The organism is Delftia deserti, assembly GCF_042653485.1.
GTDB classification, from domain to species: domain Bacteria; phylum Pseudomonadota; class Gammaproteobacteria; order Burkholderiales; family Burkholderiaceae_C; genus Comamonas; species Comamonas acidovorans.
Genome location: NZ_JBHSIH010000001.1, coordinates 4,661,976 through 4,717,974, shown reverse-complemented (window position 1 = coordinate 4,717,974; position 55,999 = coordinate 4,661,976). Strand labels below are relative to the sequence as shown.

The following is a 55,999-nucleotide window of genomic DNA, read 5'->3' as shown; positions in this document are numbered from 1 at the left end:
AAGTTCTGGGAGGCCGCGCGTCCCTGGGTGGACGCAGGCAAGGTGCAGCTGCGCCACATCCTGGTGGGCGTCATCCGCGACGACAGCCCCGCCAAGGCCGCCGCCATCCTGCAGGCCCCGGACCGCGCGGCCGCACTGATGGAGCACGAGAAGAAGGCCGCCCAGGGCGGCATCGCGCCCGCCTTCAGCGTCAGCCCCGATGTGCGCAAGGCATTGGATGCCCACCACAAGCTGATGCTGTCGCTGGGCTTTCGCGGAACGCCGGGCATCGTGGTGATCGACGGCCAGGGCGGCACCAAGAGCTACGGCGGCATGCCGCGTGAGGCCGCCTTGCCCGAGGTGTTCGGCCCGCTGTGAGGCGGCGGCGCCGTCCAGCTGCCGCCCAGCACGCGGAACAGCTGGGCCAGCGCCAGCTGCCGCTGGGTCACGGTATCGACGTAGGCGCTTTCATTGGCGAAGGCGCTGCGCTGGGCATCGAGGTAGCGCAGGGAATCATCCACGCCCGCCTGGTAGCGGGCCTGCGCCAGCCGCAGGCTTTCGCGGCTGCTGTCGCGCAGCGCCAGGCGCGCGGCTTCCTCGCGGCGCAGCGTGTCGGTGGCGGCCAGGGCGTCGGCCACTTCGCGGAAGGCGGTCTGGATGGCCAGCTCGTAGGCGGCCACGGCCCTGTCCTTGCGCAGCACGGCCAGGTCGAGGTGGGCGCGGTTGCGCCCCCCGTCGAAGAGTGGCAGCGTGACCTGGGGAGTGAACGACCAGGCGCGCTGGCCCGGGCGGAACAGGTCGGACAGATCGGCGCTGGACGATCCCAGGAAGCCGGTGAGCGAGATGCGCGGGAAGAAGGCCGCGCGCGCCGCGCCAATGTCTGCGCTGCGCGCGCGCAGCCGGTGCTCGGCCGCCTGGATGTCCGGGCGGTGGACGAGCAGTTCGGACGGCGTTCCGGCCGACAGCTCCTGCAGCAGCACGGGTGCCTGGGCGGGTTGTTCCGAAAGCTGTGCGGACAGGTCGTCCACGCCCGTCAGCAGCAGCAGGGCGTTGCCGGTCTGGAGCAGCTCGCGTTCGCTGCGTTCCACATCGGCACGTGCCTGGGCGGCCAGGCCCAGGGCATCCTGGTGGTCAAGCGCCGTGGCCGTGCCCGCCTGGCGCCGCTGCGCGGTCAGGCGCAGCGAGGCTTCACGGCTTTGCAGCGTGCGCTGCGCCAGTTGCAGGCGGCGCAGGGCCCCGTCGCGGGACAGGTAGGCCTGCACCACTTCGGCACCCAGGCTGATGCGGGCCGCGCGCGCGGCCTCTTCGGTGGCCAGGTACTCGCCCAGGGCGGCTTCGGACAGGTTGCGCACGCGGCCGAACAGGTCCAGCTCGAAGGCGGCCAGCCCCAGGCCGGCCTGCCAGTTGCCCTGCACCTGCGGCTGGCCCGTGGCATTCATGTCGCCCGGCAGGCGCTGGCGCGTGCCGCCGCCCTGCAGGCCCACGCCCGGCAGCCGGTCGGCGCGCTGCACCTGGTACAGGGCGCGTGCCGCCTCCACGTCGAGCAGGGTCTGGCGCAGGTCGCGGTTGTGGGCCTGGGCCAGGTCCACCAGCTGGCGCAGCTGGCGGTCGGCGATGAAGCTGTTCCAGTCCAGCGTGGCCGCCGACGAGGACAGCACGGGCGCGGCATCCTGTTGCGGCCACTGCGTGGGAATGGGCGCCTGCGGACGCTGGTGGACCGGGGCGAGGGAGCAGCCCGCCAGCACCAGGCTGGCGGCCAGCGCACACAGGGCGCGTGGGAAGAAGTGCAGGGACATGGCGCTTACTCCGTGGGGATTGCCGGGGCCTGCAGGGCAGGCGGGGTGCCGGCCGGCGCCTTGCGCCGCAGCAGGGACAGCACCCAGACGAAGAAGACGGGGACGAAGACCACCCCCAGCAGCGTGGCCGACAGCATGCCGCCGATCACGCCGAAGCCGATGGCGGCCTGGCTGGAGGCGCCCGCGCCCGAGGCCAGCGCCAGCGGCACCACGCCCAGGATGAAGGCCAGCGAGGTCATGACGATGGGCCGAAAGCGCAGCCGCGCCGCCTGCAGCGCGGCCTGCGCCAGGCTGTGCCCCTGCGCATGCAGGTCCCTGGCGAACTCCACGATCAGGATGGCGTTCTTGGCCGCCAGGCCGATGATGGTGATCAGGCCCACCTTGAAGTACACGTCGTTGGACAGGCCCACGGCCGAGGTGGCCAGCACCGATCCCAGCGCGCCTATGGGCACGATCAGCATCACGGCGGCGGGAATGCTCCAGCTCTCGTACAGGGCCACCAGCAGCAGGAACACCACCACGATGGCCAGCGCGAACAGCTTGGGCGCCTGGGCACCGGCGGCTTTTTCCTGGAAGGACAGGGCCGTCCACTCGTAGCCTATGCCGCGCGGCATCTCGGCCATGATGCGTTCCAGCTCGGCCATGGCCTCGCCCGTGGTGTGGCCGGGCCTGGCGTCGCCCGAGATGCGGAAGGCCGGATAGCCGTTGTAGCGCGAGATCTGCACCGGCCCGCTTTCCCAGCGCACCGAGGCAAAGGCCGACAGCGGCACCTGCTGCCCGCTGGCGTTGGGCACGTGCAGGCGCAGGATGTCCTCGGGCCGCGCGCGGGCCTGCGCATCGGCCTGCACCACCACGCGCTGCAGGCGGCCGGCGTTGGGGAACTCGTTGATCACGGCCGAGCCGTAGGCCGTGGACAGGGCCGTGTTGATGGCGCTGAAATCCACGCCCTGGGCCTGCGCCTTGCGCCGGTCGATGTCCAGCCGCAGCTGGGGCGCATCCTCCAGGTTTTCCATCATGGCGTAGGCAATGATGGGCGAGGCATTGGCCTTGGCCAGCAGCTGGTCGCGCGCAGCGATCAGCGCCTCGCGGCCCAGGTTGGCGCGATCCTGCAGGCGCAGCGCAAAGCCGCCGGAGTTGCCCAGGCCGTCGATGGGCGGCGGGTCCACGGCCATGACGGTGCCGTCGGACAGGCGGGCAAAGCGCTGGTTGAAGGCCTGCACCTCGTCCCACGACGCCTGCCCGGCGCCGCGCACCGACCAGTCCTTGAGCGTGACGAAGGCCAGGGCCGCGTTCTGCCCCATGCCCGAGAAGCTGTAGCCCATCAGGAACTCGGCCTGGGCCGTGGCGGGGCGGCTCCGAACATAGTCCTCCATGTCCTTGACCATGGCCTTGGTGCGCTCCGTGGTGGCGCCCGGCGGCAGCTGCACGCCGACGATGTAATAGCCCATGTCCTCGTAGGGCACGAAGGATTCGGGCATGCGCGTGTACGCAACGCCCAGCCCGGCCACGATGGCGGCATACACCAGCATGCAGCGCCCGGCGCGGCGCACCAGCCGCTGGTTGAGCAGGTCGAAGCGCTCGGTCAGCGCCGCGAAGCGGCGGTTGAACCAGCCGAAGAAGCCCTTGCGCTCGGCGTGGTGGTCCTTGGCAACGGGCTTGAGCAGCGTGGCGCACAGCGCCGGCGTGAAGGTCAGCGCCAGCAGGCCCGAGAACAGGATGGACACGGCCAGCGACAGCGAGAACTGCCGGTAGATCACGCCCACCGATCCGCTCATGAAGGCCAGCGGCAGGAACACCGCCACCAGCACCAGGGTGATGCCGACGATGGCGCCCGAGACCTGCTGCATGGCCTTGACCGTGGCGGCCAGCGGCGGCAGCCCCTCCTCGGCCATGAGGCGCTCCACGTTCTCCACCACCACGATGGCGTCGTCCACCAGGATGCCGATGGCCAGCACCATGCCGAACATGGTCATCATGTTCACCGAAAAGCCCAGCGCATACATCACGCCCAGGGTGCCGGCCAGGCACACGGGCACGACGATGGTGGGAATCAGCGTGTAGCGCAGGTTCTGCAGGAACAGCCACATCACCAGGAACACCAGCGCCACGGCCTCCACCAGGGTCTGGATGACCTTGCCGATGGCCACTTCCACGAAGCGCGAGGTGTCATAGGGCACGGCGTACTGGATGCCGGCAGGGAAGTTCTGCGACAGCTCGGCCAGGCGCGCCTTGACGGCCTTGGCCGTCTGCATGGCGTTGGCGCCGGGCGCCAGCTGCACGGCGGCGGCCACGCCCTGGCGGCCGTCCTCGCGCGAGGAAAAGCTGTAGTCCAGCTGGCCGACCTCCAGCCGCGCCACATCGGCCAGGCGCACGGCCGAGCCATCGGCCCTGGCACGCAACACGATCTGTCCGAACTCCTCGGGCGAGGCCAGCGTGCCCTTGACGGCGATGGTGGCGCTCAGCTCCTGGCCGGGCCCCGCGGGCGAGGCGCCAAAGCTGCCGGCCGGCACCTGCGCGTTCTGGGCGGCGATGGCCGCGTTCACGTCGGCCACCGACAGGCCGTAGCCCAGCAGCTTGCCCGGATCGACCCACACGCGCATGGCCACATCGGCCGCGAAGAACTGCACCTTGCCCACGCCGGGCACGCGGCGGATCTCGTTGTTGATGTTGCGCACGGCGTAGTCGGACAGGGCCACCTCGCTGTTGCCGCTGCCGCCGCTGCCGTCCTTGTAGGTCAGCGAGTAGATCATCAGGAAGTTGGCGCTGGCCTGCTCGACCTGCAGGCCCATCTGCATCACGGACGCGGGCAGGCGCGCCTCGGCCTTCTTGATGCGGTTTTGCACCTCCACCTGGGCCAGCGCGGGCTCGGTGCCCGGGGCGAAGGTGGCCGTGATCTCGGCCAGGCCCGTGGAGCCGCTGGAGGAGTCGAAGTACAGCAGCCCCTTGGTGCCGTTGAGTTCCTCCTCGATGACGCTGGTCACCGACTCCATCACCGTGGTGGCGGAGGCGCCCGGGTAGTTGGCGGTGATCGAGATCTGCGGCGGCGCCACGTTGGGAAACTGGGAGACGGGCAGCGCCGGTATCGCCAGCAGCCCGGCGAGCATGATGAAGATGGCCACCACCCAGGCGAAGTTGGGGCGGTTGATGAAGAACTTGGACATGGTCTATTCCTTGGGCAGGCGCCGGCTCAGTCGCTGGACGTGGCGGAGCTGCCGGAGGCGCTGAAGGTGCCGGACAGCCCCGCCGTAGGGGAGGCCGCGGCATCGGAAAGGGCCGTGACCTGAACCCGCGCCCCGGGCTGCAGGCCCGCCATGCGGCCCACCACCACGCGCTCGCCGCCCTTGAGGCCTGCGCTGATCTGCCACTGCGCGCCATGCATGGCGGCGGTCTGCACGGGGCGCATCTGCAGCGTGTCCTGGCCGTCCACCACCAGCACGTGGGCCTGCCCGTCGGTGCTGCGCTGCACGGCCCGCTGCGGCACCAGGATGGCAGCAGGGTCCACGCCCTGGCCCACGGTCACGCGCACATACATGCCGGGCAGCAGCATGCCGTCGCGGTTGTCGAAGCGCCCGCGCAGCGCCATCTGGCCCGTGCCGCGGTCCACCGTCACATCCGAGAACAGCAGCCGCCCCGTGCGCTGCACGCCCGTGCCGTCCACCTTCAGGGAGACCGGCGTGCCGCCCTTGCCAGCCGTCTGTGCCAGGCGGCCCTCGGCCAGGGCCACGCGCAGGCGCTGGGCTTCGGCCACGGGCTGCTGGAAGTCGGCATAGACCGGGTCGAGCTGCTGGACCAGCGCCATGGGCGTGGCCTCGCCCTGGCCCACCAGGGCGCCCTCGGTGACCAGTGCACGGCCGATGCGGCCCGCGATCGGCGCCCTGACCGTGGCGTATTCCAGGTTCAGTGCGGCCGCCTGCACCTCGGCATGGGCGGACTGCCGCGCGGCCTGGGCCGCCTGCAGGCGGGCCTGCATGGCCTCGACGTCCTGGCGGCTGACCGCCTCCTGCGCCACCAGCGGCGCGTTGCGGCCGACCACGGCACGCGCATCGAGCAGGGCCGCCTCGGCGCTGGCCAGCTGGCCCTGGGCGCGGGACAGGGCGGCGCGCAGGGGCGCCGGGTCGATCTGGAACAGCACCTGGCCGGCCCGGACATCGGCACCTTCCTCGAAATGGCGGCGCAGCACGATGCCGGCCACCCGCGCACGCACCTCGGCCACGCGCACGGGCTCGATGCGGCCCGGCAGATCGCTGGACAGGGCCAGCGGCGCGGGCTGCACGGTGACGGCCTGCACCACGGGCAGCGCATCACCCGCCGCGGCCGGAGCCTCGTTGCGGCCGCAGCCCGCCGCCAGGACGGCCAGCACCAGGGCCGCCAGCGGCAGGCCACGTCGCTTGTTCAGACGCATGCTCATGTTCACAACCTGATTGATTCGATACGAAGGCCGCGATGGTACATATCAGAATCAAATGAGTCAACATCGATTCATTTGATACTTTAAAACATCAACAGATAAAATCCCTGCACTTTCCAAGGAGGCATGACAAGCGATGACGAGCACCAAGCAAGAGGACGAAGGCAAGCTGCTGGGCGCACTGGCACTGGCGCTGCTGGACGATCCCAAGGCCAATCTGCAGGAGCTGGCACGCGCCATCGGCATCAGCAAGGCCACGCTCTACCGCTTCTGCCCCACGCGCGACCAGCTCATCGACCGGCTCATAGGGCATGCGGCCGACACCCTGTCGCGCGCCATGCACGCGGCCGAACTGGAGCGCCACGCGCCGCTGGAGGCGCTGCGCCGCCTCACCGCCCACTGCCAGGACCACCAGACGCTGCTGCTGTTCCTGATGTATTTCTGGCGCTCCGACATCTCGGTGGTCGGCCAGATAGAGAGCGAATGGGTGGCGGCCATGGATGCCTTTTTCCTGCGCGGCCAGCAGGCCGGCGTGTTCCGCATCGACATCACGGCAGCGGCCATGACCGAGCTGTGGCTTTCCATGGCCGTGGGCCTGCTGGATGCGGAACGGCGCGGCCGTGTTGCGCGGGCCAGCGTGGCGGCCGTGATGGAGCAGTCCTTCCTGCACGGCGCCCTGCAGCCCGGCGCACCGGCCGCGTAGCACGCCGGCCCGTTGGGAACTGGCCCACAATGTGCGCGATCTGCGCCAGCGGAGCTGGCCCGGCCGGCATTGCGCGTCCTGATGCCCGCCCCATAACCGGAACTGGAAGAACAGCCATGAACCCCTTGAGCAACAACAAACGGATCGAAGAGTTGAGCACGCAGGCCATCACGGCGTTTGACATGGAAACGCGCTTTCGCACGCTGGCTGCCAGTGGCGATGCTAAGCAGGCACTGGACATACTGGCACGCCTGGACAGCCAGGATCCGCGTTGAGGCCGAGGCTGCATGCTCGAACGCACCCACCTCGCCATCGTCCGTGAAGTCGAAAAACAGGGCTCGCTGACGGCGGCGGCCGGCGTGCTGTGCGTGACGCAGTCGGCGTTGAGCCACAGCATGAAGAAGCTGGAGCAGCAGCTGGGCACGGACATCTGGCTGCGCGAAGGCCGCAGCCTGCGCCTGACGCAGGCCGGCCAGTACCTGCTGGCCGTGGCCCAGCGCGTGCTGCCCCAGCTGGACCTGGCCGAGGAGCGGCTGCGCCAGTTCGCCCAGGGCGAGCGCGGCGCGCTGCGCATCGGCATGGAGTGCCATCCCTGCTACCAGTGGTTGCTCAAGATCGTCGCGCCCTATCTGGCGAGCTGGCCCGATGTGGATGTGGATGTGAAGCAGAAATTCCAGTTCGGCGGCATCGGCGCCCTGTTCGGCTACGAGATCGACCTGCTGGTCACGCCCGATCCACTGTTCAAGACGGGCCTGGAGTTCGTGCCCGTGTTCGACTACGAGCAGGTGCTGGTGGTCTCCAGCGCGCATGCGCTGGCAGGGGCCGATTTCGTGGAGGCCGCCCAGCTCGCGCCCGAGGTGCTGATCACCTATCCCGTGCCCATGGACCGGCTGGACATCTACAACCAGTTCCTCATGCCGGCCGGCATCACGCCGCGCCGCCAGAAGGCCATAGAGACCACGGACATCATGATGCAGATGGTGGCCAGCGGCCGGGGCGTGGCGGCCCTGCCGCGCTGGCTGGTGCAGGAGTACGCGGGCAGGCTGGACGTGGTTCCCGTGCGCCTGGGCGCCAAGGGCATCGCCAAGCAGATCTTCCTGGGCGCACGCGTGGCGGACCTGCAGACCGACTATCTGCAGGCCTTCATCGAGCTGGCGCGCCAGCCGCTGGCCGCTGGCACGCCCCCAGCTCAGGCCGCCTGAGCCTGCGCCAGGAAGTCCTGCGCAAAGCGCTGCAGCACCCCGCCGGCCTCGTACACCGACACCTCCTCGGCCGTGTCCAGCCGGCAGGTCACGGGCACGCGCAGCGTCTGGCCGTTGCGGCGTTCGATCACCAGCGTGAGTTGGGTGCCCGGCGTACGCTCGCCTTCCACCCCATAGACTTCCGTGCCGTCCAGCCCCAGGGTTCTGCGGTCGGTGCCCGGCAGGAACTGCAGCGGCAGCACGCCCATGCCTATGAGGTTGGTGCGGTGGATGCGCTCGAAGCCTTCGGCCACCACGGCCTCGACTCCGGCCAGCCGCACTCCCTTGGCCGCCCAGTCGCGCGAGCTGCCCTGGCCGTAGTCGGCGCCCGCGATGATGATCAGCGGCTGGCGGCGGTTCAGGTAGGTTTCCATGGCCTCCCACATGCGCACCACGCGGCCTTCTGGCTCGATGCGCGCCAGCGATCCCTTGTGCTGCACGCCGTCGATGACGGCCATCTCGTTGACCAGCTGCGGGTTGGCGAAGGTGGCGCGCATGGCGGTGAGGTGGTCGCCGCGGTGGGTGGCGTAGGAGTTGAAGTCCTCCTCGGGCAGGCCCATGCGCGCCAGGTATTCGCCCGCCGCGCTGTCGGCCAGGATGGCGTTGGAGGGCGACAGGTGGTCGGTGGTGATGTTGTCGGGCAGCAGGGCCAGCGGCCGCATGTTGCGCAGCGTGCGCGGGAAGGCCGCCAGCGCGCCCACGCCTTCGGTGTCCCAGTACGGCGGGCGGCGTATGTAGGTGGACTGGGGGCGCCAGTCGTACTGGGGCGAGGCCTTGTCACCATCGTCCTTGCGGATGGCGAACATGGGTTCGTAGACGGCGCGGAACTGCGCAGGTTTGACCGCTTGTTCAACGATGGCGTCGATCTCCTCGTCGGTGGGCCACAGGTCCTTCAGGCGGATCTCCCGGCCGTCCACCACGCCCAGCCCGTCCTGCTCGATGTCGAAGCGCACCGTGCCCGCCAGCGCATAGGCCACGACCAGCGGCGGCGAGGCCAGGAAGGCCTGTTTGGCCTGGGGATGGATGCGCCCGTCGAAGTTGCGGTTGCCCGAGAGCACGGCCGTGGCGTAGAGGTCGCGCTCGACGATCTCCTGCTGGATGGCGGGGTCCAGCGCGCCGCTCATGCCGTTGCAGGTGGTGCAGGCAAAGGCGACGATGCCAAAGCCCAGCTGCTCCAGCTCGCTGAGCAGGCCGGCCTCCTTCAGATACAGCTCCACGGCCTTGGAGCCCGGCGCCAGCGAGGATTTGACCCAGGGCTTGCGCGCCAGGCCCAGACGATTGGCATTGCGCGCCAGCAAGGCGGCGGCGATGACATTGCGCGGGTTGCTGGTGTTGGTGCAGCTGGTGATGGCCGCGATGATGACGGCCCCATCGGGCATCAGGCCCTGCGCCTCCTGGGCGCGGGCGGCCTGCAGTTTTGCGGCATCGGCAATGCCGCGCTCGGCCAGGGCCGAGGTGGGCAGGCGCCGGTGCGGATTCGAGGGGCCGGCCATGTTGCGCACCACGGTGGACAGGTCGAACTGCAGCACGCGCTCGTACTCCACCCCGGCCAGGGTGTCGCTCCACAGGCCTGCGGTGCGCGCATAGGCCTCGACCAGGCGCACCTGGGCCTCGTCGCGGCCGGTCAGGCGCAGGTAGGCCAGCGTCTGGTCGTCAATGGAGAACATGGCCGCCGTGGCGCCGTATTCGGGGCACATGTTGGAGATGGTGGCGCGGTCGCCGATGCTCAGGCTGTCGGCGCCCTCGCCAAAGAATTCCACATAGGCGCCCACCACCTTTTGCTGGCGCAGGAATTCGGTCAGGGCCAGCACGATGTCGGTGGCCGTGATGCCCGCCTGGCGCCGGCCCGTGAGGCGCACGCCCACGATGTCGGGCAGGCGCATCCAGCAGGCACGGCCCAGCATGACGTTCTCGGCCTCCAGCCCGCCCACGCCCACGGCGATCACGCCCAGGGCATCGACATGGGGCGTGTGCGAGTCGGTGCCGACGCAGGTGTCCGGGAAGGCCAGGCCATCCTGCACGGTGACCACGGGGGACATCTTCTCCAGATTGATCTGGTGCATGATCCCGTTCCCTGCAGGGATCACATCCACGTTGGCAAAGGCCTTCTTCGTCCACTCGATGAAGTGGAAGCGGTCCTCGTTGCGGCGGTCCTCGATGGCGCGGTTCTTCGCAAAGGCGTCGGGATCGAAGCCGCCGCACTCCACGGCCAGCGAGTGGTCCACGATGAGCTGCACGGGCACGACGGGGTTGACCTGGGCGGGGTCGCCGCCTTCGGCCGCGATGGCATCGCGCAGGCCGGCCAGGTCCACCAGGGCGGTCTGGCCCAGGATGTCGTGGCAGACCACGCGCACGGGGAACCAGGGGAAGTCGATGTCGCGGCGGCGCTCGATCAGCTGCAGCAGGTAGCCGTCCAGCTGCTCGGGATCGGCGCGGCGCACGAGGTTTTCGGCATGGACGCGGGCGGTGTAGGGCAGACGAGCCCAGGCACCGGGCGAGAGGGCATCGACGGCGGCACGGGCGTCGATGTAGTGCAGCTTGGTGCCGGGCAGGGGTTTCTTGTGGTCGTTGTTCATGGGGCGGATGCAATGCGGGCGGGCCTGCAGCCCGCCCGCCAGGTTCAGGACAGCGGCGGCTCAGGCGCGCGCATCGAGGGGCACGAACTTCTGGTCATCCGGCCCCGTGTAGTTGGCGCTGGGGCGGATGATCTTGTTGTCCTGGCGCTGCTCGATCACATGCGCGGCCCAGCCGCTGGTGCGCGCGATCACGAACAGCGGCGTGAACATGGCCGTGGGCACGCCCATCATGTGGTAGCTGACGGCACTGAACCAGTCCAGGTTGGGGAACATCTTCTTGACCTCCCACATCACCGCTTCCAGCCGGTCGGCAATGTCGTACATGCGGGTGGTTCCGGCCTCGTCGGACAGGCGCTTGGCCACGCCCTTGATGACCACGTTGCGCGGGTCGCTGACGGTGTAGACCGGGTGGCCGAAGCCGATCACCACTTCCTTGGCATCGACGCGGCGGCGGATGTCGGCCTCGGCCTCGTCGGGCGTGTCGTAGCGCTTCTGGATCTCGAAGGCCACCTCGTTGGCGCCGCCATGCTTGGGGCCGCGCAGCGCGCCGATGGCGCCCGCGATGGACGAATACATATCGCTGCCCGTGCCCGCGATCACGCGCGCCGTGAAGGTGGAGGCGTTGAACTCATGCTCGGCATACAGGTTGAGCGAGGTGTGCATGGCGCGCACCCAGCCTTCGGACGGCCGGTGGCCGTGCAGCAGGTGCAGGAAGTGGCCGCCGATGGAGTCGTCATCGGTCTCCACCTCGATGCGCCGGCCCGAATTGCTCCAGTGGTACCAGTACAGCAGCATGGAGCCCAGGCTGGCCATGAGCCGGTCGGCAATGTCGCGGGCACCCGCCAGGTTGTGGTCGTCCTTTTCGGGCAGCACGCAGCCCAGGGCCGAGACGCCGGTGCGCATCACATCCATGGGGTGGGCGCCGGCAGGCAGCTGCTCCAGCGCCTGCCTGACGCTGGCCGGCAGGCCGCGCAGCGCCTGCAATTTGGTCTTGTAGGCCTGCAGTTCGGGGCGCGTGGGCAGCTTGCCATGCACCAGCAGATGGGCGATTTCCTCGAACTCGCAGACCTCGGCAATGTCCAGGATGTCGTAGCCGCGATAGTGCAGGTCGTTGCCCGAACGGCCCACGGTGCACAGCGCCGTGTTGCCGGCGGTCACGCCCGACAGGGCGACGGACTTCTTGGGCTTGAATGCGGACGCAGATGGCGCGTCGATGGTCGTGATACTCATGGAAGGGTCTCCTGGTTCAGATAGGAATGGGCAATGGCGGCAGGAAGGCCGTTGTGATCGACAGCCACCATCTCGAACAGGCCCTTGAGCACGTCCTCGCAGGCAATGCCGGGCGCCCGGGCCGAGGCGGTGACGCAGACCGTCATCGAGCTGCGCCCCACGCGGCTGACCCAGCCGCGCAGGACGATTTCATGGCCCACGGGCACGGGCGCCAGGAAGTCGATGCCGGTGACGCCGGCCATCACCACCTCGCGCTGCGCCAGGCTGCGCGCTGCCAGAAAGGCGGTCTTGGCCATGAGCTGCAGGCCCTGGCCTGCGAACAGCGTGCCGTGGTGGTTGGCCAGCGCGGGCAATACCAGTTCGCGCAACTCGGCGGTTCCAGTAGGTGTTGTCATGCTTCGCAATCTACGCAAAATAGCGGCTCAGCCATAGGACTGAAAAGGCGAATTCTTGCGAAACGAATCCCACGATATTGCGAATTCTGCGAATAACAGCCACCCGAGGAAACAGCCATGAAGAAGACATTCATGGGCGTCAAGCTGCGCAAACTGCGCGCGGAGCACGGCCTGTCCCAGATCGCCCTGGCCCACGCGCTGGGCCTGTCGCCCAGCTACCTGAACCAGCTGGAGCAGAACCAGCGGCCGCTGACGGTGTCGGTGCTGCTCAAGCTCAACCGCGCGCTGGGCGTGGACATACAGCAGTTCTCGGAGGACGAGGAAGCACGCCTGGTCGCCGGCCTGCGCGAAGCCCTGGCCGATGCGCCCGAATCCATCGCCCTGCCCGAGCTGCAGGAAGTGGCCGCGCAAATGCCGGCCCTGGGACGGGCGGTGATGGCGCTGCACCGCCGCCATCTCGAAGCCATGGAGCGCATCGAGAGCATGTCGCTCCGCCTGGGCGATGACCGCTCGGACGGATCGGCCCGGTTGTCGGCCCCGCGCACCATGCCGTTCGAGGCCGTGCGCGATTTCTTCTTCGCGCACCAGAACTATTTCGACGAGGTGGACCGCGCGGCCCAGGCGCTGGCGCACGAGGCCCGCGCCGACCCCGGCCATCTGGCGGACTGGCTGGCGCGCAGGCTGGAGCAGCGCCATGGCGTCCAGGTGCAGCGCTCCGAGGATTCACGGGAAAGCCAGCGCCGCTTCGATCCGGCCACACGCGTGCTCATGCTGTCCTCTGCGCTGGAGCCTGCGCAGCAGGCCTTTCAGCTGGGCACCCAGCTGGCGCTGCTGGAGATCGGCGCCCTGCTGGACCGGCTGATCGCCACCGCCGCCTTCCAGGGCGACCCGGCTTCAAGCAAGCTCGCCCGCGTGGGCCTGGCCAACTACTTTGCGGGCGCGCTGCTGCTGCCCTACGACCTGTTCCTGGAGGCGGCCGAGCAGCTGCGCTACGACATCGACCTGCTGGGCCAGCGCTTTGGCGTGGGCTTTGAAACCGTCTGCCACCGTCTGAGCACGCTGCAGCGGCCCGGCGCACCCGGCGTGCCCTTCTTCTTCGTGCGCGTGGACCGCGCGGGCAATATCTCCAAGCGCCAGTCGGCCACGCATTTCCACTTCAGCCGCACGGGCGGCACCTGCCCTCTGTGGACGGTGTACGAGGCCTTCGGCCAGCCCGACCAGGTGCTGCGCCAGCTGGCCAGCATGCCCGACGGGCGGCGCTACCTGTGGATTGCGCGCTCGGTCACGCGCGGGCAGCGCGGCTACGGCTCGCCGCGCAAGACCTTCTCCATCGGCCTGGGCTGCGACATACGCCATGCCGCGCGCCTGGTCTATGCCAAGGGGCTGGACCTGGGCGACCCGGAATCGGCGACGCCCATCGGCATGGGCTGCAAGGTCTGCGAACGCGACCAGTGCACGCAGCGCGCCTTTCCCTACGTGGGAAAGGCGCTGCATGTGGATGAGAACGCCAGCCGCTTTGCGCCCTATGGCGTGGGCGGCTGACGATTCCGTGGCCCGCGCGGTGCGCGGGATGCGCGGTCAGACTGCGCTGCGGTAACGGTCGCGCAGGTCGCGCACTTCATCGTGGTTGCGCTGGGCACCCTGGGCCTGGCGCTCCACCATCACGCGGATGGCCGGTGGCAGCGGCTGCTTGAGCGCCTTGCGGTACTGGGCCACGGCGGAATCCTCGCCGCGCTCGCATTCCTCCAGCACCGCCTTGTCGTCCTGCGAGGTCAGCGCCGTCTTCACCGACACCCAGCCCCGGTGCAGCGCGCCGGCCACCGTGCCGCCCGATGCGGGCTCGCGGCCCAGCCTGCGGATCTCGGCCTCCAGCTCCAGCGCGGCGGCGCCGCACTCTGCGCTGTGGCGCAGGAACAGGGTCTTGAGGTCCGGCGAGTCGGCGTTCTCGGAGGAGGTGCGAAAACCGTACTCGCCATCGCGGCAGGATTCAAGCAGGTCGTTGAGCACGTCCACCACATCGTCGTTGTCGATATCGCCCGTATAGGCGGGGGCGACGATGGTGCCCGTCTCGTCACGGACATCACGGCTGCCTGCGCGCGCCCAGGCGGCGCGTGCTGCGGGCCGGGCCTGGTCCCAGTCCAGATGGCTGGCGCCACGGCGGGTGGTCCATTCGCGCTCCCACTCGGACTCGAAGGCATCGAAGTCGGCATCGCGGCGTGCGGCGGCAGCGTTCCAGCCCAGCTCGTAGGCGGGGCGGTATTCCTCGTAGCTGCGGCCAGCCACGTAATAGGGCTCGCTCTGGTAGGCATCGCGCCAGTAGGCATCTTCGACCGTGGGGTTCACGGCCTCGGCCGCACCCTTGCCGGCCAGCCCGCCGACCACGGCGCCGGCCACGCCACCCACGGCAGCGCCGATGGGGCCACCCATTGCGCCGAATGCAGCGCCGGTGACGGCGCCGCCTGCTGCGCCTATGCCGGTGCCCACCGGGTGCGCGCCAGGTGCGTCGGACAGCGGGTCACGGTTTGCGGGGTTCGATTGCGTCATGGAATGTGCTCCTTGGCAGTTGAAAGTGATTCCTATGCTGATGGCCGCCGCGGCCGTCCGGCGTGCGCGCTTGCGGCCATGTGCCGTAGGAACGCAGCGCCCGGGCCTTGCGGACATCGCGCCAGTCCCCTGTGGCCATTTTTCGCACCCCGGCACAGGGCACATACAGGGCAATCGGCGTGCCTGCCGGCCATGTTCCGGAAGGGGCATCTTGTCGTTCCTGCGCTTTCGGCGTGGTCCCACGACGGCCTTGCGCAAGCGGGGAGAGCATGGCCAAGGCGCACCCTGCGGGCGCCCATGAATGAAAGGACAACGCCATGAAAGACAAGACCACCCCTGCTGCCCGGCCCTCTGCACAAAAGCAGTCCAAGCCATCGGGCGACGGCCGCACCAAGCTGCCCGGCCAGGTAGGCAAGGCGCCGCATGCACCCGGCGAATCGGGCGAGCCCGAGCAGGGCCTGCGCCTGCCGCATGAGCGTGACCAGAGCATCGACGCCACCAGCGATGCACCCGACCCCGTGATGCGCCAGGCCCATGACGACATCGCCTCCGGCCAGGTGGACACCGACATGCGCCAGACACCGGGCCTGGACGCCGAGCAGCGCAAGAAGCTGGTGCGCAGGCAGCCTTGAACCGGCCCCCATTCCGAACACATCCATCCATGCAAACCACAAGTTCAACATCACGCCGCAGCACCCCGGGCGACGCCCTGGGCTCCATGCCCGAGACAAGCAGCGCCTCGTACGCGGACCATTCGCGGCTGCTGTCGGCCTTCGATCATTTCGCCAGCAAGGTGACGCGCTGGGCCGGTACGCCCATGGCCTTTTGCGTGGCCCTGATCTGTGTGGCCGTGTGGGCCGTGGCGGGCCCGATGTTCCACTTCTCGGAGAACTGGCAACTGGTCATCAATACGGGCACGACCATCGTGACCTTTCTGATGGTGTTCCTCATCCAGCAAAGCCAGAACAAGGACAGCGTGGCCCTGCACCTGAAGCTCAACGAGCTGCTGGCAGCCAACAAGATTGCCAGCAACCGCATGATCGGCATCGAGGGGCTGGACGAGGAGCAGCTGCAGCAAGTGGCGGCCTTCTACGTCAACCTGGCCGCCCGCGCGCGCGAAAGCGGAGCCTGCAAGGAATGCCACTCCATCGACGAGGACGACCCGGCACGGCCCGGCAACTGAGGCGCCTGCCCTCCTTCAGAGAGAAAAACCATGCCCGACATTCCCGACTGGCTTCAGTGGCCTGCCTTCCTGGCCTCCATCCTTGGCGCATGGTGGGTGGGCTCGCGTTCTGCGCAACGGCGCAACGTGGGCTTCTGGATTCTGATGCTCAGCAATGTGCTGTGGGCACTGTGGGGATGGTCCACGGGTGCCTGGGCGCTGGTGACGCTGCAGGCCTGCCTGGCGGTGACCAATGTCCGCGGCTCCCTCAAGGCCGAGCGCTGAACGCGCCATGCAGGCCGCCTCCATCCTGATGGGCCGGTGCTGGCGCATGGCCGATCCGCGCACAAGCCCTCGGCTGACGGTCGGTGAACCCGGCACTCGGTACCGTGGTCTCTCCATGGAAACACCCCGACTCCCCGCCCGCAGTTCCGCCCTGTTCCTCGACTTCGACGGCACGCTTGTGCCGCTGGCCGAGACCCCGGACGCCATCGCGCCAGACCCTGCCCTGATCCCGATGCTGGCCAGGCTGCAGAGCCTGCTGGGAGGGGCGCTTGCCATCGTCACGGGTCGGCAGGTCGAGGCGCTGGACCACTTTCTGGCGCCGCTGCATCTGCCCGCCGCCTGCGAGCATGGCCTGCAGCGGCGGGATGCCTGCGGCCGCCTGCACCCGCAGGCATCGGCCATGCCAGGGACCGTTCTGCAGCTGTGCAATGCCCTGGCGGCTGCCCATCCCCGCCTGCTGGTGGAGCACAAGCGCTCCTCGGTGGCACTGCACTACCGGCGCGCGCCAGAGCTGGCGGCGCTGTGCCTGGACACGTTGAGCCGCGCACTGCGGCACCTGCCCGGGCTGGAGTTGCTGCACGGCAAATGCGTGCTGGAGGTCAGGCCCGCGGGCGTGGACAAGGGCCGCGCCATTGCGGCCTTTCTGCGCGAAGAGCCGTTCGCCGGCCGCACCCCCGTGTTTGCCGGTGACGATGTCACGGACGAGAGCGGCTTTGCCGTGGTACAGGCGCACGGCGGCATGGCGATCAAGGTGGGCGAAGGCGCAAGCAGGGCCCGCCACCGGCTGGGCAGCCCGCAGGCCGTGCATGCCTGGCTGCAGTCCGCATGCATGCACCTGGCTGCACAGACCTGCGCGGAGGCCCTGCCATGAGCCGGCTGGTGGTGATCTCCAACCGCGTGGCCGACCCGGCCAAGGCAGCCGCAGGCGGCCTGGCCGTGGCCATGGGCGATGCGTTGCGGCAGACCGGCGGCCTATGGTTCGGCTGGAGCGGCATGGTCACCGATGGCAGCGCCGCGCCCCCTGCCGGGCATGTGCACCGGATCCAGGCAGGCAAGGTCACGCTGGCCACGGTGGACCTGGACCGTGCGGACCACGACAGCTACTACGCGGGCTACAGCAATGGCGTGCTGTGGCCCGTCTTCCATGGCCGGCTGGACCTGGCGAACTTCGACACGGGCCTTGCGGCCGGCTACCGCCGCGTGAACCAGTTGCTCGCACGCAGGCTGCTCCCCCTGCTGGCAGAGGACGACATCCTCTGGGTGCATGACTACCACCTGATCCCCCTGGCGGCCGAGCTGCGCGCCCTGGGCTGCCGCCAGCGCATCGGTTTTTTCCTGCACATCCCGCTGCCGCCACCGACCCTGCTGGCGGCCATCCCCGAGCATGAGTGGCTGATGCGCTGCCTGTTTGCCTATGACCTGGTGGGCCTGCAGACACGCCAGGACGTGCAGCACTTCGAGCGCTATGTCTGCGAGGAGGCGGGCGGCCAGGCCCTGGGCGACGGCTCGTTCCGAGCCCATGGCCAGCGCCTGGTCTGCCGCGACTTCCCCATAGGAATCGATGTGGAGGGCTTCGCGGCGCTTGCACAGGCCGGTGCCTCGCGCGACATGTACGAACGCATGAAGCACGAATACGCCCAGCGCCGCCTGCTGCTGGGCATAGACCGGCTCGACTACTCCAAGGGCCTGCCCCAGCGCCTGCGCGCCTTCCGCGAACTGCTGGCGCGCCATCCCGCCAACCGGCGCAGCGCCACGCTGATCCAGATCGGATCGCCCACGCGCGAGGGCCTGGACGCCTATGCGGGCATACGGCGCGAGATCGAGTCGCTGTGCGGCGCCATCAATGGCGACTACGGCGAGCTGGACTGGATGCCCGTGCGCTACATCCACCAGACGCTGCCGCGCGACAGCATTCCCGGCCTGTGCCGTGCGGCAGCCGTGGGCCTGGTCACGCCGCTGCGCGACGGCATGAACCTGGTGGCCAAGGAATACGTGGCGGCCCAGGACCCGGCCGACCCGGGCGTGCTGGTGCTGTCGCGCTTTGCGGGCGCGGCCGAGCAATTGCACGAGGCGCTGCTGGTCAATCCCTATGACGTGCATGGCACGGCCGCCGTGGTGCAGCAGGCCCTGCACATGCCGCTGCACGAACGGCGCCAGCGCCACCGGCGGCTGCTGCAGCGCATCCGCGAGCAGGACGTGCACTGGTGGCGCAAGGCCTTTCTGTCCGCATTGAAGGAGGCCAGGCCGCAGGAACGCCGAGACAGGGATTGGAGCAAGGAAAGAGACGACGGCTTCGGCATCCCCGTGCCGTCGATGAAGCAGCAACGCCCGCCACTGGGCCTGGTGCTGCCCGCCTGCCCGGCGGAGGCCCTGGCCCTGGACGCCAGCCGATCGGTGGTCTCCGACAGGTAATGGCCTCCTGCTCCTGCGGCGGCGGCCTCGGCAAGCCGGCACGATGGCAACGCCCGGCCCGCCCCCCTTCACTACCGGGCTGCACATGGCACACAAGGAAAGGTGAGCGGTGATGGTCCAGCAAAACAACGAGCACGCCCAGGCGTGGACGGACAGCGAGACGCTGGCCCGGGCCCTGCACGGCCATGAGGAACTGTCCCCCTCGGACCAGCTGGCCCTGCTGGTGGCCCAGGGCGCCGACCGCCTGCCCTTGCCGGGCCGTGGCCACACGCTGCAGCGCTGGAGGGCGCTGGCCGAAGTTGCCGCCCACAGCCTGGGCCTGGCCAAGCTCTACGAAGGCCATACCGATGCCCTGGCCATCCTGTACGAACTGCAGGCCGACCTGGCCACCGAGGGACTGCGCTGGGCCGTCTGGTGCGCCGAGCCACCGGGCGAGCGCGTGCAGGCCACGGCGGCCTCTCCCGACGCCACGCAACGGACGACGCTGCAGGCAGGCTCGGCGGTTCGCCTGTCCGGCCACAAGCCCTGGTGTTCCGGTGCCCGCGCGGTGGACCGCGCCCTGGTCAGCGGCTGGCTGGCAGACGGCCAGCGCTGCCTGATCGCCGTCACCATGGACCAGCCCGGCATACGCAGGGACGACAGCCACTGGCAGGCCGTGGGCATGGCCGCCAGCGCCAGCGCCGATGTGCACTTCGACGGCGCCACCGGCGTGCTGGTCGGGGCACCGGGCCAGTACCTGAGCCGGCCCGGCTTTCACCACGGCGGCGCGGGAGTGGCCGCCTGCTGGCATGGTGCCGCCGCCCGCATTGCCAGCCATCTGCTGCAGGCCGTCACCCAGGGCGGGGACCCGCATCGCCTGGCCCACCTGGGCGCGCTGGACGTGGCCCTGGGCAGCGCGGCCAGCCTGCTGCGCGAAGCTGCGGCAGACATCGATGCCAGGCCCTCGGACCCCTGCCTGCTGGCCGTGAGCCGCGCCCGGCTGGCCGTGGAAGCCGCTGCCGAAGACGTGCTGCGGCGCGTGCCGCGCGCCATCGGCCCGGGGCCGCTGTGCAAGAACAAAAGCCTGGCCCGGCTGATGGCCGACCTGCCCGTTTTCATCCGCCAAAGCCATGCCGAGCGCGACCAGGCGGCGCTGGGCCGCCTGCTGGCCGAGATGGAACAGGCAACGGTGTCGACACCCGCATCGGCACCAGGTGCAGGAGCCCCCGCATGGACGCTGTGAAGCCCCGCCTGATCGAAGGCCAGGGCACGCCCGAGTCGCGCTGGCAGGCCTGGTTCGCACAGCGCCAGCCCGTGCCGCTGGCACTGGACGAGCTGCTGCAGGGCCGGCGTCGCATCGTCATCGTGGCACCGCACCCCGATGACGAAATCCTGGGCTGCGCCAGCCTGCTGCGCCGCTGCGCGCAACAGGGCCTGCCCTGCCTCGTCATTTCCGTGACCGATGGCGGCGCCAGCCATCCCGGCTCCACGCTGTGGCCGCCGCAGCGGCTGGCCCGTGCGCGCGTGCAGGAGAGCAACCAGGCGCTGGCCCTGCTCGCGCCTGCAGCGCAGGTGACCCGCCTGGGCCTGCCCGACGGCCATATCGCCGACCACGCAGCGCAGCTGCTGCAGCGGCTGCAGGCCTTGCTGCGGCCTTCGGACGCGCTGCTGTGCACCTGGCGCGAAGACGGTCACCCGGACCACGAGGCCACCGGCCAGGCCTGCGCCACGGCGGCCGCGCGCACGGGCTGCCGGCTTGTCGAATTGCCCATCTGGGCCTGGCACTGGGCCGAGCCCGGCGACACGCGCGTGCCCTGGCACCGCGCCGCCGCCATTGCACTGGCGCCGCAGGAGCTGGCGCTCAAGCGCCAGGCCCTGTCTTGCTTTCGCAGCCAGTTGCTGCCCGACCCGTCCACGGGCCGCGACGCCATCCTCCCTTCCTGGGCCACGCAACGCCTGCTGCGCCCGTTCGAAGTGGTGTTCCTATGAGCAGCGCCAGACAGCATTTCGACCAGATGTACCAGGCCGACCCCGACCCCTGGCAGGTTGCATCGCGCTGGTACGAGCGGCGCAAGCGCGACCTGCTGCTGGCCGCCCTGCCCCGCGAGCGCTATGCCCACGGCTTCGAGCCCGGCTGCGGCAATGGCGAAACCACGCAGCGGCTGCTGCAGCGCTGCGAGCGGCTGTGCGCCGTCGATTTCTCGGCCAGGGCCGTGGACCTGTGCCGCGAGCGGATGGCTCCTGAGGACAGTGCGCGCCTGGACCTGCAGGCCCTTCCCCTGCCCTGGCAATGGCCCCAGGTGCCGGCCGCGCCGCAGGCCGGCTTCGACCTCATCGTGGTCTCGGAACTGGCCTATTACTTCGACGATGCGGCACTGGCGCATTTCAACCGCCAGTGCCTGGCCTCGCTGCAAGGCGGCGGCCACTGGCTCATGTGCCACTGGCGGCATGACGCGCACGACCGCCTGCAGACCACGCAGGCCCTGCATGACAGCGTGGCGGCCCATGCGCAGCTGCGCCTGCTGCTCAGCCACTGCGAGCCGGATTTCCAGCTGGACATCTGGCAGAAGAACCCTTGAAAGGACTGAAAAATGATCGGCGTGTGCATCCCTGCCCATGACGAGGAAGACCTCATAGGCCGCTGCCTGGACAGCGTGTTTTGCGCGGCGGCCCACGCCGACCTGCAGGGCGAGACCGTGGCCGTCGTCGTCGTGCTGGACAGTTGCCAGGACGCCACCGAATCGGCCGTGCGCCGCTGGCCCGCCATCCCGTTGCCGATTGCCGCGCGCAACGTGGGCAAGGCGCGGGCCCTGGGGTCGGAGTACCTGTTGCTGCTGGGCGCCCGCTGGCTGGCCTTCACGGATGCCGACACCACGGTCTCGCCGAGCTGGCTGGCCGACCAGCTGGCGCTGCAGGCCGACGTGGTCTGCGGCACGGTGGCAGTGCCCGACTGGTCTGCCCACGGCGCCCACGCGGGTGCGGCCCGGCGGCACTTCGAGTCCACCTACATGGACCGCGACGGCCACCGCCATGTGCATGGCGCCAACCTGGGCATCTCGGCCTGGCACTACCGCCATGTCGGAGGCTTCGAGGCGCGCCGCTGCGGCGAGGACCAGGACCTGGTGGACCGCCTGGCGGCCAGCGGCGCCCGCATCGCCTGGTCCGCACGGCCGCGCGTGATGACCAGCGGGCGCGCCTACTCGCGCGTGGCCGACGGCTTTGCCGGGGCGCTGCGCAAGGGGTGGGCCGAGGCCCCAGAGCCACAGCCACTGCCACAGCCGCTTGCACTGCCACTTGCACAGCCACAGACTCCGGCAGAAGACGCCATGCTGCCTGCAGCCCTCACGGACGCCATGGCGCAGGGGGCACCGACTTCGGCCCTGCGCGTCCCGGCCATCGGTTGATCCGATGACCGGGGCGCTCCACCCTCGACGTCAGCCCTTGTCTTCGCGATAGCAATCCCTCAGGAAAACCGGCAGATCATTGGCCGGCGGCACGAAGGGCACCTGGTACATCATGTCGCTCACGAAGCCACGGTGGTAGCTGCCGTGGTTGACCACATGCAGCACGATCTGCTCGCGCGACATGGCGCCCTGCCCGCCGCCCACGAACTCGAAATGCACGACCTTCGCCAGTTCCTCGTCCGGGCACGCATCGACGAACTCCACATACCAGCGGTCCATTGCCTGCACGGACTCCCACAGCGCCTGCAGCGTGGGCGTGTGGTCGGTGTTGCGCATGGTGTAGCCATGCTTGCGGCCCTGCAGGTGGTGCCTGAAGATGTCGTCCACCACATGGACGTGGTTCAGCGTGCGCACCATGTTGCCGAAGCTCGTGGGCCGCTGCTTCAGGGCCTCTCCTTCGGGCAGCTCCATCACGCTCTTGAAGGTCAGCCCGTTGGCCCAGGCCTTGTAGCGCACCAGCATTTTCAGGTTGGCCCTGGCCGATGAGGCAGGAGCACAGGGGTTTGCGTCGGTGGTTGTCATTCGTGGGTTCTTTCAGTGTTGATCGAAGGGGGAGCGGCCCGATCGGCACCAGTGTCGGCGCGATGGACCACATGGACCTTGTTGCCATCGGGATCGCGCAGATAGGCGCCGTAGTAGCCGGCCCCGTAATGCGGGCGCGGGCCGGGCGCCCCCTCGTCACTGCCGCCCTGCGCCAGCCCTGCGGCATGGGCCAGGTCCACCGCAGCCGGCGATGGCGCCAGAAAGGCCACCATGCCGCCATTGCCCGCCGTGGCCGCCGTGCCATTGAAGGGGCTGTAGACATAAAAGCGCGGCAGGGCTGCCTGCGGCGTGATCCAGCAAAGCGCGGCAGGGCCGCCATCGGGCACCACCCAGCGGCGCCGCAGCCCCAGCGGGCACAGCACCGCGTCATAAAAGCGGCCGGCCCGCTCCAGATCGCGGCTGCCGACGGTCACATGGCTGAACATGGGTACTCCAGGAAAAGGCCCGGCCTGGGCAACCCCGTGAACGTTACGCTATTGAAAAATGAAATAGTGTCACGGCACACTAAATTTTTCGCACCAAGAACATGCTTGCGCGCTCACCCTGGACGCCCCGCCTGGCCGCTCTGCAAGCCAGTGCCGCAGAGCGGCTGGCCCATGCCCTGGGCGATGACATCATCGAAGGCCGCCTGGCCGGTGGCGATCGCCTGCCCGCCCATCGCGACCTGGCGGACACATTGCAGATCGGCCTGGGCTCGGTGACCAAGGCCTACGCGCTGCTGGAGCGCCGGGGCCTGACGCGCAGCGTCAAGGGCCGGGGCACCTTCGTGGCATCACAGCAGGCACAGGCCGGCGAGGACATCGACCTGTCTTCCAACGCACCGCCGGCCGCCATCAGTGCGCGCGTCCTGGCTCGTACGCTGACCGGGATTGCGCGCAGCATCGATGCCGATCATTTCAACTTCTATGCCCCGCCCCAGGGCCACCTGGAGCATCGGCGCGTGCTCGTGCGCTGGCTGCAGACGCTGGGGCTGGGCACGGAGCCCGGCCGCATGGTGCTGACCAGCAGCGCGCGCCAGGCCCTGTCCCTGGCCTTCGATCTGGTCTGCCAGCCGCAGGGTCGACTGCTGACCGAGCGCCTCACCTATCCCGGCGCCATGGCCCTGGCCCGGCGCAAGGGGTATTCCATGCAGGGCCTGGCGATCGACGCGCAGGGCATGCTGCCGCAGGCACTGGCCGATGCGCTGCACGGCATTCCGGCGGGCCATGGCAAGGTGGTCTACCTCACCCCCACGCTGCACAACCCGACCACGGCCACCATGGGCGCGGAGCGCAGGCAGGCGATCGTGGACATCTGCCGCAGCGCAGGCGCCTGGATCATCGAGGACGGCGTGTATGCCGCCTGCTTGCCCGATCACGCGCGCCTTGCGCACCTGGCGACCCTGGCGCCCGAAATCACGCTGCATGTGAACGGGCTGTCCAAGTCCCTGGGACCGGGGCTGCAGGTGGGCATGCTCTCGCTGCCCGCTTCGCTGTGCGGCGCTGCTGTGCAGCTTGTGCAGGAGCTGTCCATGGCGCCTTCGACCCTCTCCTGCGCCGTGATCGATGAATGGCTGTCGCACGGCGTGGTCGCTTCCCTGCAGGCCGACCTGCGCCATGAGGCACAGCGGCGCTGCCGGCTGGCCGTATCACACCTCGCCTCGCACCTGGGTGGCAGCGGCCTGGTGCTGCACCCCGAGGCCTACAACGCCTGGCTGCCCATGGAGCGCGAAGCCGCCGACCGCCTGGTATCGGCCGCAGCGGCGCTGGGTCTGAGGCTGACCGATCCGGGCTCGCTCATGGTGGACCCGCAGGAGCAGGCCAGCGGGCTGCGCATCTGCCTGGGTGCGCCGCGCTTCAACGCGCTGGACGGTGCCCTGGCGCAGTTGGCCCGGCTGCTTACTGCGGCGCCCTGAGTTTGTGCTGCAGCGCCCTGGCCACGGCGCCCAGCACGGGGACCTTGGCGAAGATCTCCTCCACCGGGTCCCAGAAATCCCGGTGCGTCGCCACCAGCCCGTCGCCATCGAACTGCAGGAAGCTGGTGCCGCCGATGTGCATGGGCTGGCCGGATGCCCGCACAAAGCCCAGCTCCCACAGCAAAAAGCCGCCGTCCCCCTGCACCGCGCCGTGGCTGACGGCAAAGCGGGGCCGGTCCAGTTGCTCGAACATGTGGGAAAACACGCGCTCGATCGCAGCGTGGCCGCGCACCTCGTTGAACGGGTCCTTGAACAGGGCCTGCTCGGCATACAGCGACAGCAGCGCCGGCAGGTTGTCGCGGCGCAGGGCCTCGTAGGCCTGGGCCAAGCGGGCCAGTCGCGGATCGGATATGCCGCTGCTCATGGGTTTCATGCTCCGGTGAAGCGGCGGACCGCAGAGAAATACCAGGCGTCTGGCAGGCAGCGCAGCAGGCGCACCCAGCGCGTGAAGCGGCGCGGGAAATTCATCTCGAAACGCCCCTGCGCCCAGCCCTGCAGCATATGCCGGGCCGCCTCGTCGGCGCCGATCAGGGCCGGCATGCTGAAGCTGTTTTGCGCCGTCAGCGGCGTATCGACAAAGCCGGGATTGATGATGGACACGCCCAGGCCCAGGCCATGCAGGTCCAGATAGAGGTTTTCCGCCAGGTTGTTGAGCGCCGCCTTGGTGGGGCCGTAGGCCAGGGACATGGGCAGTCCCCGGTAGCCGGCCACCGAGCCGACCAGGGCCAGATGGCCCCGGCCAGCCTGGAGCAGCATGGGCAGCGCGGCATCGAGCAGGTGCAGCACGCCGCCATAGTTCACGGCCAGGTGGTGCTGCATCTCGGCCAGGTCGAACTCGGTGGCGCGCAGGGGCCGGTAGTGGCCTGCGCAGTAGAGGATCAGGTCGGGCGCCCCGCCCGCGTGGGCCAGCACGGCCTGGGCGGCCGCATCCACGGCAGCGGCATCGGTCACATCCAGCGGCAGGGCCAGGCAGCCCTCGCGGCCGCGCACGAAGTCCTGCAGCGCGCCGCCATGCCGTGCGGAGACGATCACCCGGGCGCCCTGCCCGTGCAGCGCCTCGGCCGTGGCACGCCCTATGCCCGAGGAGGCGCCCACCACCCATGCCGAGCGACCCTTCCAGTCAGCCAGCAGCGGGTTCAGCCCGCGCGAGAACAGCGGCATGGCCATCACTCCTTGACAAAGGACAGCGTCACATCGCCCAGGTGCACGCCGAGCTTGCTCATGGCCGTGCGGTTGAGCAGGGTGCGCCCGTCCATGAGGTACATCCAGTCATCCATGTGGACGTTCCAGACCCGCCCATTCACGGGCAGGGCCAGCACATAGCTCCAGCGGAAGGCATTGCCCGCGCCCTGGCCCTGGGCCTCGCCCACCACGTCGTCGGCCCGGCCGCTGTAGCGGCCGTCGCCCAGGTGGCGGATATGCCAGACCCGCTCCTGCGTGCTGCCGTCGCTGTAGACGAAGTGCTCCTCCAGGGAGCCCTCGTCGCCATTCCAGCGGCCCGTCATGCGCACGGTGAACCGCTTGACCACCTTGCCCGATCGGTCCGTGAACATGCCGTGCGCCGTCAGCGGCCCGTTGAAATACTGGCGCAGGTCCAGCTGCGGCTGCTCCTTGGCGTAGTCCTGGACCGAAGGCCCGGCGCAGCCCGCCAGGGACAGTGCCAATGCCGCCCCCAGGCAGGCGCGCCGCAGCGGCGAAAACGAAGCGCAGTGGGTGATGTGGCTCATGTGTGCCTCCAGGAAGAATGCAATCGCTCGGCGCGCCAAAGCAGCAGCGCCGCCGCCAGCTTGAGCAGGCAGGGCAGCCCGCCATAGGCCCAGGCCAGCGCCTGCAGCCCGGCCGGGTCGGTGCCGCCGCTGCGGTAGCCCGCGGCGGACAGCAGGGGCAGGGCCAGGCCTGCGGCCAAGGCCAGGTTGAGCTTGGTGGCGCAGGTCCACCAGCCCAGGTAGCGGCCCTCGCCCCGGCCGCCCTGGCCGGACTCGTGGATCACGCCCGTGAGCAGTGCGCCCGGCAAGGCCAGGTCCGCGCCCAGGGCCAGCCCGCTGGCCAGGCAGATCAAGGCAAAGGCCATGCCGTCGCCCGCGCCCAGCCAGGGCGTGAAGCCGAAGGCCAGCACGCTGGCCAGCATGCCCGCGCGCCAGCTGGGCGCCAGGCCCCAGCGCGAGACGGCCTTCACCCACAGCGGCAGGCCCAGGGCCGCCGCGCCAAAAAAGCACAGCAGCAGCAGGGGCTGCAGTGCAGGCGCCTGCAGCCTGTCGGCCACGAAGAAGGGCAGCAAGGTGGCGGGAACGGCCGCGGCCACGCCATTGAGCATGAAGATGGCCAGCAGCCGGCGAAACGCGGCATCCGCCCACGGCGAGGCGGCAGGGGCCAGGGCCGCCGAGGCCGGGCCAGCCGGTTGCGGCACGAGGGGGACGGGGAGCACAGGGGCCACGGGCGCCCGGAGCCGGTACAGCCCCATCAGCCCCAGCGCCAGGCCCAGAGCCAGCACGGCGCCGGTGGCGTCAAGGCCCATCACGGCCGGCAGAACGCTGGCCAGCAGCACGCCCGCCAGCGTGGCGCCCTCGCGCCAGGCCGTCACACGGGCACGCCAGGCGGGCTGGCCGCCCCAGCGGGTGCCCCAGGCCTGGTGGAGGATGGTGACGAAGCTGTAGGCCAGCGTGCACACCAGCAGGCTGCCGGCCAGCCAGCCCAGCATGGCGGCCTCGGAGCCGCGCGGCGGATGCCATAGCGCCCCGAAACCCAGCGCCATCAGCAGGCTGCCCAGCGCAGCCGCCCGCCAGGCCGGCCGCACACCCTGGCGCAGCAGCCTGTCGGCCTGGCGGCCAATGGCCGGATCGACCACGGCGTCGAGTGCCCGCGTGGCCAGCAGCACGGCGCCCAGCCCGGCCAGCGGCGCGCCCGCCACGCTGGCGTAGTGGTAGGGCAGGTTCACATACAGGGGCAGGGACACGAAGGCCAGCGGCGCGGCAAGCCCGCCATAGGCCAGCCCTGTGCGCCAGGGCAGCACGGGGGCAGGAGCGGGGGCTGTGACGGAGGTCATGGCGTGCTCCGCTGGCGCTCAGCCCTGGCCCAGCAGCGAGGTGCGCATGGCAGGCGCCGAGGTCTGCGGCGCCAGCCAGATGCCGAAGAACAGGCGCGCATAGTCGGCGTCGCGCAACTGCGCCGTCTGCCGGCCGTTGTGGAAAAAGCGCACATCGCCCTGGCCGTCGTTCAGGCCCAGCAGCCGGTCCTTGACCACCACATCGGGAAAGGCCTGCTTCATCAGGTCCAGCCATTGGCGGGCCTGCTCTTCGGTGAAGGCGCCGACCCTGCGCATTTCGGCGATGGAGCGTTCGGCAATGGCCGCGCCTTCGAGCTTGCGGTCGTAGACCAGCTCCAGCGCAAACGGGTGGCGGGCGTAGTCCTCGGGCAGCAATCCGGGCGCGGCCCACAGCCGAGCCTCATAGACACGCAGGCCGAAAAAGCGCAGCACGGCCGTGCCCATCAGGCGCGCAGACGGCAGGGCGCTGCGCAGTTCGAACGGAGGTTCGGCAGTCGGGGGCATGGCGTGCAAGGCGTTGGACATGGTGATCAATGAAGGGGCAAGGACGCAGGCGGCGCCCCAGGCCAGGGCCTGGCGGCGGGGTGAGCGGCGTCCGCGGGGTTGCGGGGCCGTCATCATGGCAGGGGCTTGCGCAGCGTGAACTGGACGACATCGGTGTTGCCGGTGTCGAAGGCCGCCTCGCAGTAGGCCAGGTAGAAGGTCCAGATGCGTACGAAGCGTTCGTCAAAGCCCTGGGCACGCACGGCCTCCAGGCGCTCCTCGAAGGACTGGCGCCAGCGCCTGAGCGTCTCCGCATAGTCGCGGCCAAAGGCCATGCGGCCTTCCACCACCAGGCCGGCGCGCCGCGCCTCCTGCTCGAAGGCGGGGATGCTGGGCAGCAGCCCGCCCGGGAAGATGTACTGCTGGATGAAGTCGGTGGAGCGCAGATAGCGGGCGAACAGATCCTCGCGCAGCGTGATGGTCTGTATGCAGGCCAGCCCCCCCGGCTTGAGGCAGTCGCGCAGCGTCTGGAAGTAGCCGCGCCAGTATTCGCGGCCCACGGCCTCGAACATCTCGATGGAGACGATGGCATCGAAGGGCTCGCCCGCATGGCGCGCGGGCAGGTCTCGGTAGTCCTGGTAGCGCAGCTCCACCGCGTCGGCCAGGCCCGCCTGCTGCATGCGCTGCTGCCCCCAGACCAGTTGCTCGCGCGACAGGGTCACGCCCGTGACCCGGGCGCCGAACTCCTGCGCCGCCGCCTCGGCCAGCCCACCCCAGCCGCAGCCGATTTCCAGCAGGCGCTGGCCTGGCTGCAGCCGCACCTCGTCCAGCGTGCGCCTGAGCTTGGCCTGCTGGGCTTGCTGGAGGTCCGCGTTGCGCAGCGCTTGGCCCGTGCGGCCCTGGAACCAGGCCGCGCTGTAGCTCATGCCGGGGTCCAGCCACAGGCGGTAGAAGTCATTGCCCAGGTCGTAGTGGGCATGGATGTTCCTGGCACTGCCGGCCCGCGTATTGCGTTGCAGCAGATGGCGCAGGCGGTAGCCCAGCCGGCCCCACCAGCTGCCATAGACCAGGCTTTGCACATGGTCGCGGTTGACCATGCACAGCCGCAGCAGGGCGGCCAGGTCGGGGCTGTCCCACTCGCCGGCGATATAGCCTTCGGCCAGCCCGATGTCGCCCGATTTGAGCGTGCGCTCCAGCGCCTGCCAGTCGTGCAGCACGCAATGCGCATCGGCGGCACCCGACGGTGGGCGGGGCAGGTGCAGCAGGCGGCCATCGGGCTGCTCCAGGTCCAGCTGCCCGTGGGGCAGGCGTTCGAGCAGGTTCAGCACACGGCGCGCCCGTGCAGGCGTGCGGCGCGGCGCTGCCGCGGAGGGGCTCAGCAGGGGAGCGGCGGTAGTGTTCATCGTGTGACGAAGCGCTTGGGCTCGGAGGGTTTGCCATGGAAAGGCACGCGCTTGGCCCAAAGGCGCAGCGCATGCCAGTGGATGCGGGCGACCACGCCCAGCGTCATCAGGGGAGTGCCGAAGAAGGCGCGGCGCACGGCGGCGCCGTCGAGCGGGTGCAGCACGCCGCCCACGCTGGTCTGCAGCAGCGGGCCGTCCTCGTCGTGCAGGTCCACGCGCGCCAGGGTGCGGTCTTCGCCGCGCTCGAAGCGGAAGCGGTACTCGCCGCGCACCTCGCAGAACGGCGAGACATGGAACTGCTTGCGCGCCACCTGCTCGCGGCCCCAGTCCAGGTCCGGCCCCGCCAGCAGGTAGGCATGGCGCTCGCCAAAGGTGTTGTTGACCTCGGCCAGCACGGCGGCCAGCGAGCCGTCGGCGCGGTGCGCATACCAGAAGCTCACGGGCTTGAACACGTAGCCCAGCACGCGCGGGAAGGTGTGCAGCCAGACCTCGCCATCGGCGTCGGCTATGCCTTCGCTGTGCAGCAACTGCTCGAACCAGGCCAGTGCGTCGCAGCCGCCATCGCCGTGGTCGCTGTCATGAAAGCTCAGCCAGCCCAGCCGGTTGCGCCGCAGCGCGGCGTCCGGCTGCGTGCGCAGGCTGCGCAGCGGCAGCATCAGAAAGTAGCCGGGATAGCGGAAGGCATGCTCGACAGGCCGCAGGCGGCGGTGCCAGACATGGCCGAAGCCGATGAGGGGGCGGGCCGTCATGCGACCCCCTCGAAGGCCGCGCTGGCGGGCAGGACGGGCAAGGCCGGCAGGGCACGCAGCAGGCCATCGGCCGCGTCCAGGCCCGAGCGCAGGCCGTCTTCGTGAAAGCCGTAGCCGCACCATGCGCCGCAGAACCAGGTCCGGCGCTGGCCCTGCACGCCGGCCACGCGACCCTGGGCCTCGATGGCCGCCAGGTCGAACACCGGGTGGCTGTACTCGATGCGCGCATGGACCTGGCCTTCATCGATGGGGCGCACCGGGTTCAGCGAAACCATCACGGGCTGCTGCCACGGCAGGGGCTGCAGGCGGTTGAGCAGGTAGTGCAGGCAGACGCCGGCCTGGTCCCGCCCCGGGTCGGCCGCACGTTCGTAGTTCCAGGCGGCCCAGGCCGCCTGCCTGCGCGGCAGCACGCTGGCATCGGTGTGCAGAACGGCCTGGTTGGGCTGGTAGCGGATGGCGCCCAGCACGCTGCGCTCCTGTGGCGTGGCATCGCTGCCGAGCAGGCGCAGGGCCTGGTCGCTGTGGCAGGCCAGCACCACGGCGTCGAACGGCTCCGTGCCGTTCGCCGTCTGCAGCAGCGCGCCGTGCGCGGCGCGGCGCAGGCCCAGCACGGGCGCATTCAGGCGCGCCTCGTGGCGGCCGTCCTTCAGCAGCGCGGCCACCATGCGCCGCACGTACTGGCGCGAGCCGCCGCGCACCGTGTGCCACTGCGGCCGGTCCGTGACCTGGATCAGGCCGTGGTTGTGGCAAAAGCGGATCAGCGTGGCCACGGGAAAGCGCAGCATCTGGTCGGTGGGGCAGGACCAGATGCAACCCATCATGGGCAGCAGGTAGTCCTGGCGGAAGGCGGCGCCAAAGCCGTGGTCGTCCAGAAAATCGCCGATGGCGCTGCGCAGCCGCGCTTCATCGCCTTCCTGGGCGATGCGCGTGGCCAGGCGGTTGAAGCGCAGGATCTCGGCCAGCATCTTCAGAAAGCGCGGGCGCAGCAGATTGCCCCGCTGCGCGAACACGCCGCCCAGCGAACTGCCGCTCCATTCCAGGCCCGCGCGGCCATCGGCCTGGGGCACCTGCACGGAAAACGACATCTCGGCGGCAGCCGTGGGCACCTGCAGTTGCTCGAACAAACGCGTCAGCAGCGGATAGGTGCGGTGGTTGAAGACCAGAAAGCCGGTGTCCACGCCCTGGCTCACGCCGCCCAGCGTCAGGTCCACCGTGTTGGCGTGCCCCCCGAAATGGCCGCCCGCCTCCAGCAAGGTCACGGCAGGCCCGCCCGGCGCCGCGGCCAGGCGGCTCGCTGCGGCCAGCCCCGCAATCCCCGAACCGATGACAGCAATGCGATGCATGGAGGTGCCCTTCTTGGTTGAACAGCCCGACTAGACCACAAAGACCAAATCTTGAACTGATGAGTTCAAACTATAAACCAAACATACCTGCTTTGCACTATTTGGTATCAGATATGACCTGCGAGGTCTAAAATATCGCTATGACTAGCCGCTCCTCCATCAAAGAACAGATACAGCGCGTGCGCGAGCAGGCCATCGTGGCGGCCGTCAACCGGCTGCTGGCCACCAAGGGCTACGACGCCATGACGGTGGACGAGGTCGCGGCCGAGGCGGGCATGGCCAAGGCCAGCCTGTACAAGCTGTTCACCTCCAAGGAAGAACTGGCGGGCGCCGCCATGGTGGGCGTGCTGGACCGCGCCCTGGCCTTTGTGGACGGCCTGCGCGACACGGCGGCCCAGGCCGCCGAGGCCGGCACGCCGGTGCGCCCGCTGGACCAGCTCAAGGCCGTGACGTGCTGGGCCATGCAGACCCAGCTGGAAGGCGAAATGCCCTCCCTGCCGGCGCAGAACTCCAACCTCAGCGCCTCCCTGCAATCCAACGATGCCTACATGGACCGGCTGATCGCCCTGAGCAACCGCCTGAGCATCTGGATCACCGAGGCCCAGACCAGCGGCCAGCTCCAGCCCACGCTGCCGGCCGAGCTGGTGCTCTACACGCTGTTCGCGCGGGCCTGCGATCCGGTGGTGGCCCTGCTCAAGGAATCGGGCCAGTACACGCACGCGCAAATCATCGACTGGGTCACGGGCACGACCTTCGACGGGCTGGCGGGAGCTGGTTGACACTCCCGGCGGAGCAATCGCTGCGACATGGCCGACCTCGCCCTCGAAACGCCTCCATGTCCCTCTGGGCTCCCCCTTGAGAGCCAGTCATATGGGACGACGGTGGACAGACGGCTGTCGAATGCACTGCTGGAACGCCGCCAATTGGAATTGGCCTGACAGCCCTGCCTTCACCGCCTGGGAGAAGCCACGCCGGCATTCTGGGGCACCTGCCTCCCTGCTTTTGCGCTGCTACACGGCGGCGCACCACGGTGCGCCTGGCTCTTCTCATGCGCAAGCTTCCCAGCCGGGTGCTCTTGTATAGTTGCGGGCTGGCGGCGACAGCAAGACCCGCGCCGTGCGAGATTGTCCTGCCGGGCCTTGTGTTTTCCTGCGCCGAAACTTCGCAATGCAGCCTCCGGCCAACGCCCTGCCCAGTACTACCTTTGACACGTGCCAGACCCTCTCGGCAGACCGCTTCGAGGCCTGGCGCGCCAGCATTTCCGTGCTGTTCGATGTGGCTCCGGTGGAACACCACACAGCCTCTGGCGACAGTTTCCATGCCTCGGTACATGCCACCCATCTGGGCCAGTTGCTGCTGGGCGACCTGCGCTTTGGCGCGCAACGCTTCTCACGCAACAAGGCACGCGCTGCCCGCGACGGTCTGGACCACTATCTGGTTCAGTGGTACCGCAGCGGCAGCTTCGTCGGCCAGCATGATGGCAGCAGCGAGCTACAGGTAAACGCCGGCGATGTGGTCGTCTTCGACATGGCACGCACCCAGCAGACCCTGGTTGAACACTCACATGTGCTCTCGCTGATCGTGCCACGCAGGCTGGGCGATGCAGCCTTCGGCACCCATGGTGCAGACCTGCATGGAACCGTGCTGGCTTCAGGCAGCATCTTCGCAGGACTCCTGGCAGATCATCTGGACGCGCTGCACAGGCGCCTGCCTACCATCGCTCTGTTGCAGGCCGACGATGTGGTGCATGCCACCACCCAGATGCTGGCCGCCTGCCTGCGTCCGAGCCAGCGCACCTTGGCCGAGGCCCGCAACGAAGTGCATGCCGCCACGCTGGAGCGCATCCAGCGCCATATCGCCCAGAACCTGGCCGCACCGCTCACCCCCGAGATACTGTGCGGACGCTTCGGCATTTCGCGCCACCGGCTCTACCACCTCTTCGAGCCACTGGGCGGAGTGATGCGCTACGTGCAGCAGCGCCGCCTGCAGCGGGCCTTCCACACGCTGTCCAACCCGACCTGCAGACGTCTGCGCATTGCGGATGTGGCCACACGCCTGGGCTTTGCCAGCGAAGCGCACTTCAGCCGCGCGTTCCGTGCCGCCTTCGGCCACACGCCCAGCGATGTACGCGCCATGGCTGAAGCGGCTGATGCCGTGCGCATCAATCCCCCACCCGGCACCACGACCGCATCGGCGGAATATGCCGACTGGCTGCTCGGGCTCATGGCCTGAGCGAGGGATGGCCGGCCACGAGAGCGTGCAGGTCCAGCGGGCCCATGGGCGCGGCACATGGTCTCGGCATTTGTCAGGCCATCGGGCTGCGACAGCAGAAATGCCATCCGCGCCCTGGCCGGCAGCCGCTGCAGCATGGCCATGAATCGCAGCACGGATCCTGCAGCCAATGCAAATGAGAATCCATATCAACTGGATAAAATGCCGGGAGTTCTTTGACGCACAAGAGGAAAGGCCCGGCACGTGCATCCATCCACCGACAGTGGCGCCAGCCAGGCTCTGGGCAGCATGTACGCGCAGCACAACCATTGGCTGGTCGCATGGCTGCAGCGCAGGCTGGGCAACCGCTGCGATGCGGCCGACCTGGCCCAGGACACGTTCACGCGCATCTGGGCCAGCGCCAGGACACAGGCCATCGAGGACATCCAGGAGCCCCGCGCCTACCTGACGACGGTGGCCCGGCGGCTGCTGGTCAACCATCTGGAGCGCCGCTCGCTGGAGCAGGCCTACCTGGCATCCCTGTACCTTCTGCCCCCGGCCACCGTGCTGTCCGTGGAGGCGCGGGCCATGCTGCTGGAGACGCTGCAGGAACTCGACGCGCTGCTGGACGCCCTGCCCGCCAAGGTGCGCACGGCCTTTCTCATGTCACAGCTCGAAGGCATGTCCTACGAGGACATTGCCGCCCACATGCAACTGAGCGTGCGCACCGTGACGCGCTACATGGCCCAGGGCTTCCGGCAATGCCTGCTGGCGATGCTGGAGCGCTGAGCATGCAGGCCGCGGACGCACGCATCCTGGACGAGGCCGCCCGCTGGCTGGCCCGCAGGCACGCCTCGGACTTCAGCGCCGCCGAGCAGGCCGAGCTGGCACGCTGGCGCAGCCAGAGCAGCCGGCATGAACACATCTGGCAATGCGCCGAGCAGCTCAAGGGCCACTTGAACACCGTCCCCGCCGCCGTCGGCATGGCCACGCTCAACCGCGCGCGTCCCTCGGCCGCACGGCGCCAGTTGCTGCGCTCGGCGGTGCTGGCCCTGGCCACGCCTGCGCTGGGCTGGCTGGCCTGGCGCCACCTGCCCTGGCAGGACTGGACGGCCGACTACCGCACGGCCAGGGGCGAGCGCCGCGCGGTCACGCTGGCCGACGGCAGCCGCGTGCAGCTGAACACGGCCTCGGCCATCAGCGTGCGCATGGAGGGCACGGCGCGGCGCATCCGCCAGCATGCGGGGGAAATCCTGGTCGAGACCGCGCATGCCCCGCCCTACGCCTCCCAGCCTTTCATGGTGCAGACAGACGACGGCCAGATGCAGGCCCTGGGCACGCGCTTCATCGTGCGCAAGCTGGAGCACGGCACGGCGCTGGCCGTGCTGGAGGGCGCAGTGCGCGTCACGCCGGCAGCATCGGCCACGGCCGTGGTGGTGCATGCGGGCGAGCAACTGCATTTCGATGGCCATGGCGCCAGCGCCACCCGCCCGGTGGCGGCGCGGGACTCGGCCTGGACGCTGGGCGTGCTCTATGCCGAGAACCTGCGGCTGCAGGACTTCCTGGCCGAGCTGTCGCGCTACCGCGAAGGCATTCTGCGGTGCGACGACGATGTCGCCGACCTGCGCGTCTCCGGCACGTACCAGTTGCAAGACACCGACCGCATCCTGGCCCTGCTGGCCCAGACCCTGCCGGTGCGCGTGCACGAGCGCAGCCGGTACTGGGTGACGGTGGCGCGGCGCTGATTTGGATTTTTTCTGCCAGGGCTGTCCGGTTTTTCACTCTCGCCTGTCAAGGGGTGTGAAAAGCACTTTCATCGACCGCCCAGAGGACAGAACACCATGCATTCCCCTTCTTCCACCGTCGGACCACGCGACAGCCTGCGCGCCACCGCCTTGGCGGCCCTGGCCGTCAGCACCTCGCTGCTGCTGCACGCGCTGCCAGTCCAGGCGGCCGAGCCGACCGCCAGCGCCGCTGCCCGGAGCTACCAGATCCAGCCGGGTCCGCTGGGCCCGGCGCTGATGGCCTTTGCCGCACAGGCAGGCGTGAACCTGGGCATGGACCTGCAGCAGCTCGGCGGCATGGAGACACGCGGCCTGTCCGGCACGTTCTCCGTGGAGGACGGCTTTGCGCAGCTGCTGAACACTTCTGGCTGGACAGCGCGCCGCGTGGGTGCGGGCAACTACGCGCTGGAGAAGCTGCCTGCGGCGGCCCTCCAGGCGCCGTCCGCTGCAGCGGCCGTGCCCGCAGCACCGGCCGCAGCCCCGGCCGCTGCCCAAGCCGCAGCAGAGGCCACGGAACTTGCCGCCATCACGGTGACCGCGCGCACGCAGAACAACCTGGTCGCGCCCTCGCGGCAAGTGACGATTCTGGAAGGCCAGGAGGTGGAGCAGTTGCGCCAGGGCTCGGACAGCCTGGCCACCATGCTCAGCAAGGTGGTGCCTGGCATGGCGGACTCCAGCCACACCATCACCGACTACGGCCAGACGCTGCGAGGCCGCAACATGCTGGTCCTGGTGGACGGCGTTCCGCTGAACACCAACCGCGACTCGTCCAGGAACCTGGCCAACATCAACCCGGCCGACATCGAGCAGATCGAGGTGCTGCGCGGCAGCAGCGCCATCTACGGCAGCGGTGCGGCGGGCGGCATTGTCTCCATCCGCACCAAGCGGCCCTCGGGCGAGACGCGGGCCGAGACCATCGTCACCGGCTCGGCTCCCCTGTCCCGCCTGCGCGGCGCGGGGCTGGGTGGGGAGGTGCAGCACTACCTGTCCGGCGGCGGCGAAGTGGTCGACTACTCGGTGAGCCTGGGCGCAAAGCACATGGGCGGCGCCTTCGACGCCAAGGGCAACCGCATTGCGCCCGAGCCCAGCCAGGGCGACCTGTTCGACTCCAGCATCTACAACGCGTCGGCCAAGATCGGCTTCAAGCTCGACGCCGACCAGCGCCTGCAATTGACCGCCAGCCACTACAGCGCGGCCCAGGATACGGACTACGCCTCCGACCCGTCGGTGGCGCGGCTGCCGGCCGGAACGGCGGCGGCCCGCCCCATCAAGGGCCTGGTGCTGGCCGACCAGAACCAGATCAGGAACACCCTGCTGGGACTGGACTACGAGAACCGCAACTTCGCGGGAAGCACGCTGGCCGCCCAGCTCTACTACCGTGACTTCTTCACCCGGTTTGCGCCCTTCGACGCCCGCGCCGTGCCGGTGCGGGGCGCCAATGTCGATCAGTCCATGCAGAACTCCGAGGTCTTTGGCGGGCGCCTGACGCTGAAGACGCCGCTGGGCACCAGCAAGAAAAGCCTGCTGATCTGGGGTGCGGACTTCCACCAGGAGCGCACCGACATGCCCATCGACATCTTCGACCCCAGGGCCTATGACGCCAGCGGCGGCCTGATCTTCAACAAGACCGGCCGCCTGATCTACATGCCCCCGGTCACCACGCGCAGCATCGGCGCCTTCGCCCAGCTGCAGCACCAGTTCAGCGACCAATGGTCGGCCGAAGGCGGGCTGCGCTACGACCGCGCCCAGGCCAGCTTCAACGACTTCACGCCGCTGTCGCAATCGCGGGTGCCCAACCCCCAGTCCGTGAATGGCGGCACCGTCCAGTACAACGCCTGGACCTACAACCTGGGCACGGTCTTCACGCCGGTGAAGGGCCAGGAGTTCTATGCCTCGTACAGCCAGGGCTTCGAGCTGCCGGACATCGGCGTGGTGGTGCGCAATGCCACGCCAGCCTTCAACCTGGGCAACTCCAACCTGCAGGCGGTCAAGACCAACACCTATGAAATGGGCTGGCGCGGCAAGTTCTCCAACGTGATGGCCAATCTCAGCGTCTTCCAGTCGCGCTCCGACCTGGGCGCCGTGCAAAGCTTCAACAACGGCCTGTCCCTGTTGCGCACCCGCGAGAAGATCCACGGCATCGAAGGCGGCCTGGACTACTTCAGCGATGACGACCACTGGAGCGCGGGCGGCAGCTTCACCTGGATGAAGGGCCGCGAGCTGCCGCAGGCCGCCAGCGGCTACCAGGACATGACGGGCTTTCGCATCCCGCCGCTCAAGCTGACGGCCTATGTGGAGTACCGGCCCGATGCCCGCTGGAGCCACCGCCTGCAGGCAACCTCGTATGCTGCCAAGGACTACCGCCTGGACGGCAAGACCGGCTTTGGCCGCTATGACACGCGGGGCTACACCACGGTGGACCTGATCAGCCAGTGGAAGATCGACCCCAAGAACCGCGTGTCCCTGGGCGTGGAAAACCTGTTCAACCGCCAGTACTTCCCGCTCTACAGCCAGCTGCTGCGCAGCAACAACAACACCAGCCGCCTGCCAGCGGCCGGCACGGTGCTGAAGATCAGCTACGCGCACACCTGGTGACCCGCGGGCAGGCACCGATCGCCGGGGCCTGCCAATACCCACCCGTGCAGCCCGGACGACCCCTGGATAAAATGAGAACCAATCGCATTAAGTCATTGATATCAGGGGATTCATCTTTGCGGTTGTGGGGGTCAGCATGTCATCCGGCGAATTCGCGCTGCACAACGAGGTCCAGTCGCTCTATCGTGACCATCACCGATGGCTGCGCGATTGGCTGCGCGGAAAACTGGGCTGTTCCCACCATGCCGCCGACCTGGCCCACGACACCTTCGTGCGCCTGCTCGGCCGCAAGGAGCGGGCGGAACCGGTGGACCCCCGCGCCTACCTGACCACCATCGCCCACGGCCTGGTGGTGGACTTTCACCGACGCCGGGCGCTGGAGCGGGCCTACCTGGAGTCGCTGGCGGCCCTGCCCGAGCCGCAGGCGCCCTCGCCCGAGGCGCGGGCCATCGTGCTGGAGGCCCTGGTGGCCATCGACGCCATGCTCGACGGCATGAAGCCCGCCGTGCGCCAGGCCTTCATCCTCTCGCAGCTCGAAGGCCTGACCTATGCGCAGATCGCCGCCCGGCTGCAGGTGACGGTACGCACCGTCAACAACTACATGCTCAAGGCGCTGGAGCACTGCTACCTCATCGTGGCAGACGGCGCATGACGGCCTTGCCCTCGAACAGCGACAGCGCCCTGGACGCGGCTGCACATTCGCCCACCCACACCACCACCCCAGCCCAGGCACAGGCTCGCATCCGCCAGGAAGCGATCGCCTGGTACGCGCGCCTGTGCTCCGGCGATGCCACCGACGCCGACCGTGCCGCCTGGCAGCGCTGGCATGAGGCCCACCCCGAGCACCAGCGCGCATGGCGGCATTTCGACGCCCTGCAGTCCATGCTGCAGCGCGTGCCGGGCCACCTGGCCGCCTCCACGCTGCAGGCCAGCCGGCGCAGCCGCCGCCGGGTGCTGCGCGGCATCGGCGCACTGGTGGGCAGCGGGGCCGTGGCAGGCCTGTCATGGCAGCTGGCCGGCGGGCAGGGCGGGGTGCGCTCCTGGCTGGCCGACTACCGCACCGGCACGGGCGAGCGGCGCACCATCACGCTGGCCGACGGTTCCGAGCTGACGCTGAACACCCGGACCTCGGTGGACGTGTCCATGGAACCCGTGCGCCGGCTGCTGGTGCTGCGCGAGGGCGAGATCCTGGTGCAGACCGCCCATTCCCTCGCCGGGCCCGGCGCGGGCGCCAAGGATGGCCGCCCGTTCATGGTGCACACGCCGCAGGGCCGCATCCTGGCGCTGGGCACGCGCTTCACCGTGCGCAGCAAGGGCGGCGAGGGCGGTGACACCGTGGTGAGCGTGCTGCAGGACGCCGTGGAAATCCAGCCCCTGCAGGACGCCAGCCGCAGCCTGCGGCTGCAGGCCGGCCAGCAGGCCAGCTTCAGCCGCAACGGCATGCTGCCCGCCCAGGCCGCCGACCCGGCCCTGGTCAGCTGGGTGGGCGGCAGCCTCATCGTGGACGGCTGGCGGCTGGACGACGTGGTGCGCGAACTCGCACGCTACCGGCCCGGCCGCCTGGCCTGCGACCCGGCCGTGGCCGACCTGCGCGTGTCCGGCGTGTTTCCCCTGGCCGACACGGACAAGGCGCTGGCCGTCATCACCCGCGCCTTCCCGGTGCGCGCGGCCGGCCTGTCGCGCTACTGGCTGACCCTGGTGCCCGTCTAGGGCCAGCCCAGGGTCAGCCATTTCCCCATGCCGCACAAAAAACTTCGCGGCCAATTTTCATCTTTTGCGATCTCGTTCGGCTCCCTTCATGAAAGCCCTTGTCTCACCGCTGTTCATGGCCAGGAAACCCGAATGCAAACGCCCTTCACACCGACACCCGCCCGCGCGGCGCTGACCTGCCTGCTGGCTGCGGCGGTGGCATGTGCGGCCCCCGGCCATGCGGCCGAGCCCCTGGCGCAGACCCGCCAGGCCGCCAGGGCCCATGAGATCGGGGCCGGCCCGCTGGCCTCGGTGCTGGGCCAGTTTGCGGCGGCCGCAGGCGTGGCCCTGTCCTATGACCCGGCCAGCACGCGCCAGCGGCAGTCGGGCGGCCTGCGCGGCAGCTATACCGTGGGCGCGGGCTTTGCGGCCATCCTGGCGGGCTCCGGGCTGGAGGCGGTGGAAGGCGGCGCGGGTGAATTCATCGTGCGCAAGGCGGCCATGCCCGCAACGGCCGGCGCTGCAGCGGCCGACGCCACCGAGCTGCCCGCCGTGCGCGTCGTGGCCCGGGCGGCCCCTGCCCCGGTCGATGCCGACGAGCGCTACCAGCCCACGCCCGATGCCTCCAGCCTGCGCACCACGGCGCCCATGCTGGAGATCCCGCAGGTGGTCAACGTGGTGCCGGCCCAGGTGATCCGCGACCAGCGCCCGCGCAACCTGGACGAGGCGCTGGCCAATGTCAGCGGCGTCACCCAGGGCAACACCCTGGCCAGCACGCAGGACACCATCATGAAGCGCGGCTTCGGCACCAACCGCGACGGCTCCGTCATGCACAACGGCATGCCCCTGGTGCAGGGGCGCGGCATGAACGCCGCCGCCGAGAGCGTGGAAGTGATCAAGGGCCCGTCCTCGCTGCTGTACGGCCTCATGGACCCGGGCGGCGTGATCAACGTGGTCAGCAAGAAGCCGCAGCTGCGCCAGCGCACGGCGCTGTCGCTGCAGGGCTCGGGCCATGCGGGCGGGCGCAACGGCACGGGTGTCACGCTGGACACCACCGGCCCCATCGGTGAGAACGGTCTGGCCTACCGCCTGGTCGTCGACCATGTGGACGAGGACTACTGGCGCAACTTCGGCCAGCACCGCGAGACGCTGGTGGCGCCGTCGCTGGCCTGGTATGGCGACGACACGCAGGCCGTGCTCTGGTACGAATACCGCAAGTACCTGACGCCCTTCGATCGCGGCACGGCGCTGGACCCGGTCACCCGGCGCCCGCTGGACCTTCCGGCCACGCGCCGCCTGGACGAGCCCTTCAACCAGATGACGGGCGAGACCCACCTGGCCCAGCTCTCCGTGGACCACCGCCTGGGCAGCGGCTGGGCCGCCCACCTGAACCTGAGCTACAACCGCGAGATCTACGACGCCAACCAGCTGCGCGTGAACGGCGTGAACACCGTGCGCGGCACCCTGCAGCGCAGCAACGACGCCACGCACGGCGCACTCAGCACCGACAGCTATGGCTCGGCCTATGTGGACGGCAGCGTGCAGCTGGCCGGCCTGCGCCATGACCTGCAGTTCGGCGCCGATGCCGAGTACCGGCTGATCTACCGCTCCGACCTGCTGCGCCAGGCCGTCACCTCCACCTTCAGCTACACCAACCCCGTCTATGGGCTGGAGCAGCCCTCGGCCACCGTCTCGGCCAGCGACAGCGACCAGAGGGACCAGCTGCACAACCAGTCGCTGTTCCTGCAGGACGCCATCCACCTGGGCGAGCGCTGGGTGCTGACCACCGGCCTGCGCTACCAGACTTGGCGCCAGACCGCCGGCCGGGGCCGCCCGTTCAAGGCCAACACCCAGGCCGACGGCACGGCCTGGCTGCCGCGCGCCGGCCTGGTCTACCAACTGGCCAACGGCCTGTCGCTCTACGGCAATTACTCGCAGTCGCTCAGGCCCGCCTCCACCATCGCGCCGCTGGCCAGCGGCACCGTGATCGACTCGGGCGTGGCGCCCGAGGAGGCCCGGTCCTGGGAAGCCGGCGCCAAGCTGGACCTGCCAGGGCAGCTCACCGGCACGCTGGCGCTGTTCGACATCCGCAAGAAGAACGTGCTGGTCTCGCAGTTCAACGACGCCACCAAGCTGACCGACTGGCGCACCTCGGGCGCGGCGCGATCGCGCGGGCTGGAGGTGGATGTGGCCGGCGAGCTGGGCCGCCACTGGAGCGCCATCGCGGCCTTTGCCTATGTGGATGCCAAGACCACGCAGGACCCGCTCTACCAGGGCAACCAGCTGTGGAACGTGGCGCGGCAGACGGCCTCGCTGTCGGCCGTGTACGACTTCGGCCAGGTCCTGGGCGGTGTGCTGGGCAATGTGCTGGGCGAGGGCCGGCTGCGCGTGGGCGGCGGCCTGCAGTACGTGGGCAGGCGGCCCGGCGACTCGGCCAACTCCTTCTGGCTGCCGGGCTATACCGTGGCCCATGCCTTTGCCACGTATGACACGCGAATCAACGGCTACAGGACGCGCTTTCAGCTCAACGTGAAGAACCTGCTCGACCGCACCTACTACCCGTCGAGCGCCAACACCTACTTCATCTCGATGGGCGACGCGCGCCAGGTGCTGCTGCGCGCCACGGTCGAGTTCTGAGCGGGCGCCAGCCCCGCCCCTGGTCTTTCCTTTTTCTGTGTCTGTCCCGGCCCGCAGCCGCATGCGATGCCGCGCACCACGCATCACCTCCATGAACTTATCTCCGCCGCTTATCGCCTCGCCGAACGCCCCGCCAAACGCTTTTTTCCTCTATTGACTGGCCATTGCGCATGCCTTCCTCCTTCCACACCCTCCCCCCCATTGCCGGCATGCCCCGTTCCTGCCTGTGCCTTGCCCTGGCCGCCATCCCCGTGATGGCCTTCTCCCAGGCCGCCGACGCACCGTCCACGCAACTGGAAACCGTGCAGATCCAGGCAGAGAAGCAGCAGAACAACGAAGACAACTTCGTCGCCCGCAAAACCACGGGCGTGCTGCGTTCCGATGCGCCGCTGTTCGAGACCGCGCAGTCCATCAGCGTGGTCACCCAGCGGCAGATCGAGGAAAAACAGGTCAGGTCCGTGGCCGAGGCGCTGGAGAGCGTGGCCGGCGTGGCGTCCGGCTCGTACGGCCGGCGCGGCTGGGATGACTTCATCATCCGCGGCCAGATCTCCAGCGCGCAAACCTATGTGGACGGCCTGCGGGCGCAGACCTCCACCAACGTGCTGCGCTCCGAGGACATCTTCGGCATCGGCTCCATCGAAGTGGTCAAGGGCCCCACCTCGGTGGGCTTCGGCCTGGCCCTGCCGGGCGGCCTGGTCAACCTGACCACCAAGCGCCCGCAGGCCGAGTCGTTCTCGCGCGCCGGCATCAGCGTGGGCAGCCATGGATTGAAGGAGGCGAACTTCGACCTGAACTACTCGCCCGACGGAAGCCGCAAGGGCGCCTTTCGCATCGTGGGCCGCGCATCCGACCAGAACGATCCCACGGACTACGTCTACTTCAAGAACCAGTACCTGGCGGGCTCGTACAACTTCGACCTGGATGGCAGGAACGAACTGTCCGTCATCGCCAGCTACCAGCACCGCAACTACATCCGCAACCAGGGCATTCCGCAGAACTACGAAAAGTACGGGCGCAATGTCTTCATAGGCGAGCCCGACCGCAGCTACGAGGTGGACTCCTACCGCCTGGGCGCCAACTACGCGCACTACTTCGACAACGAATGGGTGTTCCGCCAGAACTTCGCGCTCACCAAGGGCAGCAGCCTGAGCAACTCGGTCTTTGCGGCGGCCAATGCCAGGTTCCCCCTGGTCGCGCGCCAGATCAACTACCAGGACAAGCAGGACGTCAACATCGCCCTGGACAACTACCTGCAGCGCAACTTCAAGTTTGATCGCGTGGACTACGAGCTGACCGCCGGCATCGACATGATGCGAGAGCGCAGCGACTACTACCAGCGCGTGGACAACATCAACCCCTTCAACGCCGACAACCCGGTCTATGGCGTCACCTCCATCCGGCCAGGCAAGCCCTCGCACAACCTGACCTACAGCCAGTACGCGGGCCTGTACCTGCGCAACACCATCAAGATCGACGAGAAATGGATCGTCGGCCTGAATGGCCGCCATGACTGGACGCGCGTGGAAATCCAGGACAGGCTGGCCGGCGGCTCCGTCAGCAACAGCAACACCGCCTTCACGGGCAGCGCCTCGCTGATGTACCAGGCCAGCGAGTTCCTGGCACCCTACGTCAGCTACTCCACCTCCTTCATGCCCGTGACGGATGCCGGCATCAACGGCACGCTGCTCAATCCCGAAGAGGGCAAGCAGACCGAACTGGGCGTGAAATTCCAGGCCCTGGACCGGCGCGTGCAAGGCTATCTGGCGGTGTATGACCTGCGGCGCAAGAACGTCACCGAGAACGACGCCACCCTGGGCTACGCCGTCCAGACCGGCGAGCAGACCACCAAGGGCTTCGAAGCGGAAGTCGCCGCCTCGCTGACGCGGCAATGGAATGTCTCGGCCGCCTACAGCTACATTCCCTCGGCCCGGACCTCCCAAAGCCTGACGGCCAGCGAAATCGGCAAGCGCACCAACCATGTGCCCAAGAACGCGGGCTCCGTCTTCACGCAGTACTACTTCAACCCCGACCGCCTGGGCTGGAACATGGGCGCAGGCCTGCGCATGCAGGGCGCCCGCACGGCGCAGCGCGGCACGGCCTTCGTCAACCTTGCCAGGTACACCCTGCTCGACCTGAACCTGGGGTATGAAGCGAAGTCATGGGGCCTGAGCCTGGCCATCAAGAACCTGCTGGACAAGGACTACGTCCAGGGCACCACGCCGAACGCGCAGCTGATCAGCTTCGGCAGCCCGCGCACGCTGATGGTGAGTGCCAGGTTCAAGTACTGAGGCTGGCTGGCTCCTTCAAGCATGCGAGCCTTTCAGCAAAGGTGCGCAACCCGGCCTGGCGGAACTGGTAGCTGGGCGTCCTCAGGTGCGAACGCTGGCTCAGCACCGGTTGGCCGCCCTCCGGCGTGAGTTGCCGGCGACAACGTGGCCGCTCCAAGGGTGCCACGGCCTGAGCCGGTGGCCCTGCGGCGATCCCGGCCAGAGGTAGGCCCTCGACACGGAAAAGCCGCCCGAAGGCGGCCGGTTCCAGGGAGCATTGCACCAGCGCTGGCTGCGATCAATCAGCGTTGCTGTGGCTGGCGCAAAGGCTGCCCTTGTTGGCGGACGTTCGCCTTGCACTGCATCTGGCTGTAGTTCCTGTCCGTGATGGGTTGCCCCATCTGCATGGGAACATGGACCGGATGCTGCGGGCCTCTCGTGGGAAGAAGCTGTTTCATGGTTCCATCCTCACGTCAAACGGAACGCCGCCCAGCCCGTCAGCGGGACTGATTGGGCTGCTGCTGGCCTGGCTGGTTCTGGCCAGGTTGCTTGTGCTGGGGGTTGTCCTGCTGCTGCTGTCCCGGGTTTTTCTGGTTCGGGTTCTGCTGCTGCGGGTTGTTTTGCTGCTGCTGTTGCTGGTCGTTTTGCTGAGCCATGGGTATCTCCTTCACATGGTGGTCAAAGAGGCGCGTCAAACGAAGCGCCCGACTGCAGCGCAGATATGCACTGCGCTGGTAACCAGTGTGGGACCAGACATGCGGCTCAGCCGTAGGACCGGCCAGAGCGTGCGCAGCCCCATGTTGCGATACCGCAGGTAGGCCGGCCGCCGGGTGTCCGACGGACATTTCGCACAGGGGCAACGAAGGAACAGGGCAGGTCACGACCTGCGCCCTTATTCTTGATAAATAAAGTTAGAAACTGAGATCCAGCATTCATGCGGCCTTCGCGCGTCCGCGACGGCCGGCGGGCCTAACTAATGTCGGAAACTCAGACAGACATCCGCCATTCACAGCCCCACATGCTGTCCCGAGAGAAAATCGCACAGAGGATGGATGGCACAACTTCATGCCGAGTTTAAGAAACGCAACCATCGGCGAAGCTCCCCGCCACGGCCACCTGACCAGCGTTAGACATGAGGCATTCCAGTTTTGCAGTCGCCTGCGGCTAGGAGTCTGCGGCAAACCTGCCTCAACCGGCTCGAGCTCGTTTCGCCTGCTACGGCATCTGTGTTGCCAGTAACGGGCTACCGATGGCCAAGCAGGTTGCGAGAGAGGGGTGATCGACCGTGGGCGAGTCTTTCGGTAGAACGCATGCGACACACCGGCCATGAATGGAAAAATCAACCCGATGTCCGACATGACCCAGTTTCGACAGCGCGTACAGAATCTGATCAGCGGCTTCCTTGGTGCCTTCGCTAGCCTCCGGCAAGTTGAAGTGCCGACGGCATGCATCGCACTCGAAACGTAGCAAAGACATGCCCGGCTGGGCAGACCGTAGGCTGAAACGCCATGTCCGATCCACATCGTCACTGCGCTTTTCCAGCACCTCGGCTGCAACCAGGCGCTCCAGCCACCGGTATAACGTCACCCGATTGACGCACACGCCGCGCTGCGCCAACGCTTGCTCGAACTCTGTGTGCGTCAGCGCTAGCTCAGGCTGTTCCAACAAGAGCGCCAGCATAGCAGCGGCGGACGGTTTGTACCGCACTCCCGCTCGCGCCAGAAGATCATTCGCGGGAGTGACGATGCGTTTCGATCGTTTGGCCATCATAAAGATTTTAATAGGGCGACTAATCGCAAGAGCACTGTTGATCCATAAACGTCTGATTAAAATTCGATATCCAGAGATCTCATACGCCCCATCAAATAATTTCCTCAATCATTAAATTGCATTGGATATCAATATTTATCTTCAATGACTCCACCTTAATGAAAGATAGCCTGGGCAATCAAGAATTGAGTTCTGTCATTTCCCCTAGACCTTTAAGGCACTTGTCATGCCTTGACGCATACCGCAGGAAGGCGCATTCTTTTTTTCATATCTATAGAAAAAATTAGGCTCCGAGACTATAAAAATCTCGCCACCAGGTGCCAAAGCAAGGCCCTCAGCCTGTGGAATTGTGCGCTTCAGGCCGTTGAATCCAGTCCACAGCGGTAAAATACCCAAAGGCCGTCCCTCAGGGCTGTACTCGGTCAGCATTGACGATTCATCACTCAACAGAAAATAATTCCCTGAAACCCTGTCTTTTTCAATTGAAGCGAGATCACTAATGAACAGGCCTGACCAACCGGATGCCTGCCATTCATGTATCTCACCTGTAGGCGGAGAAGAAAACCTTTCTTGATCGATCATCTGAATACGGATCGGCCACTTTTCAAACCCTACCAAGACATGCCTGTCTTCTCTGTCCCAGGCCAGTGCCTCTACCCCCAAATTGGGATGAATTCGACCGGCGGAAAGTACCAAGCCGTTGCCTGCGTCCACGCCATCTTTTTTGTCTTCAGGTATCTCTATATAGTGCAGCACTCCCGTGCGCTCGTCGGATATTAAATATAATTCATCACTTATATAAGCAATTCCTTCTACGTCAGAGACACCATGAATAGGCATGCTACGCAACACTTCTCCATCGGTGCTAAGTTCAATCACGCGAGCAGGCGTATTCACAGTGGCGTACAACGTTCCACTGGCTGTGTTGTAGGTCAATCCAGATAGATTTCTTGACACTCCCTCAATTCTTTTCGCTTGCACAGCGGCCTGATAGCCTGATAGCCTGATAGCCATAGGGACACACGGCAGGCTTCCGGGGTCAACCAGGCTATCTGAAACCAGTTATAGGCGAGCGATGGAAGGCGAAAATAGAACATCGACGCCACCATGAATACCAGCATCGATGCATTCAGGCATTTCTTCCATTTTTGACGAGCATACTTGCTCACGACTGAATCCATTCCGAACTAAGACGTGCTGGTGCAAGATAGTATCTTTTAAAAATCTCTGTCGCAGTGAGGGCAACCATCGCCAGGGAAAACAAGCAATGAATAGCAATGGTTGCACCGCAGATGCTGACCACATTTTCCACAAGCCAATTTTCTATAGGAATTGGGATGCTTGCATTTTGGACAGGCGTAGCCAACTTCACCATAGTAGTCTGACGATTCATTTCTCAAGATCTTTAAACCCCTTATTTTTTCAAAGAAAACTACAGAGGTTTTTACCCTTTTGACTGCTTTAGAAATTACTGCTCTTAGCATAACAACTCCAGAATTTCGCCATCAAATTCTCCCCGATTTTACGAACTAATCTCATGCCGCAGCTTAGTGTTCTCCAAGCAACAAGATAACGGAAAAAATCATGAATACACCGGAAGCCATCCATAAAAACTGCCCCATGGATTCCTTGGGACTCTTCTGAATTTTCAGTCTAGGAACGATATCCGCCAGCGCGACATAGGTGAAAGAGCTCGATGCCAAAGCCAGCAGCAAAGGGAGCCACGGGTCAAGTACGCCCGACAGGGCATAGGCGACGAGTCCACCGACAATGGTGAAGGCGCCGGCGCATGCCACTTTGGCTGTCGAACGAATTGCGCTATTGCCAAATTGCCGAACCACGGACAGGTCACCGATGTGATGCGGTATTTCGTGGAGCATGACCGCGGTAGTGGCTGTCATGCCTAACTGCGGGTCGATCAGAAAGGCCGAGGCGATCAGCACGCCATCGGCAAATGCATGAATGCCATCGGCGAAAATCAAGCTCCAAACGCCTGTATGTTTGCTATTTTTCGCGTGTTCAGGCTTGCATCGCATTTTTTCGCTCCCATGCTCGTGGGCGTGATGCCATAACTCAAGGCGTTCAAGCACGATCCATACGACAAGGCCAACCAGAAAAACGGTGAAGATCGTCCGACTGCTGAACGCGCCTTCCAACGCCTCGGGCATGAGGTTAAGGAACGCGGTGGACAGCAGTGCGCCGGCGGCAAAACTCAGCATTCTTTCCGCATTTCTGGAGAATCTTGAGCGCAAAATGCCGTCGGCTATCAGCACACTCCCCACCCCCGCCAGGAATGTGCCCATAAAAATGGCTGGAAATAGATTCATCGTTAAAGCCCCCCGTTACAGGGGGCAATGGATTACATACGTTTCAGAGAACCATATTCACCGGCGGTACGCAGTTTCATGGTGACTGCCGTTTGACCACGATTCCTCCAGTACCAGCCATGACTGCCTTTGAAAGCGGCTGTGAGGGTGCCCTTATCAGACGGCACGCCCTTGCCTTTTTCATAGCTGACAGAGCGGCCTGGCGCATCGCCATGGGCATCGAAATTAACGCCGCCACCCTCGGCAATCCAGTGGTAGGAGGCTTTGGCGCCTTGGTCCATGTTGAGCTTGTATTCGACGCCCTCGCCAGGCTGTAGCGTGAAGGTGACCTCATCCTTCCAGACAGGCTGGGACGGCTCCTGCTGCGCACTCACGGCGGCAGCGGTGTCGTGGTTATGGGCGTACCGATCCGTTGCAGCCGAAGCCGTGACAGCAGGGGCGGCGGGGACCACGGGCTGCGGCGCCGCAGCTTCGGCCTTGGCCACATCCTGCTGGCGATCTGCCTCGGCCTCTTGCGCCAGTTGATTTTTGATCTTGCCCATGTCCGTCAATTTGAGAACGCGGCCAATGCCGGTAGGATCGATCGCATATTCAGCAGGCAAAACGACGGTGACCAGGATGGCGACTGCAGTAATTGCAGCAATGACGGTCGATTTCACGAGTTGTTGGCTCGAAGGCAATTCGGTGATGGTAGGGACGGTATTCATAGTAATCAAACAGGGGTTGCAACAAAAAGGCCGACGGCTTGGTAGCCAAAAAGAATGAAGCCAGCCGACATCATGGCGACATTCACGGTGTAGGCATGCTTGGAAAAAGCCTGAGTTCTTCTCCAAAAACCCATTGCAATCAGAATTGCACCCAATGCCAGTAGTTGCCCCATTTCGACGCCAACGTTGAAGGACAACAGGTTCGGCACCAGTCCATCTCTGGACATGTCGTATTCCTGGATCTTGGTGGCAAGACCAAATCCGTGGCAAAGACCGAAGATCAAGGTCGCCACCTTGGTGTTGGGTTGGAATCCGAGCCACTGCCTCAAAGCGCCCAGATTGTCGAGTGCCTTATAGACCACGGACAGGCCGATGATGGCATCGATGAAGTAGCTGCTGACGCCAATGTCAAAGTAGACGCCGAGCAGCATCGTGGTGGAATGTCCGATGGCGAACAGGCTGACATACAGGCCAACATCTTTCAGCCTGTATAGATAGAAGATCACGCCAAACAGGAAAAGGATGTGGTCATAGCCCGTCACCATATGCTTGGCGCCCAGGTAGGTAAAAGGCATGATGTTCACGCCAGATATCTCCTGGATGTAACCCTTGTCTCCTTCGGTGACCGCGTGCGCCCACACCTCGGCAGGCATGGCGAGCAATGAGAATATGGCGATTAAAAATAGAAAGGCAAACAGCGGCCTTTCCTTTGCAGAACGCAAAAGCGAATAATTCAAAATTTTCCCCTACAAGTTTGATTTAATTATGCATATGAATGCACGAATCTAGGTCATACCCAGAACTTTGGGGGGCGTTCCAGTCTGTCGGCGGCTAAATCGTAGTGATGCCTGGATGCTATGGCGTAGTGCGCAAAAAGCAGCGCACGATGCCGCCATATGGGAACGACAAACGGATACGGTGTTTCGTGCGAATGGTCGCTGGCACTATGTTGGGTGCTTTTTTGCTCTTTTTCCGCCACCGAAGATGAATCGTCCACATGATCATCGTCAACTGGACTTTGATGCAAATGCAAGACATGACTACCAATCGGAGAATCATCCTGCATCATCGAAAAGAGAATCAGCCCATGGGACGCAAAAGATCCCAAGGTAGACATCATCATCCCAAGGAAAACCAGGATGATCGCGATCCATTTCAAGGGCCGGCCTTCTCGCGGATATTTTGCAAAATTCCCTGGCACGGAGCGAACCAATTCTTCAAGAAACAGAGGATTTCCAGCGAAAGGAAGTTTTCTTATATCCACGACGAGATACGAGATGCGCGGAATATCGCTCAGTGAGCGTCGGGCCAGCGTGGATGCAGATCGTCAATGGCAAACACATGACTGTGCTTGCGCTTTCCAAGCGGCATGCCTTCCTTCAGATGCTGGTCCCATGCCGGATCCTCCGGATGCTCATGCCCGATCTCATCTTCGTCGTCTTGCGGCCACAGCTTCCACGCGAGCGCCACGCCGATGACGGTGACAACGGCCAGCGCAGCGAAGGCAGCGGGCATGCCAAATCTGGCGCCCAGTTGGCCCGCCAGGGGATAGGTGATCAGCCAGCAGGCATGCGACAGCGAAAACTGCGCGGCGAATACCGCGGGACGGTCTTCGGCCGCGGCCGAGCGCCGCAGCAGTCGCCCACTGGGCGTGAGCGTCATGGAGTAGCCATGGCCGATGATGAACCACAGCATGAGGAATGCGGGCCATTCGTAGCCTGCCCCCATGGTGGAGACCAGCAGTCCGGCCAACAGGCCGGCGCCCATGAGGCTTGCGCCGAAAAGCATGGCGGGCCGGTCGGGCCGCTTTTCCAGGATCTTTGGCAGCCACAGTGCCATCAGCATCGATCCCCCGCCAAAGGCTGCCAGCGCGAACGGTACATCGGTGCTCGGCCGCTGAAGTTTGCTCTGGACATAGACCACGGTGTTGACGATCACCATGGCGCTGGCCGCTGCCGCAGCCAGATTCAGGGCGAGCAGGCCGCGCAAGCGTGGCGTGCGCAGATAGATGGACATCCCTCGGAAGGTTTTGGCGTAGATGCCGCCACGCACAACCACCGCCTTGGCCTGGGGCAGCGTGACCGATACCACCAAGATGGCCGAACAGAGAAAGCCCACCACGGTGCCGGCGAAAAGCCCGTGGAAGGAAATCACGGTCAGCAGCGCCGCGGCGAGCATCGGGCTCAGCAGGCTTTCCATGTCATAGGCCAGCCGGGACAGGGAGAGCGCGCGCGTGTAGTCCTTTTCTTCGGGCAGGACGTCCGGAATCGTCGCCTGGAACGTGGGGGTGAAGGCTGCCGAAGCGGACTGCAATAGGAAGATGAGGAGGTAGACCTGCCACACCTCGCTGACGAAGGGCAGTGAAACCGCCACCGCTGCGCGCACCAAGTCCATCGCGACCAGGAAGGCGCGCCGCGGCAGACGGTTGGCGAAAGCACCCACGACCGGCGCGATGCCCACATAGGCCACCATCTTGATGGCCAGCGCAGTGCCCAGAACGCTGCCCGCATTGGGGCCGGCGATGTCATAGGCGAGCAAACCCAGCGCCACGGTCGCGAGCCCGGTTCCGACCAGCGCAATGACTTGCGCCAGGAACAGGTGGCGGTAGGTACGGTTGGCTAATACTTCCAGCATCAGTGGCTCCTCAAGGGGATACAGCGTCTCTTGGTGGCATCACCCGGTTACAGCGAAGCCGGGACCGGCGAAGCCTGCGGCTGTTCACGCTCGCGCCTTCTCAGCACCATGCCGCAAACCGCCGGCAGCACAAACAGCGTCAGTATGGTCGCCGTGATCAAGCCGCCAATCACCACAGTGGCCAGCGGACGTTGCACTTCAGCCCCCGTCCCTGTACCGATCGCCATGGGCACGAAGCCCAGTGATGCAACCAGTGCCGTCATGAGCACCGGGCGCACGCGTTCCATCGCCCCTTCGATGACGGCCACATTGGCACTCAACCCCTCTTCCAGGCGCGATCGAATGGCGGAGATCAGCACCAGGCCGTTCAACACCGCGACGCCCGAGACCGCGATGAACCCCACCGACGCCGAAATGGAGAACGGGATGCCACGCAGGGCCAGGGCGAAGACGCCGCCAGCCAAGGCCAGGGGGACGGCTGTCAGCACCGTGGCGGTCAGCGCGACGTTGCCGATCGCCATGTACAGCGCCGCGGCAATCAGCACGAAGCAGGCAGGCACGATGATGGCCAGGCGCTTGGTGGCCGCTTGCAGGTTCTGGAACTGCCCGCCCCACTCGATCCAGGATCCGGAAGGCAGTTTGACTTCCTGTGCGATCCGGGCTGCGGCGTCGTCGACAAAGCTGCCCAGATCACGACCGACAACGTTGGCTTCCACATAGATGCGCCGCTTGCCGTTGTCGCGGCTGACTTCGTTCAGTCCTTGGGTGAATCGGAACTGCACCAGTTGGCGCAGCGGCACCGAGGCACGCGGCTGACCGGAGACCTCGGGCAACATCACGGGCAGCGCGCCCAGCACGTCGAGATTGCCGCGCTGCTCGCCCGGCAGGCGCACGACGATATCGAAGCGGCGGTCCCCTTCGAAGACCTGGCCCGCAGGCTTGCCTGCCAGCGCGGTGGCGACGGTATCGGCGACTTCCTTGACCGTCAGGCCGTAGCGCGCAATGGCCGCACGATCAAAGCTGATATCGAAGGTCGGAAAGCCGGTGGTCTGGGCCACGCGCACGTCCGAGGAGCCCGGCGTCTTGCGCAGCACCGACGCCACGCGCTGAGCGCTGGCGGCAAGCTGATCGAGATCTTCGCCGTAGATCTTGACGGCCACGTCGCTGCGCACGCCGCCGATGAGCTCGTTGAAGCGCATCTCGATGGGCTGTGTCACGTCGTAGTTGTTGCCGACAAGAAACGCCGTTTTCTCGCGGATGCGCTCCACCACCTGCTCCTTGGTCGTCACGCCTTCGGGCCATTCATCCTTGGGTTTGAGGATGATGTAGTTGTCCGACGCATTGGGCGGCATCGGATCGGCCGCCAGGCTGGCCGTACCGGCCTTGGAGTACACGGTCTTGACTTCCGGCAGGCTCAGCACGGCGCGCTCCAGCGGCAGATCGATGGCCGCCGACTGCTCGATGGAGGTCGATGGAATACGGACCGACGACAGGTTCAGGTTTTGCTCATCGAGCGTGGGCATGAACTCGCGGCCCACGAAGGTGAAGGCAAATGCGGCCAGGGCCAGTACCGCGACGCCAGCGCCCACGAAAGGCATGGGGTTCTGAACGGCCCGTGTGAGCAGAGGGCGATAGCGCTGCTTGGTGGCAACGATGATCTTGACTTCCTTCTCCGCGATCTCCTTGCGCAGCAGCACGGCGATCATCGCGGGCACGAAGGTCAGCGACAGCACGAAGGCGGAAGCCAGGGCCAGCATGAGCGTGATCACCATGGGCGAGAACATCTTGCCCTCCACGCCCTGGAAGGTCAGACAAGGCAGAAACACCAGGAAAATCACCAACTGGCCATAGACGGTCGGCTTGACCATTTCCTTCGATGAGGCGATGACCTCATCCAGGCGCTCCGACAAGGTCAGCAGCCGTCCCTCCTGCTGCTGCCTGTGGGCCAACCGGCGCAATGCGTTCTCCACGATGATGACGGCGCCGTCGATGATCAGGCCGAAATCCAGCGCACCCAGGCTCATCAGATTGCCGGAGATGTGCAAGGAGTTCATGCCGATCGCGCTGAACAGCAGGGACAGGGGAATGACCATGGCGGCAATCACCGCAGCACGCCAGTTGCCCAGCAAGGCGAACAGGATGACGACCACCAGCACGGCGCCCTCGGTCAGATTGCGCGCCACCGTGGTCACGGTCGCCACAACGAGCTGAGAACGGTCCAGGGTCGGGACAATGACCACGCCCGGCGGCATGGTCTTGGAAATCTCCTTGAGCTTGTCTCCCACGGCCTGCGCCACGGTACGGCTGTTCGCGCCCACCAGCATGAGGGCACTGCCCACCACGGTTTCCTGACCATCGCGGCTGGCTGCACCGGTGCGCAGTTCGCCGCCCACGCTGACCTTGGCCACCTGCCCGATGGTGACAGGAACCCCCTGGCGCTGTGCCACCACGGCGCGTGCGATCTCATCGACGGTGCGTATGCGCGCATCGGCACGCACCAGGTAGGACTCGCCCGAGCGCTGGATGTAGTTGGCCCCCACCGAGAGGTTGGCGTCCTCCAGCGCACGGTTCACATCGGCATAGGAAATGCCGAAGGCAGCCAGCTTGGCCGCGTCCGGCTCCACCAGGAACTCCTTGACATAGCCGCCCAGCGAGTCCACATCGGCCACGCCTGTTGTGGTGCGCAACTGGGGCCTGACGATCCAGTCCTGCACCGTGCGCAAGTACGCGAGCTTGGAGACGCGATCCTTGAGCCTCTCGCCTTCGTCGGTGAGGAAGCTGCCATCACTTTGCCAGCCCGGTTCGCCGTCCTTGGCGGTGGCGCCCTTGCCTTCGGGATGCTCGAACTCCACGCTGTAGTGGAACACCTCGCCCAGGCCGGTGGACACCGGCCCCATGCGCGGCTCAGCGCCATCGGGCAGGCTGGCCCGCGCCTGAGCCAAGCGCTCGGACACCTGCTGCCGCATGAAATACAGATCGGCATCTTCCTTGAAGATGGCCGTGACCTGACTGAAGCCATTGCGGGAAAAAGACCGTGTGCGTTCGACACCATTGAGGCCCGCCAACGCGGTCTCGATGGGATAGGTCACACGCTTTTCGACTTCCACGGGGCTCAGCGTGGGCACGACCGTGTTGATCTGAACCTGCTTGTTCGTGATGTCCGGCGTCACGTCGATCGGCAGCAGGTTGAGCTGCCAGCCACCGAACACCGCCAGCACCAAGGTCAGAAACAGCACCAACCAGCGCTGCCTGACCGATGCGGAGAGGATTGCGTTGATCATTCGTCGTCTCCGGCGTTCTTCTTGGCCTGCGCCTTGACCAGGAATGCATTGCGCGTGGCAACACGGTCACCGGCTGCTGCGCCTGAAATCACCTGGGCCACGCCGCCGCTACGCGCGCCGATCAGCACGGGCTGGGCACGAAAGCCCTGGTCCGTCTTGACGAACAGCACATCGCGCCCATCCAGATTCTGGACCGCGCTTTCTGGCACGGTCAGGCCGGAAGATCCTCCATTGCGGGCATGCAGCCTGACTTGAACGCCCTCGCCCACCACCAGGGCCACCTTGGGCTCGCTGGGCGTCAGCACGACCGTGGCCGCGCGCGAGGCGTTGCTCGCGGTGGGCGTGATGGAACGCACGATGGCGGCAATGGGGTTGCCACTGGAAGGGATGATGGTGGCCAGCTCG

53 protein-coding genes (2 of these 53 only partly in view) are annotated in these 55,999 nt (G+C 67.0%); 24 read left to right on the top strand and 29 right to left on the bottom strand.

From position 1 onward, the window contains the following. A protein-coding gene (gene dsbG, locus ACFPFG_RS22520; protein WP_183021093.1) for a thiol:disulfide interchange protein DsbG crosses the window boundary here: on the top strand, positions 1-357 show its 3' portion. 246 nt of this gene lie to the left of the window's left edge; 357 of the gene's 603 nt are visible here — the last part of the coding sequence; its start codon lies off the left edge, out of view; its stop codon occupies positions 355-357. Here the strand turns inward: dsbG and ACFPFG_RS22515 are convergent. From ACFPFG_RS22515 to ACFPFG_RS22505, 3 genes are read right to left on the bottom strand one after another with little or no spacing between them, the layout of a single operon-like run. Beyond that, complete coding sequence (locus ACFPFG_RS22515; RefSeq protein ID WP_380108304.1) at positions 303-1,775, bottom strand: efflux transporter outer membrane subunit; 1,473 nt, start codon at positions 1,773-1,775, stop codon at positions 303-305. The genes dsbG and ACFPFG_RS22515 overlap by 55 nt on opposite strands. A 5-nt stretch (positions 1,776-1,780) precedes the next feature. Then, positions 1,781-4,936, bottom strand: a complete 3,156-nt coding sequence (locus ACFPFG_RS22510; RefSeq protein ID WP_380108302.1) for a multidrug efflux RND transporter permease subunit — start codon at positions 4,934-4,936, stop codon at positions 1,781-1,783. A 26-nt stretch (positions 4,937-4,962) separates the two neighbouring features. Continuing rightward, a complete protein-coding gene (locus tag ACFPFG_RS22505; protein ID WP_380108300.1) occupies positions 4,963-6,183 on the bottom strand; it encodes an efflux RND transporter periplasmic adaptor subunit in 1,221 nt (406 codons plus the stop codon). Between the two features lie 136 nt (positions 6,184-6,319). Here ACFPFG_RS22505 and ACFPFG_RS22500 point away from each other — a divergent pair, with 136 nt between their 5' ends. The 3 genes from ACFPFG_RS22500 (at position 6,320) to ACFPFG_RS22490 (ending at position 8,088) form a co-directional block, all read left to right on the top strand. Continuing rightward, positions 6,320-6,886 carry a TetR/AcrR family transcriptional regulator gene (locus tag ACFPFG_RS22500; protein WP_034397250.1) on the top strand — a complete coding sequence of 189 codons (567 nt, stop codon included), beginning with the start codon at positions 6,320-6,322 and terminating at the stop codon, positions 6,884-6,886. A gap of 116 nt (positions 6,887-7,002) precedes the next feature. Then, positions 7,003-7,161 (top strand): hypothetical protein, encoded by a 159-nt coding sequence (locus ACFPFG_RS22495; protein ID WP_156179875.1) that lies wholly within the window; start codon positions 7,003-7,005, stop codon positions 7,159-7,161. Positions 7,162-7,173: 12 nt separating this feature from the next. Further along, on the top strand, positions 7,174-8,088 hold the full coding sequence (locus ACFPFG_RS22490; protein ID WP_183021097.1) for a LysR family transcriptional regulator: 915 nt from the start codon (positions 7,174-7,176) through the stop codon (positions 8,086-8,088). Here ACFPFG_RS22490 and acnD read toward each other — a convergent pair. Genes acnD through ACFPFG_RS22475 form a run of 3 tightly spaced genes read right to left on the bottom strand, consistent with a single transcriptional unit; the run spans position 8,076 to position 12,328 of the window. Further along, positions 8,076-10,703, bottom strand: coding sequence for a Fe/S-dependent 2-methylisocitrate dehydratase AcnD (acnD, locus tag ACFPFG_RS22485; protein ID WP_380108297.1), 2,628 nt, complete (start codon positions 10,701-10,703; stop codon positions 8,076-8,078). The two genes, ACFPFG_RS22490 and acnD, sit on opposite strands and share 13 nt — an antisense overlap. Before the next feature lie 60 nt (positions 10,704-10,763). Next, on the bottom strand, positions 10,764-11,933 hold the full coding sequence (prpC, locus tag ACFPFG_RS22480) for a bifunctional 2-methylcitrate synthase/citrate synthase (protein ID WP_197954878.1): 1,170 nt from the start codon (positions 11,931-11,933) through the stop codon (positions 10,764-10,766). Beyond that, positions 11,930-12,328, bottom strand: a complete 399-nt coding sequence (locus tag ACFPFG_RS22475; RefSeq protein WP_183021100.1) for an acyl-CoA thioesterase — start codon at positions 12,326-12,328, stop codon at positions 11,930-11,932. The genes prpC and ACFPFG_RS22475 overlap by 4 nt, the downstream gene beginning before the upstream one ends. A gap of 117 nt (positions 12,329-12,445) precedes the next feature. On the opposite strand from ACFPFG_RS22475, the gene ACFPFG_RS22470 reads away from it, so the two are divergent. Then, positions 12,446-13,870, top strand: coding sequence for a short-chain fatty acyl-CoA regulator family protein (locus ACFPFG_RS22470; protein ID WP_183021101.1), 1,425 nt, complete (start codon positions 12,446-12,448; stop codon positions 13,868-13,870). Positions 13,871-13,906: 36 nt separating this feature from the next. Here the strand turns inward: ACFPFG_RS22470 and ACFPFG_RS22465 are convergent, their stop codons facing one another. Continuing rightward, entirely contained in the window at positions 13,907-14,872 is a 966-nt protein-coding gene (locus ACFPFG_RS22465; protein WP_312378046.1) for a ferritin-like domain-containing protein, read from the bottom strand. A gap of 317 nt (positions 14,873-15,189) precedes the next feature. On the opposite strand from ACFPFG_RS22465, the gene ACFPFG_RS22460 reads away from it, so the two are divergent. The 9 genes from ACFPFG_RS22460 (at position 15,190) to ACFPFG_RS22420 (ending at position 22,114) form a co-directional block, all read left to right on the top strand. Next, positions 15,190-15,504 carry a hypothetical protein gene (locus ACFPFG_RS22460; RefSeq protein WP_183021103.1) on the top strand — a complete coding sequence of 105 codons (315 nt, stop codon included), beginning with the start codon at positions 15,190-15,192 and terminating at the stop codon, positions 15,502-15,504. A gap of 29 nt (positions 15,505-15,533) precedes the next feature. Then, positions 15,534-16,055, top strand: coding sequence for a low affinity iron permease family protein (locus ACFPFG_RS22455; RefSeq protein WP_183021104.1), 522 nt, complete (start codon positions 15,534-15,536; stop codon positions 16,053-16,055). 30 nt (positions 16,056-16,085) lie between these two features. Then, positions 16,086-16,319: a hypothetical protein gene (locus ACFPFG_RS22450; protein WP_183021105.1), complete on the top strand. Its 234-nt coding sequence runs from the start codon at positions 16,086-16,088 to the stop codon at positions 16,317-16,319. 115 nt (positions 16,320-16,434) lie between these two features. Further along, complete coding sequence (gene otsB / locus ACFPFG_RS22445; RefSeq protein ID WP_380108293.1) at positions 16,435-17,190, top strand: trehalose-phosphatase; 756 nt, start codon at positions 16,435-16,437, stop codon at positions 17,188-17,190. Continuing rightward, complete coding sequence (locus tag ACFPFG_RS22440) at positions 17,187-18,731, top strand: alpha,alpha-trehalose-phosphate synthase (UDP-forming) (protein ID WP_380108291.1); 1,545 nt, start codon at positions 17,187-17,189, stop codon at positions 18,729-18,731. The genes otsB and ACFPFG_RS22440 overlap by 4 nt, the downstream gene beginning before the upstream one ends. Positions 18,732-18,843: 112 nt before the next feature. Further along, positions 18,844-19,953 carry an acyl-CoA dehydrogenase family protein gene (locus ACFPFG_RS22435; RefSeq protein WP_183021108.1) on the top strand — a complete coding sequence of 370 codons (1,110 nt, stop codon included), beginning with the start codon at positions 18,844-18,846 and terminating at the stop codon, positions 19,951-19,953. Then, positions 19,941-20,699, top strand: a complete 759-nt coding sequence (locus ACFPFG_RS22430) for a PIG-L deacetylase family protein (protein WP_183021109.1) — start codon at positions 19,941-19,943, stop codon at positions 20,697-20,699. Before ACFPFG_RS22435 ends, ACFPFG_RS22430 begins: the two co-directional genes overlap by 13 nt. Beyond that, positions 20,696-21,289 (top strand): methyltransferase domain-containing protein, encoded by a 594-nt coding sequence (locus tag ACFPFG_RS22425; RefSeq protein WP_183021110.1) that lies wholly within the window; start codon positions 20,696-20,698, stop codon positions 21,287-21,289. The genes ACFPFG_RS22430 and ACFPFG_RS22425 overlap by 4 nt, the downstream gene beginning before the upstream one ends. A gap of 12 nt (positions 21,290-21,301) precedes the next feature. Then, entirely contained in the window at positions 21,302-22,114 is an 813-nt protein-coding gene (locus tag ACFPFG_RS22420; protein ID WP_380108289.1) for a glycosyltransferase family 2 protein, read from the top strand. Positions 22,115-22,144: 30 nt separating this feature from the next. Here the strand turns inward: ACFPFG_RS22420 and ACFPFG_RS22415 are convergent, their stop codons facing one another. Then, on the bottom strand, positions 22,145-22,696 hold the full coding sequence (locus ACFPFG_RS22415) for a DinB family protein (RefSeq protein ID WP_197954869.1): 552 nt from the start codon (positions 22,694-22,696) through the stop codon (positions 22,145-22,147). Beyond that, the gene (locus ACFPFG_RS22410) at positions 22,693-23,142 is read right to left on the bottom strand and encodes a VOC family protein (RefSeq protein WP_197954862.1); all 450 of its coding nucleotides are present in this window, start codon (positions 23,140-23,142) and stop codon (positions 22,693-22,695) included. Before ACFPFG_RS22410 ends, ACFPFG_RS22415 begins: the two co-directional genes overlap by 4 nt. A 101-nt stretch (positions 23,143-23,243) precedes the next feature. On the opposite strand from ACFPFG_RS22410, the gene ACFPFG_RS22405 reads away from it, so the two are divergent. Further along, on the top strand, positions 23,244-24,611 hold the full coding sequence (locus ACFPFG_RS22405; protein ID WP_380108286.1) for an aminotransferase-like domain-containing protein: 1,368 nt from the start codon (positions 23,244-23,246) through the stop codon (positions 24,609-24,611). Here the strand turns inward: ACFPFG_RS22405 and ACFPFG_RS22400 are convergent. The 8 genes from ACFPFG_RS22400 to ACFPFG_RS22365 are packed head-to-tail and all read right to left on the bottom strand — an operon-like array spanning position 24,595 to position 31,692. Further along, a complete protein-coding gene (locus ACFPFG_RS22400) occupies positions 24,595-25,035 on the bottom strand; it encodes a nuclear transport factor 2 family protein (protein WP_374622800.1) in 441 nt (146 codons plus the stop codon). The genes ACFPFG_RS22405 and ACFPFG_RS22400 overlap by 17 nt on opposite strands. Positions 25,036-25,040: 5 nt before the next feature. Beyond that, on the bottom strand, positions 25,041-25,832 hold the full coding sequence (locus ACFPFG_RS22395) for an SDR family NAD(P)-dependent oxidoreductase (RefSeq protein ID WP_183021116.1): 792 nt from the start codon (positions 25,830-25,832) through the stop codon (positions 25,041-25,043). A gap of 5 nt (positions 25,833-25,837) precedes the next feature. Next, positions 25,838-26,398 (bottom strand): DUF3833 domain-containing protein, encoded by a 561-nt coding sequence (locus ACFPFG_RS22390; protein ID WP_183021117.1) that lies wholly within the window; start codon positions 26,396-26,398, stop codon positions 25,838-25,840. Next, positions 26,395-27,714 carry an MFS transporter gene (locus ACFPFG_RS22385; protein WP_183021118.1) on the bottom strand — a complete coding sequence of 440 codons (1,320 nt, stop codon included), beginning with the start codon at positions 27,712-27,714 and terminating at the stop codon, positions 26,395-26,397. Before ACFPFG_RS22385 ends, ACFPFG_RS22390 begins: the two co-directional genes overlap by 4 nt. An 18-nt stretch (positions 27,715-27,732) precedes the next feature. Continuing rightward, on the bottom strand, positions 27,733-28,332 hold the full coding sequence (locus ACFPFG_RS22380; RefSeq protein WP_380110317.1) for a chalcone isomerase family protein: 600 nt from the start codon (positions 28,330-28,332) through the stop codon (positions 27,733-27,735). Next, positions 28,332-29,600 (bottom strand): class I SAM-dependent methyltransferase, encoded by a 1,269-nt coding sequence (locus tag ACFPFG_RS22375; RefSeq protein WP_380108283.1) that lies wholly within the window; start codon positions 29,598-29,600, stop codon positions 28,332-28,334. The genes ACFPFG_RS22380 and ACFPFG_RS22375 overlap by 1 nt, the downstream gene beginning before the upstream one ends. Then, a complete protein-coding gene (locus ACFPFG_RS22370; RefSeq protein ID WP_312378028.1) occupies positions 29,597-30,349 on the bottom strand; it encodes a DUF1365 domain-containing protein in 753 nt (250 codons plus the stop codon). Before ACFPFG_RS22370 ends, ACFPFG_RS22375 begins: the two co-directional genes overlap by 4 nt. Further along, complete coding sequence (locus ACFPFG_RS22365) at positions 30,346-31,692, bottom strand: NAD(P)/FAD-dependent oxidoreductase (RefSeq protein ID WP_183021121.1); 1,347 nt, start codon at positions 31,690-31,692, stop codon at positions 30,346-30,348. Before ACFPFG_RS22365 ends, ACFPFG_RS22370 begins: the two co-directional genes overlap by 4 nt. A 140-nt stretch (positions 31,693-31,832) precedes the next feature. Here ACFPFG_RS22365 and ACFPFG_RS22360 point away from each other — a divergent pair, with 140 nt between their 5' ends. The 9 genes from ACFPFG_RS22360 to ACFPFG_RS22320 all read left to right on the top strand — a co-directional run bounded on the left by ACFPFG_RS22360 (position 31,833) and on the right by ACFPFG_RS22320 (position 44,896). Continuing rightward, positions 31,833-32,471, top strand: a complete 639-nt coding sequence (locus ACFPFG_RS22360) for a TetR/AcrR family transcriptional regulator (protein ID WP_183021122.1) — start codon at positions 31,833-31,835, stop codon at positions 32,469-32,471. A gap of 388 nt (positions 32,472-32,859) precedes the next feature. Then, entirely contained in the window at positions 32,860-33,924 is a 1,065-nt protein-coding gene (locus tag ACFPFG_RS22355; protein ID WP_183021123.1) for a helix-turn-helix domain-containing protein, read from the top strand. Positions 33,925-34,212: 288 nt separating this feature from the next. After that, positions 34,213-34,692 (top strand): sigma-70 family RNA polymerase sigma factor, encoded by a 480-nt coding sequence (locus ACFPFG_RS22350; RefSeq protein WP_380110315.1) that lies wholly within the window; start codon positions 34,213-34,215, stop codon positions 34,690-34,692. A 2-nt stretch (positions 34,693-34,694) separates the two neighbouring features. Continuing rightward, a complete protein-coding gene (locus ACFPFG_RS22345) occupies positions 34,695-35,648 on the top strand; it encodes a FecR domain-containing protein (protein ID WP_374622810.1) in 954 nt (317 codons plus the stop codon). 96 nt (positions 35,649-35,744) lie between these two features. Further along, positions 35,745-38,282, top strand: a complete 2,538-nt coding sequence (locus ACFPFG_RS22340; RefSeq protein WP_380108279.1) for a TonB-dependent receptor — start codon at positions 35,745-35,747, stop codon at positions 38,280-38,282. A 136-nt stretch (positions 38,283-38,418) separates the two neighbouring features. Further along, the gene (locus ACFPFG_RS22335; protein ID WP_183021126.1) at positions 38,419-38,934 is read left to right on the top strand and encodes a sigma-70 family RNA polymerase sigma factor; all 516 of its coding nucleotides are present in this window, start codon (positions 38,419-38,421) and stop codon (positions 38,932-38,934) included. Then, the gene (locus ACFPFG_RS22330) at positions 38,931-39,992 is read left to right on the top strand and encodes a FecR domain-containing protein (protein ID WP_183021127.1); all 1,062 of its coding nucleotides are present in this window, start codon (positions 38,931-38,933) and stop codon (positions 39,990-39,992) included. The genes ACFPFG_RS22335 and ACFPFG_RS22330 overlap by 4 nt, the downstream gene beginning before the upstream one ends. Positions 39,993-40,124: 132 nt before the next feature. Beyond that, positions 40,125-42,608, top strand: a complete 2,484-nt coding sequence (locus tag ACFPFG_RS22325; RefSeq protein WP_380108277.1) for a TonB-dependent siderophore receptor — start codon at positions 40,125-40,127, stop codon at positions 42,606-42,608. A 170-nt stretch (positions 42,609-42,778) separates the two neighbouring features. Next, positions 42,779-44,896: a TonB-dependent siderophore receptor gene (locus ACFPFG_RS22320; RefSeq protein WP_380108275.1), complete on the top strand. Its 2,118-nt coding sequence runs from the start codon at positions 42,779-42,781 to the stop codon at positions 44,894-44,896. Between the two features lie 476 nt (positions 44,897-45,372). Here the strand turns inward: ACFPFG_RS22320 and ACFPFG_RS22315 are convergent, their stop codons facing one another. The 12 genes from ACFPFG_RS22315 to ACFPFG_RS22260 form a co-directional block, all read right to left on the bottom strand. Continuing rightward, positions 45,373-45,531, bottom strand: a complete 159-nt coding sequence (locus tag ACFPFG_RS22315) for a hypothetical protein (RefSeq protein WP_197954845.1) — start codon at positions 45,529-45,531, stop codon at positions 45,373-45,375. 559 nt (positions 45,532-46,090) lie between these two features. Then, entirely contained in the window at positions 46,091-46,645 is a 555-nt protein-coding gene (locus ACFPFG_RS22310) for a hypothetical protein (RefSeq protein WP_052734036.1), read from the bottom strand. A 204-nt stretch (positions 46,646-46,849) separates the two neighbouring features. Beyond that, positions 46,850-47,659 (bottom strand): SdiA-regulated domain-containing protein, encoded by an 810-nt coding sequence (locus tag ACFPFG_RS22305; RefSeq protein ID WP_080945295.1) that lies wholly within the window; start codon positions 47,657-47,659, stop codon positions 46,850-46,852. After that, positions 47,578-47,814, bottom strand: coding sequence for a hypothetical protein (locus ACFPFG_RS22300; protein WP_164846507.1), 237 nt, complete (start codon positions 47,812-47,814; stop codon positions 47,578-47,580). The genes ACFPFG_RS22305 and ACFPFG_RS22300 overlap by 82 nt, the downstream gene beginning before the upstream one ends. Continuing rightward, positions 47,811-48,038, bottom strand: coding sequence for a hypothetical protein (locus ACFPFG_RS22295; RefSeq protein ID WP_128422651.1), 228 nt, complete (start codon positions 48,036-48,038; stop codon positions 47,811-47,813). The genes ACFPFG_RS22300 and ACFPFG_RS22295 overlap by 4 nt, the downstream gene beginning before the upstream one ends. 154 nt (positions 48,039-48,192) lie before the next feature. Further along, positions 48,193-48,972 (bottom strand): ZIP family metal transporter, encoded by a 780-nt coding sequence (locus ACFPFG_RS22290; protein ID WP_046238798.1) that lies wholly within the window; start codon positions 48,970-48,972, stop codon positions 48,193-48,195. Positions 48,973-49,004: 32 nt separating this feature from the next. Then, a complete protein-coding gene (locus ACFPFG_RS22285; protein WP_046238814.1) occupies positions 49,005-49,679 on the bottom strand; it encodes a hypothetical protein in 675 nt (224 codons plus the stop codon). 5 nt (positions 49,680-49,684) lie between these two features. Further along, positions 49,685-50,332, bottom strand: coding sequence for a HupE/UreJ family protein (locus ACFPFG_RS22280; RefSeq protein WP_080945296.1), 648 nt, complete (start codon positions 50,330-50,332; stop codon positions 49,685-49,687). Between the two features lie 137 nt (positions 50,333-50,469). Further along, positions 50,470-50,838 carry a hypothetical protein gene (locus tag ACFPFG_RS22275; RefSeq protein WP_128422650.1) on the bottom strand — a complete coding sequence of 123 codons (369 nt, stop codon included), beginning with the start codon at positions 50,836-50,838 and terminating at the stop codon, positions 50,470-50,472. A gap of 134 nt (positions 50,839-50,972) precedes the next feature. Next, entirely contained in the window at positions 50,973-52,313 is a 1,341-nt protein-coding gene (locus ACFPFG_RS22270) for an MFS transporter (protein ID WP_046986836.1), read from the bottom strand. Positions 52,314-52,360: 47 nt separating this feature from the next. Beyond that, positions 52,361-55,594 carry a CusA/CzcA family heavy metal efflux RND transporter gene (locus ACFPFG_RS22265; protein ID WP_046238794.1) on the bottom strand — a complete coding sequence of 1,078 codons (3,234 nt, stop codon included), beginning with the start codon at positions 55,592-55,594 and terminating at the stop codon, positions 52,361-52,363. After that, positions 55,591-55,999 carry the end of an efflux RND transporter periplasmic adaptor subunit gene (locus ACFPFG_RS22260; RefSeq protein ID WP_046238793.1) on the bottom strand. Its footprint extends 776 nt past the window's final position, so the window shows 409 of its 1,185 coding nt (coding positions 777-1,185); the start codon falls outside the window, past its right edge — the gene reads right to left on this strand; it ends in the stop codon at positions 55,591-55,593. Before ACFPFG_RS22260 ends, ACFPFG_RS22265 begins: the two co-directional genes overlap by 4 nt.

Bases quoted from the DNA above. Each gene is read 5' to 3' on its own strand.
- ACFPFG_RS22495 (WP_156179875.1), top strand. From the start codon at position 7,003: ATGAACCCCTTGAGCAACAACAAACGGATCGAAGAGTTGAGCACGCAG.
- ACFPFG_RS22305 (WP_080945295.1), bottom strand. From the start codon at position 47,659: ATGGCTATCAGGCTATCAGGCTATCAGGCCGCTGTGCAAGCGAAAAGA.
- ACFPFG_RS22455 (WP_183021104.1), top strand. From the start codon at position 15,534: ATGCAAACCACAAGTTCAACATCACGCCGCAGCACCCCGGGCGACGCC.
- ACFPFG_RS22440 (WP_380108291.1), top strand. From the start codon at position 17,187: ATGAGCCGGCTGGTGGTGATCTCCAACCGCGTGGCCGACCCGGCCAAG.
- ACFPFG_RS22490 (WP_183021097.1), top strand. From the start codon at position 7,174: ATGCTCGAACGCACCCACCTCGCCATCGTCCGTGAAGTCGAAAAACAG.
- ACFPFG_RS22340 (WP_380108279.1), top strand. From the start codon at position 35,745: ATGCATTCCCCTTCTTCCACCGTCGGACCACGCGACAGCCTGCGCGCC.
- ACFPFG_RS22450 (WP_183021105.1), top strand. From the start codon at position 16,086: ATGCCCGACATTCCCGACTGGCTTCAGTGGCCTGCCTTCCTGGCCTCC.
- ACFPFG_RS22430 (WP_183021109.1), top strand. From the start codon at position 19,941: ATGGACGCTGTGAAGCCCCGCCTGATCGAAGGCCAGGGCACGCCCGAG.
- ACFPFG_RS22285 (WP_046238814.1), bottom strand. From the start codon at position 49,679: ATGAATACCGTCCCTACCATCACCGAATTGCCTTCGAGCCAACAACTC.
- ACFPFG_RS22505 (WP_380108300.1), bottom strand. From the start codon at position 6,183: ATGAGCATGCGTCTGAACAAGCGACGTGGCCTGCCGCTGGCGGCCCTG.
- ACFPFG_RS22470 (WP_183021101.1), top strand. From the start codon at position 12,446: ATGAAGAAGACATTCATGGGCGTCAAGCTGCGCAAACTGCGCGCGGAG.
- ACFPFG_RS22325 (WP_380108277.1), top strand. From the start codon at position 40,125: ATGCAAACGCCCTTCACACCGACACCCGCCCGCGCGGCGCTGACCTGC.
- ACFPFG_RS22320 (WP_380108275.1), top strand. From the start codon at position 42,779: ATGCCTTCCTCCTTCCACACCCTCCCCCCCATTGCCGGCATGCCCCGT.
- ACFPFG_RS22295 (WP_128422651.1), bottom strand. From the start codon at position 48,038: ATGAATCGTCAGACTACTATGGTGAAGTTGGCTACGCCTGTCCAAAAT.
- ACFPFG_RS22290 (WP_046238798.1), bottom strand. From the start codon at position 48,972: ATGAATCTATTTCCAGCCATTTTTATGGGCACATTCCTGGCGGGGGTG.
- ACFPFG_RS22420 (WP_380108289.1), top strand. From the start codon at position 21,302: ATGATCGGCGTGTGCATCCCTGCCCATGACGAGGAAGACCTCATAGGC.
- ACFPFG_RS22415 (WP_197954869.1), bottom strand. From the start codon at position 22,696: ATGACAACCACCGACGCAAACCCCTGTGCTCCTGCCTCATCGGCCAGG.
- ACFPFG_RS22465 (WP_312378046.1), bottom strand. From the start codon at position 14,872: ATGACGCAATCGAACCCCGCAAACCGTGACCCGCTGTCCGACGCACCT.
- ACFPFG_RS22410 (WP_197954862.1), bottom strand. From the start codon at position 23,142: ATGTTCAGCCATGTGACCGTCGGCAGCCGCGATCTGGAGCGGGCCGGC.
- ACFPFG_RS22395 (WP_183021116.1), bottom strand. From the start codon at position 25,832: ATGCCGCTGTTCTCGCGCGGGCTGAACCCGCTGCTGGCTGACTGGAAG.
- otsB (WP_380108293.1), top strand. From the start codon at position 16,435: ATGGAAACACCCCGACTCCCCGCCCGCAGTTCCGCCCTGTTCCTCGAC.
- ACFPFG_RS22315 (WP_197954845.1), bottom strand. From the start codon at position 45,531: ATGGCTCAGCAAAACGACCAGCAACAGCAGCAGCAAAACAACCCGCAG.
- ACFPFG_RS22370 (WP_312378028.1), bottom strand. From the start codon at position 30,349: ATGACGGCCCGCCCCCTCATCGGCTTCGGCCATGTCTGGCACCGCCGC.
- ACFPFG_RS22335 (WP_183021126.1), top strand. From the start codon at position 38,419: ATGTCATCCGGCGAATTCGCGCTGCACAACGAGGTCCAGTCGCTCTAT.
- ACFPFG_RS22375 (WP_380108283.1), bottom strand. From the start codon at position 29,600: ATGAACACTACCGCCGCTCCCCTGCTGAGCCCCTCCGCGGCAGCGCCG.
- ACFPFG_RS22510 (WP_380108302.1), bottom strand. From the start codon at position 4,936: ATGTCCAAGTTCTTCATCAACCGCCCCAACTTCGCCTGGGTGGTGGCC.
- ACFPFG_RS22425 (WP_183021110.1), top strand. From the start codon at position 20,696: ATGAGCAGCGCCAGACAGCATTTCGACCAGATGTACCAGGCCGACCCC.
- ACFPFG_RS22405 (WP_380108286.1), top strand. From the start codon at position 23,244: ATGCTTGCGCGCTCACCCTGGACGCCCCGCCTGGCCGCTCTGCAAGCC.
- ACFPFG_RS22350 (WP_380110315.1), top strand. From the start codon at position 34,213: ATGTACGCGCAGCACAACCATTGGCTGGTCGCATGGCTGCAGCGCAGG.
- ACFPFG_RS22475 (WP_183021100.1), bottom strand. From the start codon at position 12,328: ATGACAACACCTACTGGAACCGCCGAGTTGCGCGAACTGGTATTGCCC.
- ACFPFG_RS22265 (WP_046238794.1), bottom strand. From the start codon at position 55,594: ATGATCAACGCAATCCTCTCCGCATCGGTCAGGCAGCGCTGGTTGGTG.
- ACFPFG_RS22280 (WP_080945296.1), bottom strand. From the start codon at position 50,332: ATGCCTGCCGAGGTGTGGGCGCACGCGGTCACCGAAGGAGACAAGGGT.
- ACFPFG_RS22400 (WP_374622800.1), bottom strand. From the start codon at position 25,035: ATGAGCAGCGGCATATCCGATCCGCGACTGGCCCGCTTGGCCCAGGCC.
- ACFPFG_RS22380 (WP_380110317.1), bottom strand. From the start codon at position 28,332: ATGACGGCCCCGCAACCCCGCGGACGCCGCTCACCCCGCCGCCAGGCC.
- ACFPFG_RS22360 (WP_183021122.1), top strand. From the start codon at position 31,833: ATGACTAGCCGCTCCTCCATCAAAGAACAGATACAGCGCGTGCGCGAG.
- ACFPFG_RS22385 (WP_183021118.1), bottom strand. From the start codon at position 27,714: ATGACCTCCGTCACAGCCCCCGCTCCTGCCCCCGTGCTGCCCTGGCGC.
- prpC (WP_197954878.1), bottom strand. From the start codon at position 11,933: ATGAGTATCACGACCATCGACGCGCCATCTGCGTCCGCATTCAAGCCC.
- ACFPFG_RS22390 (WP_183021117.1), bottom strand. From the start codon at position 26,398: ATGAGCCACATCACCCACTGCGCTTCGTTTTCGCCGCTGCGGCGCGCC.
- ACFPFG_RS22500 (WP_034397250.1), top strand. From the start codon at position 6,320: ATGACGAGCACCAAGCAAGAGGACGAAGGCAAGCTGCTGGGCGCACTG.
- ACFPFG_RS22435 (WP_183021108.1), top strand. From the start codon at position 18,844: ATGGTCCAGCAAAACAACGAGCACGCCCAGGCGTGGACGGACAGCGAG.
- ACFPFG_RS22345 (WP_374622810.1), top strand. From the start codon at position 34,695: ATGCAGGCCGCGGACGCACGCATCCTGGACGAGGCCGCCCGCTGGCTG.
- ACFPFG_RS22515 (WP_380108304.1), bottom strand. From the start codon at position 1,775: ATGTCCCTGCACTTCTTCCCACGCGCCCTGTGTGCGCTGGCCGCCAGC.
- ACFPFG_RS22310 (WP_052734036.1), bottom strand. From the start codon at position 46,645: ATGATGGCCAAACGATCGAAACGCATCGTCACTCCCGCGAATGATCTT.
- ACFPFG_RS22460 (WP_183021103.1), top strand. From the start codon at position 15,190: ATGAAAGACAAGACCACCCCTGCTGCCCGGCCCTCTGCACAAAAGCAG.
- acnD (WP_380108297.1), bottom strand. From the start codon at position 10,703: ATGAACAACGACCACAAGAAACCCCTGCCCGGCACCAAGCTGCACTAC.
- ACFPFG_RS22330 (WP_183021127.1), top strand. From the start codon at position 38,931: ATGACGGCCTTGCCCTCGAACAGCGACAGCGCCCTGGACGCGGCTGCA.
- ACFPFG_RS22365 (WP_183021121.1), bottom strand. From the start codon at position 31,692: ATGCATCGCATTGCTGTCATCGGTTCGGGGATTGCGGGGCTGGCCGCA.
- ACFPFG_RS22355 (WP_183021123.1), top strand. From the start codon at position 32,860: ATGCAGCCTCCGGCCAACGCCCTGCCCAGTACTACCTTTGACACGTGC.
- ACFPFG_RS22270 (WP_046986836.1), bottom strand. From the start codon at position 52,313: ATGCTGGAAGTATTAGCCAACCGTACCTACCGCCACCTGTTCCTGGCG.